The 56,857-nt window shown below is 70.4% G+C and carries 52 protein-coding genes, 3 tRNA genes and 1 pseudogene; 29 read left to right on the plus strand and 27 right to left on the minus strand.

What is annotated here, in order from left to right; all coding sequences use genetic code 11:
• Positions 1–896: 896 nt before the first annotated feature.
• The gene (locus V6V47_RS26300; RefSeq protein ID WP_334631053.1) at positions 897–1,160 is read right to left on the minus strand and encodes an SCO4848 family membrane protein; all 264 of its coding nucleotides are present in this window, start codon (positions 1,158–1,160) and stop codon (positions 897–899) included.
• Positions 1,161–1,529: 369 nt separating this feature from the next.
• Here V6V47_RS26300 and trpS point away from each other — a divergent pair, with 369 nt between their 5' ends.
• Entirely contained in the window at positions 1,530–2,588 is a 1,059-nt protein-coding gene (gene trpS / locus V6V47_RS26305; RefSeq protein ID WP_334631054.1) for a tryptophan--tRNA ligase, read from the plus strand.
• A gap of 46 nt (positions 2,589–2,634) precedes the next feature.
• Here trpS and V6V47_RS26310 read toward each other — a convergent pair whose 3' ends face one another.
• Complete coding sequence (locus tag V6V47_RS26310; protein ID WP_334631055.1) at positions 2,635–3,357, minus strand: hypothetical protein; 723 nt, start codon at positions 3,355–3,357, stop codon at positions 2,635–2,637.
• A 72-nt stretch (positions 3,358–3,429) separates the two neighbouring features.
• Here V6V47_RS26310 and V6V47_RS26315 point away from each other — a divergent pair, with 72 nt between their 5' ends.
• From V6V47_RS26315 to V6V47_RS26335, 5 genes are read left to right on the plus strand one after another with little or no spacing between them, the layout of a single operon-like run.
• Complete coding sequence (locus V6V47_RS26315) at positions 3,430–4,089, plus strand: winged helix-turn-helix transcriptional regulator (RefSeq protein WP_334631056.1); 660 nt, start codon at positions 3,430–3,432, stop codon at positions 4,087–4,089.
• Between the two features lie 30 nt (positions 4,090–4,119).
• Positions 4,120–5,331 (plus strand): low temperature requirement protein A, encoded by a 1,212-nt coding sequence (locus V6V47_RS26320; RefSeq protein WP_334631057.1) that lies wholly within the window; start codon positions 4,120–4,122, stop codon positions 5,329–5,331.
• Between the two features lie 55 nt (positions 5,332–5,386).
• Positions 5,387–5,782 (plus strand): YciI family protein, encoded by a 396-nt coding sequence (locus V6V47_RS26325; protein WP_334631058.1) that lies wholly within the window; start codon positions 5,387–5,389, stop codon positions 5,780–5,782.
• A gap of 1 nt (position 5,783) precedes the next feature.
• Positions 5,784–7,034: an RNA polymerase sigma factor gene (locus V6V47_RS26330; protein ID WP_334631059.1), complete on the plus strand. Its 1,251-nt coding sequence runs from the start codon at positions 5,784–5,786 to the stop codon at positions 7,032–7,034.
• 24 nt (positions 7,035–7,058) lie between these two features.
• Positions 7,059–7,649 carry an HAD family hydrolase gene (locus V6V47_RS26335; RefSeq protein ID WP_334631060.1) on the plus strand — a complete coding sequence of 197 codons (591 nt, stop codon included), beginning with the start codon at positions 7,059–7,061 and terminating at the stop codon, positions 7,647–7,649.
• Between the two features lie 24 nt (positions 7,650–7,673).
• Here V6V47_RS26335 and V6V47_RS26340 read toward each other — a convergent pair whose 3' ends face one another.
• Complete coding sequence (locus V6V47_RS26340) at positions 7,674–8,645, minus strand: NADP-dependent oxidoreductase (protein ID WP_334631061.1); 972 nt, start codon at positions 8,643–8,645, stop codon at positions 7,674–7,676.
• 171 nt (positions 8,646–8,816) lie between these two features.
• Here V6V47_RS26340 and V6V47_RS26345 point away from each other — a divergent pair, with 171 nt between their 5' ends.
• Together V6V47_RS26345 and V6V47_RS26350 are read left to right on the plus strand one after the other, a co-directional pair.
• The gene (locus V6V47_RS26345; RefSeq protein WP_334631062.1) at positions 8,817–9,488 is read left to right on the plus strand and encodes a YoaK family protein; all 672 of its coding nucleotides are present in this window, start codon (positions 8,817–8,819) and stop codon (positions 9,486–9,488) included.
• Positions 9,489–9,593: 105 nt separating this feature from the next.
• Positions 9,594–10,409, plus strand: coding sequence for a SigB/SigF/SigG family RNA polymerase sigma factor (locus V6V47_RS26350; protein WP_442934310.1), 816 nt, complete (start codon positions 9,594–9,596; stop codon positions 10,407–10,409).
• Here V6V47_RS26350 and V6V47_RS26355 read toward each other — a convergent pair whose 3' ends face one another.
• From V6V47_RS26355 to V6V47_RS26365, 3 genes are all read right to left on the minus strand, one after another.
• Complete coding sequence (locus V6V47_RS26355; protein WP_334631063.1) at positions 10,410–11,483, minus strand: WxL protein peptidoglycan domain-containing protein; 1,074 nt, start codon at positions 11,481–11,483, stop codon at positions 10,410–10,412.
• Positions 11,484–11,572: 89 nt separating this feature from the next.
• The gene (locus V6V47_RS26360) at positions 11,573–13,549 is read right to left on the minus strand and encodes a metallophosphoesterase family protein (protein ID WP_334631064.1); all 1,977 of its coding nucleotides are present in this window, start codon (positions 13,547–13,549) and stop codon (positions 11,573–11,575) included.
• A 143-nt stretch (positions 13,550–13,692) separates the two neighbouring features.
• On the minus strand, positions 13,693–14,910 hold the full coding sequence (locus V6V47_RS26365) for a HupE/UreJ family protein (protein WP_334631065.1): 1,218 nt from the start codon (positions 14,908–14,910) through the stop codon (positions 13,693–13,695).
• A 181-nt stretch (positions 14,911–15,091) separates the two neighbouring features.
• Between V6V47_RS26365 and V6V47_RS26370 the strand changes: the two genes are divergently transcribed.
• The 6 genes from V6V47_RS26370 (at position 15,092) to V6V47_RS26395 (ending at position 23,790) form a co-directional block, all read left to right on the plus strand.
• A complete protein-coding gene (locus tag V6V47_RS26370) occupies positions 15,092–15,754 on the plus strand; it encodes a hypothetical protein (RefSeq protein ID WP_334631066.1) in 663 nt (220 codons plus the stop codon).
• A gap of 175 nt (positions 15,755–15,929) precedes the next feature.
• Complete coding sequence (locus tag V6V47_RS26375; RefSeq protein WP_334631067.1) at positions 15,930–18,431, plus strand: hypothetical protein; 2,502 nt, start codon at positions 15,930–15,932, stop codon at positions 18,429–18,431.
• Between the two features lie 194 nt (positions 18,432–18,625).
• Complete coding sequence (locus tag V6V47_RS26380; protein ID WP_334631068.1) at positions 18,626–21,064, plus strand: hypothetical protein; 2,439 nt, start codon at positions 18,626–18,628, stop codon at positions 21,062–21,064.
• Between the two features lie 61 nt (positions 21,065–21,125).
• Positions 21,126–21,284, plus strand: coding sequence for a peptide deformylase (locus V6V47_RS26385; protein WP_442934311.1), 159 nt, complete (start codon positions 21,126–21,128; stop codon positions 21,282–21,284).
• Positions 21,285–21,418: 134 nt separating this feature from the next.
• Entirely contained in the window at positions 21,419–23,287 is a 1,869-nt protein-coding gene (locus V6V47_RS26390) for a hypothetical protein (RefSeq protein ID WP_334631069.1), read from the plus strand.
• The gene (locus V6V47_RS26395) at positions 23,284–23,790 is read left to right on the plus strand and encodes a hypothetical protein (RefSeq protein WP_334631070.1); all 507 of its coding nucleotides are present in this window, start codon (positions 23,284–23,286) and stop codon (positions 23,788–23,790) included. The genes V6V47_RS26390 and V6V47_RS26395 overlap by 4 nt, the downstream gene beginning before the upstream one ends.
• Before the next feature lie 15 nt (positions 23,791–23,805).
• Here the strand turns inward: V6V47_RS26395 and V6V47_RS26400 are convergent, their stop codons facing one another.
• On the minus strand, positions 23,806–24,012 hold the full coding sequence (locus V6V47_RS26400) for a hypothetical protein (RefSeq protein ID WP_334631071.1): 207 nt from the start codon (positions 24,010–24,012) through the stop codon (positions 23,806–23,808).
• A 212-nt stretch (positions 24,013–24,224) separates the two neighbouring features.
• Here V6V47_RS26400 and V6V47_RS26405 point away from each other — a divergent pair, with 212 nt between their 5' ends.
• Complete coding sequence (locus tag V6V47_RS26405) at positions 24,225–24,581, plus strand: YciI family protein (protein ID WP_334631072.1); 357 nt, start codon at positions 24,225–24,227, stop codon at positions 24,579–24,581.
• Positions 24,578–25,801, plus strand: a pseudogene (locus V6V47_RS26410) (RNA polymerase sigma factor); the annotation flags it as partial. The gene V6V47_RS26405 and the pseudogene V6V47_RS26410, both read left to right, overlap by 4 nt.
• 658 nt (positions 25,802–26,459) lie before the next feature.
• Here V6V47_RS26410 and V6V47_RS26415 read toward each other — a convergent pair.
• Both V6V47_RS26415 and V6V47_RS26420 read right to left on the minus strand, forming a co-directional pair.
• Positions 26,460–26,532: transfer RNA gene (locus tag V6V47_RS26415), tRNA-Arg, on the minus strand.
• A 35-nt stretch (positions 26,533–26,567) separates the two neighbouring features.
• Positions 26,568–26,658: transfer RNA gene (locus V6V47_RS26420), tRNA-Ser, on the minus strand.
• 253 nt (positions 26,659–26,911) lie between these two features.
• Between V6V47_RS26420 and V6V47_RS26425 the strand changes: the two genes are divergently transcribed.
• Positions 26,912–28,078 carry a hypothetical protein gene (locus tag V6V47_RS26425; protein WP_334631073.1) on the plus strand — a complete coding sequence of 389 codons (1,167 nt, stop codon included), beginning with the start codon at positions 26,912–26,914 and terminating at the stop codon, positions 28,076–28,078.
• Positions 28,079–28,082: 4 nt separating this feature from the next.
• On the opposite strand, the gene V6V47_RS26430 is transcribed toward V6V47_RS26425, so the two are convergent.
• Positions 28,083–28,853: a CPBP family intramembrane glutamic endopeptidase gene (locus V6V47_RS26430; protein ID WP_334631074.1), complete on the minus strand. Its 771-nt coding sequence runs from the start codon at positions 28,851–28,853 to the stop codon at positions 28,083–28,085.
• A gap of 146 nt (positions 28,854–28,999) precedes the next feature.
• Between V6V47_RS26430 and V6V47_RS26435 the strand changes: the two genes are divergently transcribed.
• Positions 29,000–30,115, plus strand: a complete 1,116-nt coding sequence (locus tag V6V47_RS26435) for an FAD-binding oxidoreductase (RefSeq protein WP_334631075.1) — start codon at positions 29,000–29,002, stop codon at positions 30,113–30,115.
• Positions 30,116–30,182: 67 nt separating this feature from the next.
• Here V6V47_RS26435 and V6V47_RS26440 read toward each other — a convergent pair whose 3' ends face one another.
• Complete coding sequence (locus V6V47_RS26440) at positions 30,183–31,712, minus strand: peptide deformylase (RefSeq protein WP_334631076.1); 1,530 nt, start codon at positions 31,710–31,712, stop codon at positions 30,183–30,185.
• Positions 31,713–32,037: 325 nt separating this feature from the next.
• Here V6V47_RS26440 and V6V47_RS26445 point away from each other — a divergent pair, with 325 nt between their 5' ends.
• Entirely contained in the window at positions 32,038–32,802 is a 765-nt protein-coding gene (locus tag V6V47_RS26445; RefSeq protein WP_334631109.1) for an IucA/IucC family C-terminal-domain containing protein, read from the plus strand.
• A gap of 5 nt (positions 32,803–32,807) precedes the next feature.
• On the opposite strand, the gene V6V47_RS26450 is transcribed toward V6V47_RS26445, so the two are convergent.
• Positions 32,808–34,637 (minus strand): hypothetical protein, encoded by a 1,830-nt coding sequence (locus V6V47_RS26450; RefSeq protein ID WP_334631077.1) that lies wholly within the window; start codon positions 34,635–34,637, stop codon positions 32,808–32,810.
• Between the two features lie 212 nt (positions 34,638–34,849).
• Between V6V47_RS26450 and V6V47_RS26455 the strand changes: the two genes are divergently transcribed.
• Positions 34,850–35,560, plus strand: a complete 711-nt coding sequence (locus V6V47_RS26455; protein ID WP_334631078.1) for a class I SAM-dependent methyltransferase — start codon at positions 34,850–34,852, stop codon at positions 35,558–35,560.
• 136 nt (positions 35,561–35,696) lie between these two features.
• Here the strand turns inward: V6V47_RS26455 and V6V47_RS26460 are convergent, their stop codons facing one another.
• Positions 35,697–36,239 carry a YbhB/YbcL family Raf kinase inhibitor-like protein gene (locus V6V47_RS26460; RefSeq protein ID WP_334631079.1) on the minus strand — a complete coding sequence of 181 codons (543 nt, stop codon included), beginning with the start codon at positions 36,237–36,239 and terminating at the stop codon, positions 35,697–35,699.
• Positions 36,240–36,386: 147 nt separating this feature from the next.
• Between V6V47_RS26460 and V6V47_RS26465 the strand changes: the two genes are divergently transcribed.
• The gene (locus tag V6V47_RS26465; RefSeq protein ID WP_334631080.1) at positions 36,387–36,542 is read left to right on the plus strand and encodes a hypothetical protein; all 156 of its coding nucleotides are present in this window, start codon (positions 36,387–36,389) and stop codon (positions 36,540–36,542) included.
• A gap of 37 nt (positions 36,543–36,579) precedes the next feature.
• Positions 36,580–37,809: a low temperature requirement protein A gene (locus tag V6V47_RS26470; protein ID WP_334631081.1), complete on the plus strand. Its 1,230-nt coding sequence runs from the start codon at positions 36,580–36,582 to the stop codon at positions 37,807–37,809.
• 13 nt (positions 37,810–37,822) lie between these two features.
• Here the strand turns inward: V6V47_RS26470 and V6V47_RS26475 are convergent, their stop codons facing one another.
• Positions 37,823–38,125 (minus strand): flavin reductase, encoded by a 303-nt coding sequence (locus tag V6V47_RS26475; RefSeq protein WP_334631082.1) that lies wholly within the window; start codon positions 38,123–38,125, stop codon positions 37,823–37,825.
• Positions 38,122–38,430, minus strand: coding sequence for a hypothetical protein (locus V6V47_RS26480; RefSeq protein WP_334631083.1), 309 nt, complete (start codon positions 38,428–38,430; stop codon positions 38,122–38,124). Before V6V47_RS26480 ends, V6V47_RS26475 begins: the two co-directional genes overlap by 4 nt.
• Positions 38,431–38,624: 194 nt before the next feature.
• Here V6V47_RS26480 and V6V47_RS26485 point away from each other — a divergent pair, with 194 nt between their 5' ends.
• Together V6V47_RS26485 and V6V47_RS26490 are read left to right on the plus strand one after the other, a co-directional pair.
• Positions 38,625–39,161, plus strand: coding sequence for a UTRA domain-containing protein (locus tag V6V47_RS26485; RefSeq protein WP_334631084.1), 537 nt, complete (start codon positions 38,625–38,627; stop codon positions 39,159–39,161).
• A 2-nt stretch (positions 39,162–39,163) separates the two neighbouring features.
• Positions 39,164–39,922, plus strand: coding sequence for a GntR family transcriptional regulator (locus V6V47_RS26490; RefSeq protein WP_334631085.1), 759 nt, complete (start codon positions 39,164–39,166; stop codon positions 39,920–39,922).
• A gap of 101 nt (positions 39,923–40,023) precedes the next feature.
• Here the strand turns inward: V6V47_RS26490 and V6V47_RS26495 are convergent.
• Positions 40,024–40,110 (minus strand) — tRNA-Ser (locus tag V6V47_RS26495).
• Positions 40,111–40,462: 352 nt separating this feature from the next.
• Between V6V47_RS26495 and V6V47_RS26500 the strand changes: the two genes are divergently transcribed.
• Complete coding sequence (locus V6V47_RS26500; RefSeq protein ID WP_334631086.1) at positions 40,463–41,440, plus strand: NAD(P)H-quinone oxidoreductase; 978 nt, start codon at positions 40,463–40,465, stop codon at positions 41,438–41,440.
• Here the strand turns inward: V6V47_RS26500 and soxR are convergent.
• Together soxR and V6V47_RS26510 are read right to left on the minus strand one after the other, a co-directional pair.
• Positions 41,423–41,878 (minus strand): redox-sensitive transcriptional activator SoxR, encoded by a 456-nt coding sequence (soxR, locus tag V6V47_RS26505; RefSeq protein WP_334631087.1) that lies wholly within the window; start codon positions 41,876–41,878, stop codon positions 41,423–41,425. The genes V6V47_RS26500 and soxR overlap by 18 nt on opposite strands.
• Before the next feature lie 53 nt (positions 41,879–41,931).
• Positions 41,932–42,639, minus strand: coding sequence for a glycosyltransferase family 2 protein (locus tag V6V47_RS26510; protein WP_334631110.1), 708 nt, complete (start codon positions 42,637–42,639; stop codon positions 41,932–41,934).
• Between the two features lie 123 nt (positions 42,640–42,762).
• Here V6V47_RS26510 and V6V47_RS26515 point away from each other — a divergent pair, with 123 nt between their 5' ends.
• Both V6V47_RS26515 and V6V47_RS26520 read left to right on the plus strand, forming a co-directional pair.
• On the plus strand, positions 42,763–44,937 hold the full coding sequence (locus V6V47_RS26515; RefSeq protein ID WP_334631088.1) for a phospholipid carrier-dependent glycosyltransferase: 2,175 nt from the start codon (positions 42,763–42,765) through the stop codon (positions 44,935–44,937).
• Positions 44,938–45,085: 148 nt separating this feature from the next.
• Positions 45,086–46,678: a ricin-type beta-trefoil lectin domain protein gene (locus tag V6V47_RS26520; protein WP_334631089.1), complete on the plus strand. Its 1,593-nt coding sequence runs from the start codon at positions 45,086–45,088 to the stop codon at positions 46,676–46,678.
• Positions 46,679–46,716: 38 nt separating this feature from the next.
• On the opposite strand, the gene V6V47_RS26525 is transcribed toward V6V47_RS26520, so the two are convergent.
• The 6 genes from V6V47_RS26525 to V6V47_RS26550 form a co-directional block, all read right to left on the minus strand.
• Complete coding sequence (locus V6V47_RS26525; protein WP_334631090.1) at positions 46,717–47,316, minus strand: hypothetical protein; 600 nt, start codon at positions 47,314–47,316, stop codon at positions 46,717–46,719.
• 58 nt (positions 47,317–47,374) lie between these two features.
• Positions 47,375–48,844, minus strand: a complete 1,470-nt coding sequence (locus V6V47_RS26530) for a sensor histidine kinase (RefSeq protein ID WP_334631091.1) — start codon at positions 48,842–48,844, stop codon at positions 47,375–47,377.
• A complete protein-coding gene (locus tag V6V47_RS26535) occupies positions 48,837–49,529 on the minus strand; it encodes a response regulator transcription factor (protein WP_334631092.1) in 693 nt (230 codons plus the stop codon). The genes V6V47_RS26530 and V6V47_RS26535 overlap by 8 nt, the downstream gene beginning before the upstream one ends.
• A gap of 70 nt (positions 49,530–49,599) precedes the next feature.
• Complete coding sequence (locus V6V47_RS26540) at positions 49,600–50,112, minus strand: hypothetical protein (protein ID WP_334631111.1); 513 nt, start codon at positions 50,110–50,112, stop codon at positions 49,600–49,602.
• Between the two features lie 142 nt (positions 50,113–50,254).
• Positions 50,255–51,256, minus strand: a complete 1,002-nt coding sequence (locus V6V47_RS26545; protein WP_334631093.1) for an aminoglycoside phosphotransferase family protein — start codon at positions 51,254–51,256, stop codon at positions 50,255–50,257.
• Positions 51,257–51,313: 57 nt separating this feature from the next.
• Complete coding sequence (locus V6V47_RS26550; RefSeq protein ID WP_334631094.1) at positions 51,314–52,486, minus strand: thiolase family protein; 1,173 nt, start codon at positions 52,484–52,486, stop codon at positions 51,314–51,316.
• A gap of 127 nt (positions 52,487–52,613) precedes the next feature.
• On the opposite strand from V6V47_RS26550, the gene V6V47_RS26555 reads away from it, so the two are divergent.
• The gene (locus tag V6V47_RS26555; RefSeq protein WP_334631095.1) at positions 52,614–53,039 is read left to right on the plus strand and encodes a PH domain-containing protein; all 426 of its coding nucleotides are present in this window, start codon (positions 52,614–52,616) and stop codon (positions 53,037–53,039) included.
• A 13-nt stretch (positions 53,040–53,052) separates the two neighbouring features.
• On the opposite strand, the gene V6V47_RS26560 is transcribed toward V6V47_RS26555, so the two are convergent.
• Both V6V47_RS26560 and V6V47_RS26565 read right to left on the minus strand, forming a co-directional pair.
• Positions 53,053–53,964, minus strand: coding sequence for a rhomboid family intramembrane serine protease (locus V6V47_RS26560; RefSeq protein WP_334631096.1), 912 nt, complete (start codon positions 53,962–53,964; stop codon positions 53,053–53,055).
• A gap of 100 nt (positions 53,965–54,064) precedes the next feature.
• Positions 54,065–54,595, minus strand: coding sequence for a peptidylprolyl isomerase (locus V6V47_RS26565; protein ID WP_334631097.1), 531 nt, complete (start codon positions 54,593–54,595; stop codon positions 54,065–54,067).
• Between the two features lie 84 nt (positions 54,596–54,679).
• On the opposite strand from V6V47_RS26565, the gene V6V47_RS26570 reads away from it, so the two are divergent.
• Positions 54,680–55,435, plus strand: coding sequence for a hypothetical protein (locus tag V6V47_RS26570; protein WP_334631098.1), 756 nt, complete (start codon positions 54,680–54,682; stop codon positions 55,433–55,435).
• A gap of 88 nt (positions 55,436–55,523) precedes the next feature.
• Here V6V47_RS26570 and corA read toward each other — a convergent pair whose 3' ends face one another.
• Entirely contained in the window at positions 55,524–56,669 is a 1,146-nt protein-coding gene (gene corA, locus V6V47_RS26575; RefSeq protein WP_334631099.1) for a magnesium/cobalt transporter CorA, read from the minus strand.
• Positions 56,670–56,857 lie beyond the last annotated feature (188 nt).

Consider the following 56,857-nt stretch of genomic DNA (forward strand, 5'->3'; position numbering starts at 1 on the left):
AAGGACTGCCAGTCCGGGGTATAAATCATAATTGGCACTGGCTTTTCAAGCACCCTGTTGAGTTCTCAAAGAACAACCACACACCGATCAGAAGCCCCACTTCCGTGGAACCCCATCTCGGGGTATTTCGTTCGCGTCCCGCCGCTTGTCTCGCGCCGGGCACTTTTACTACGTTACCTCACCGTCTCGGCCGTGTCAAACCGTGTGTGCCGGTCTGTCATGCTTCGTGCGGGTTGGTCCCGGCGCACTCGCGCAGCAGCGAACCGCTGCGCCAGGTCGTCGGATTTGGCAGGCCGACCGTTGCGGTTTCCCGCAAGCTCGCCCGGTTCCCTGCCGGTCGTGAACCTTACCCGGTCGGTTGCGCTGCACCAAATCCGCCTCGCGGCCGATCCGGCGAGCCCCGCCCGGACCGTGTCCCGCAGGAGCGAACCCCTGCTTGACCCGGTGCCTGCCCGGTTCGGTGCTTCAGGACTTTCGCCCTGTTTTGCCCCGTTCCGCGCTGGCAGAGAGAAAGTTACGCGTTCGCGGGTTTGATCGTCAAATCCGTGGGGAGCGGCCCGCGTCACACTCGCGCTGAGGAGGAGTTTCCGCAGGTCAAGCGGCCGGACTGCCCTCGGACGCCCCTCAGCGGGCCTGGAGGCTGCGGCGAGGCAAGGAGCCGGCGCCTCGGAAAAAGGCTCCGACCCGGCCATCGCCACGGCATCGCGCCACAGCTCGCGGCGACCCTGATCGACTCCAGGTCAGGGATATCGCGGTGTCCCGGGCTACGCGATACCCCGAAATCGCCGAACCCGTGTTGATCACGCGAGGTGGCGGTCTCCTGGTCGGCTCCAGGTCAGGGATGGCGCGCGTCGGCCCGACTTCGCCGACCTCGTGCGGGGAAGGAAGCGAGGACCTCAGGCTGCGGGGCGGTCCGGCTGCCGCCGGGCGACGAACCATGCGCGGATGCCGAGGACGCCGACGGTGGTCCCGATGGCCAGGGAGGCTCCGATCAGCAGAGCGTGCACCCACAGGAAGCTGGTCGCCGCGCCGTCCCCCACGGTGCCGGACTCCCAGGAGCGCGGGTCCTGCCAGATGGCGACCGCGAACCTCGGCCAGATCACCCAGGTCCAGATCCCGACCCCGACCAGGAAGACAGCCCACCTTCGTGACAGCACCATGGCAGCCGAGTATGCCAGCGGAGGGCTGCTCACCAGCACCGCTGTGCTGCCGAAACCGTCCAGCGCGGGCGGTACGGGCGTGGCGGCCCGGGTACGGTGAAGTCGTGGCTCGGACCGGTGTGTGTGCGGTCGAGGCGGTCGACGTGGTCGGCGGTCTCCCGCTCAGCGTGGTGCCCGGGCGCTCAACCAGCTCCGGCGATGGCCGTGAGCAACTTCTGGACGTACTCCGTGCTGGTGGGTTGCGGTTCCGCGCCGGCGCGCGATGGCGGACGGCTCGCTGAGCTGACACCGCTGACCGAGGGGGCGTTTCTGCCCCGCTCGGCGCGCGCCCACGCGTGACCCACCTTCCCGCACGAAAGGCACACCGCCATGTCCAGCGCACGAATGCTCACCGGTGACCGCCCGACCGGTCGTCTGCACCTCGGCCACTACGTCGGGAGCATCGCCAACCGGGTGCGTCTGCACCACCGTTACGAGAGCTTCTTCATCATCGCCGACCTGCACATGCTGACCACCAGGAACCGCCGCGAGGACATCGACCAGGTCGCCGGCAACGCCCGCGAGATGGTGACCGACATCCTGGCCGCCGGGGTCGACCCGGCGCGGGCGACGTTCTATCTCCAGTCGGCCATTCCGGAGGTCGGCGACCTCAACACCCTCCTGCAGAACCTGGTGACGGTGCCCCGCCTGGAACGGGTGCCGTCGCTGAAGGACATGGCCCGGGACGCCGGCAAGGAGGAGATGCCGTACGGGCTGCTGGGTTACCCGGTGCTGCAGGCCGCGGACATCCTCTGCGTGAAGGGGGAGGTCGTCCCGGTGGGCCGGGACAATGCCGCGCACGTCGAGGTGACCCGGGAGATCGCCCGCCGGTTCAATCATCTGTACGGCCCGGTCTTCCCGGTGCCCGAGCTGATCCCGGCCGACACGCCAAGCCTGGTGGGCACCGACGGCGCGGCCAAGATGAGCAAGAGCCGGGGGAACACGATCGCTCTCTCCGACGACGCGGCGACGGTGCGCCGCAAGGTGCTCGGCATGTACACCGACCCGAACCGCGTACGCGCCGACGTGCCGGGGAAGGTGGAGGGCAACCCGGTCTTCGCGTACCACGAGGTGTTCAACCCGGATCGTGACGAGGTGGCCGACCTGGCCGGGCGCTACCGGGCCGGGAAGGTCGGCGATGTTGAGGTCAAGGAACGGCTGGTCGTCGCGTTGGAGCGGTTCCTGGCGCCGATCCGGGAGCGCCGGGCCGGGATCGAAGCCGACCGCGGGTTGGTCGACCGCCTGATCGTGGAGGGCACCGAGCGGACCCGCCAGGAGGTACGGCAGACCCTCGTCGAGGTACGCCGCGCCATGGGCTTGACCAGCGCGTACCAACAGGTGCGACGGCGGGCGGAGCGGAGCCGCCGGCGGACGGACGCCCGGGCCTGAGCCGGGCGTCCGGTCACCGACGTGGCGCCGAACCCGACGGCCGGGCTCAGCGGATGTGCACGTCCGCCAGGTCCAGGGTGATGGGGGTCCAGGTGAGGTCCGGAGTGCGGTCCTCCTGGCGGATGTGGATCCGGCGCCGCGTCGGTACGACCAGCCCGCCGACCTCGGTCTCGCCGCTGACGTAGTGCGCGACTGGCGAGTTGCCGTTGACCACCGGCTGATAGTCCATCCGGCGCAGCAGCCCGCTGTCGTCGAAGTAGTACAGCTGGGTCTCGCTGTGGGTGTCCACGCTTGCGGGGAATGTGACGCTCAGCCCTCGCCATGCCTGGCCGTTCTCCTGCCACGGCTCGATCTCGTGTGCCTCGATGCCGGGCCAGGTGAAGAGGAAGGGCTCGACGAGATAGTGCCAGGTGGCGTAGCCGCGGAAATAGGCCATCTGAGCAGGCGTCCACTGGCTGTCCTGGGCGTAGCCGTCGAAGGTTGCCCGGGGGTGCGTCAGTTCCTCGATGGGGGTGCCGTCGGCGGCGGTGACGGTGATCCGATCGGCCTCCCGGTCGTACTCGGTGATCCGGCCGGTCCCCTCCTGGACGTGTCGGATGCGCTCCCGGTGAAGGTCGGCCTCGACGAGCTCGGTGCCGGCGAACTCGGGTTGGCCCTTGAACTCCCAGAACGGGCCGCCGTACGTGATCCGGGCGGTGAGGGTCGACGCGGCGTTCCACCGGTCCAGACCGCCGTGCCGTTCGATGACAGAAGCGAGAAGTGGGTCCATGGCTTACTCCTAATCTAGGACTAGATGGTGCGAGATTAGCACCATCTAGTGGGCGGCGACTACGATGGCGCCGTGGCACAGCGGAGTTACCAGGACGCCTGCGGGGCGGCGCGCGCGATGGACATCGTCGGCGAGCGCTGGGCCCTCCTCATCGTGCGAGAGCTGGTGTTCGGACCGAAGCGTTTCGGCGATCTGCGCGCCGGTCTGCCCAAGGCCAGCCAGAACGTGCTGAGCCAGCGACTACGCGAGCTGGAGCAGGCCGGCATCGTCCGACGGATCCAGCTCGGGCCGCCCGCGAGCGTGTACGCGTACGAGCTGACCGGACGAGGTCACCAACTCGAGCCGATGCTGATCGAGCTGTCCCGGTGGGGCGCCGGGCTGCCCGAGGAGCCGGACACCGAGATGAGCACGGACGCGTTCATGCTGCTGCTCAAGGCGCTCTACCGCCCGCCGGCCGACGCGCCGCTGACCGCCCGGCTGGCCCTTCGGGTGGGCACCGACGCGTTCGACGTCGGGGTGACGCCGGACGCGATCACGGTGGCCCGTGGCCGGACGAGCGAGGTCGAGGCCACGGTCACCGGCACGGTTGCCGCCCTGCGCGACCTGATGTTCGGGGGCACGCCGCTGCGGTCGGCGATCTCCTCCGGCACGATCGAGGTGCGGGGCGACATCGGGACGGCGGAGCGGTTCTTCCGGCTCTTCTCGGCGCCGCCAAACGGCGAGACCGACTGACAAACGCTCCGTAAAGCGCAGAATGCGAGGATGAAGGGGATTTTCGGCGTTCATCCGGTTCCGGTTGCGGAGACGCACCGGACCACGATGTTCGAGATCTTCTTCGACCTGGTCTTCGTCTTCGCGCTCACCCGGGTCATCACGTTCATGGCGCACTCGCCGACCGCGCTCACCCTGGCCCAGGGGCTGCTCCTCCTGCTGCTGCTCATCTACTCCTGGGGGCCGTACACCTGGTTGGGGAACCTGGTCCGTCCGGACATCGGCGCGGCCCGCGCCGCCAGCCTGGTCGCGATGGCCGCGGTCTTCGTGGCCGCGCTGGTGCTGCCCGACGCCTGGCGGCAGGGTCCGGAGCTCGTCGACGCGCCCCTCGCCCTCGCCCTGGCCTACGTGATCGCGAGGGCGGTGCAGCTCGGGGTCCTGTTCTGGGTGAGCGAGACGGACCCGCCGCTGCGCGCGGTGCTGGTGTTCTTCGCGGTGCCGGTGGTCGTGGCCTGGCTCCCGCTCATCGTCGGCGCGCTGCTCGGTGGCGTCGCCCAGACGGTGCTCTGGAGCGTGGCGATCCTCGTGGACCTCGGCGGCGCACGCATCGCGTCCGTCTTCCGGCCGTGGCCGGTGCGCAGCCTGGACCACTTCACCGAGCGGTTCGGCCTGGTGCTGATCATCGCGCTCGGTGAGTCGCTGATCTCCGCTGGCGCTGGGCCGAGGTCGATGGCACCGACCGGCGCCGCCCTGGTGGGGGCGCTCCTCGGACTCGTCACCACGACCTGCTTGTGGTGGCTCTACTTCGACTGGCTGGCGCCCGCTGCCCGACAGGCGATCATGCGCTTGCCCAAGCGGCGGCGGCTCGACGTGGCCGGCGACGCGTACGGGCTCGCCCACGCACCTTTGATCATCGGTGCCATGTACATCGCGCTCGGCATCGAGCAGGTGCTCGATCAACTCACCGAGGTGCCTCCCCGCTCGGCCCAGGCGGGCTGGATCGCCGCCACCGCGCTCTACGGGGGTGCCGCCCTGTATCTGCTCGCACGGCTGGTCTTCCGCCGGTTCGCGCTCCGCTCCGTCCACCCCGGGCAGGTCGTCGCCGCGCTGCTGCCGCTGGGCCTGCTGCCGATCGGCCGGGCCCTGCCCCCGCTGGCCGCACTGGCCCTGCTGGCCGTCTTCCTGATCCTGGTGACCTACTACGAGCGGCAGGTCGAGCGGCGCGAGCCGCAGCTCGGACCGGCGGCACCGGCTCGCCCGTGAATCGGGAAGAGAATGCCGGCCGCCGTGTCGATATCGCCCGTCACCGTTCGTCGTCATGCTGTACGGCGACCCGCCGCACCGAGAGGAGCCGAACGTGAAGTACATGCTGCTGTTCATGAGCCCCACGACGACCGACGGGGAAATCGTCGACGGGTGCACCTTCGAGGACTGGATCCGTTACGACCGGGAGATGAAGGACGCCGGGATCTGGGTCTCCGGGCACCCGTTGCAGGACCTGACCACCTGCACGACCGTGCAGGTGGGTGCGTCCGGCGAGCGCACGATCACCGACGGGCCGTTCGCCGAGACCCGTGAGGTGCTCGGCGGGTACGACATCATCGACGTGCCGAACCTCGACGTGGCGCTGGACTGGGCGGCCCGCGGCCCGGGTGCCCGGGGCGGCGGCTCGGTCCAGGTGCGCCCGATCGCCGAGATCGAGGTCGAGGTCTGACGTGGTGGGCGAGGAGGCAACCTCGTCCGTCGAGGCGGTGTTCCGGGAGGAACGGGGCCGGTTGCTGGCCTCGCTCGTGCACCGCTTCGGCGACCTCGACCTGGCCGAGGAGGTTGCCTCCGAGGCCATCGAGGCCGCGCTGGTGCACTGGCCAACCGACGGCGTGCCGACCCGGCCGGGTGCCTGGCTGCTCACCACGGCCCGCCGACGCGCCGTGGACAGGCTGCGCCGCGACCGCGTGCTGGCGACCCGGCTCGCCGTACTCCAGGCCGAGGCCGAACGCGCCGGCTCCGCCCCGCCCGCCGACGCGGACCGCGACCTGCCCGACGACCGCCTGGCCCTCTTCTTCACCTGTGCGCACCCGGCACTGCCCGCCCAGGACCGCGGCGCTCTCACCCTGCGCTTCCTTGCCGGCCTCACCACGGCCGAGGTCGCGCGGGCCTTCCTGGTGCCGCCCGCGACCATGGCCCAACGACTCGTCCGGGCCAAACGGAAGATCCGTGAGGCGCGCATCCCGTTCCGGGTGCCCGGGGCCGACGAGCTGCCCGAACGCCTGCCCACGGTGCTTCAGGCGGTCTACTCGGTCTTCACCGAGGGGTACGCCGCCAGCTCCGGCCCGGATCTTCAACGGACCGACCTCGCCGAGGAGGCCATTCGGCTGGCCCGGATCCTGCGCCGGCTGCTGCCCGCCGAGCGGGAGGTTGCCGGGCTGCTCGGATTGCTGCTGCTGATCCACGCTCGGCGTGCCGCGCGTACCGGCCCGGACGGCGAGGTCATCCTCCTCGACGACCAGGACCGGGGCCGCTGGGACCACGGCATGATCGACGAGGGCCGCGGACTGGTGGTGGTCGCGCTGACCGGCCGACCACCCGGGCCGTACGGGGTGCAGGCCGCCATCGCCGCGCTGCACGACGAGGCTCCCGACGTGGCCAGCACCGACTGGCCCCAGGTGGTGGCGCTGTACGACGTGCTGCTCGGCCTCGTCCCCTCGCCGATCGTCGCGCTCAACCGGGCCGCCGCGGTGGCGATGCGGGACGGGCCGGATGCCGGGCTCGCACTGCTGGACGACCTGGCCGACGACTCTCGGCTGAACGGCTACCACCTCTATCCGGCGACCCGGGCCGACCTGCTGCGTCGACTCGGCCGGCACGACGAGGCCGCAGCGGCGTACCGCCAGGCGCTGACCCTGGTCGGCACCGAGCCGGAACGGGCGCACCTGCGCCGTCGGCTGGAGTCCGTGACGACCGATTGAGCATCGCCGCTGTACCCTGCTCCGGTGAGTCTGCCCCTGCCCGCCGGCGAGTTCGCGGCGTACCTGTTCGACTGCGACGGCACCATCGTCGACAACATGCCGCTGCACTACCTGGCCTGGCAGCGCGCGCTGGACGAGTGGGGTTGCGAGTTCCCGGAGGACCTCTTCTACGCGTGGGGTGGCCGGCCGACCGCCGACATCATCGTCGCGCTCAACGAGCAGCACGGCCTGGCCATGCCGGTGGCGACCGTCGTCGAGCGCCGGGAGGGCTACTACCAGGAGTTGTTGCCACAGCTCGCCGCCGTGCCCGAGGTGCTCGAGCACATCCACGACGCGCACCGGCGGGTCCCGTTCGCGGTCGTCTCCGGCAGCACCCGGGCCTCGGTCACCGCCTCCCTCGAGGCGCTCGGCCTGCTGGACCGGTTCGATGTGCTGGTCTGCGCCGACGACTACACGCGGGCCAAGCCCGACCCGGAAGCGTTCCTGCTCGCGGCGCAGCACCTCGGCGTACCCCCGGGCTCCTGCCTGGTCTTCGAGGACACCGACCTGGGCATCCAGGCCGCGACGGCGGCCGGCATGGCTTCGGTACGCGTGCCGCAACCACGCCACCGCTGAGCGCTGCGGCCGTGCCGCACGCGGTCAGCTCACCGTGAGCAGCAGCTTGCCCAGGTACGAGGTCTGCAGCCGCCGGTGCGCCTGCACCACCTTTCCGAGCGGGAACGTCTCGGCGACGTGCACCTCGAACGACCCCGCCTCGATGAGTTCGTTGAGGCGCTCTAGCTGTCCGGGGTTCGCCTCGCCGTCGTACGCCCGGACCGTCACGCCGGCCCGCTCGCGCGGCTCCGGCTGGACACCGTGGGCGTACGCGACCACGCCGCCGTCGGAGAGCGCTTCGGTGAGCCGGTCCAGCGTCTCGCCGCCGGCCATCGCCAGGATGCCGCCCACTCCGGACGGGGCGGCGTCGCGGATCAGCGCGAGTATCTCGGTGAGGTCGCCGTGGCCGTCGAGGGACACGTCGGCGCCGAGTCGGGTCACCAGTGCCACCCCGTCCGCCCCGGAGGCCACGGCGATGACGTTGAGCCCCTGCCGCTTGGCCAGCTGCACGGCGAGGTGACCCTGCCCGCCGCTCGCACCGAAGATCAACACCCAGGAGCCGGCCGGCAGGGCGAGCACATCCAGCCCCGCCAGCGCGGTCAACGCGTCGGTGGGCATCGCGCCGGCGTGCTCCACCGACACGCTCGCGGGCAACTTCGCGACATACTGCGCCTTCGTCGCCGCGTACTCGGCGTAGAAACCACCCTTGGGGTGGCTGGGGGCGGACGCGTAGACCAGGTCGTCGACCGCCACGTTGCCGACCTTGGCGCCGACCGCGACGACGGTTCCGGCGCCGTCGGCACCGGGCACGATCGGGAACGCCGTGCCCTCGGGCACCAGCGTGCCCTGAAGCTCGTACGCGTCCCACACGCCCACGCCGGCGCTCCACACCTTGATCAGCACCTCGTCGTCGGCGATCTTCGGCACCGGCAGGATCCGCAGGGTGAGCACCTCCGGCCCGCCGAACTCGTCGAAGGCCGCGGCCTGCATCCGCTCGGGCACATTTCCGTCAACCATGTGGCTTCCCTCTCCGTGCCGGCGTCACCGTCGCAGCATGCCGTGCCGACGACCGACCCGGTCCGGAGCTGAGCCCCGTTCACCCACAAGGGCGACCCGCGGCATAGCCGGGGCCGACACGGGAATGGCTGCGTGCCTGGAGTCAGCCGGCGCAGGGCGGGAGGAGTCCTCGTGCACGGTCCGTCGAGGCGCGCCACGGCCGGACTCCTGGTGGTGCTCGCCGCCGCCTCCGGCTACCTGGACGTCATCTGCCTGACCCGGCTCGACGGGTTCTTCGCCAGCGTGATCACCGGCAATCTCGTGCACTTCGGCCACGCGATCGCCACGGCGGATGGCCGCTCGCTCGCCGGCGCGGCGGCAGCGGTCGGGGGCTACGCCCTCGGCGTGGCCGGCGCCACGCTGCCGTTACGCCACACCATGCCGGGCTGGAACGGGCCCACGGCCGTGGTGGCCGGGGCGGAGTCGGTGCTGCTGCTCGGGTTCGCGGCGGGCTGGTTGGGCTGCGCGGGGCGTCCCGGATTCGCGGCCGGTCTCGTGCTGCTGGCGGTGGCGTCGGTGGCGAGCGGAGTGCAGAGCGTGATCACCATCGGCGCCGGGGTACGGGGAGCCTCGACCACCTATCTGACCGGCTCGCTGACCAGTCTGGTCAGGCGGCGTGTCCTCGACCCGCACCGTTTCGCCGACGTGGGTGGCGCCGGTCGGTTGGTGGGCCTGGTCGGCGGTGCCGCGCTCGGCACGGTGGGGCTGCGCGCGACGGCAACCTGGGCGCCGGTGCTGGCGGCGGTGCTGGTGATCGCGGTCGTCACGGTCGCCATCGGCCTGACCCGCCGAACAGTCACGTGACCATCAGCCTTTCGGCTATCTTTTCATCGTCCGTAGGTCTAGTGTCGGTCCAACGGCCGGCGCGGCACCCGCGAAGCGTCGCCTGGGATCAGCGGAGGTACCAGCATGACCACCACCACCACGGACCGCCCCGCCCCGGCCGGCACCCGCACCGACCACGTCGCCACTGCGGACTCGCCCGCGACCCAACTGCTCACCGCGATGGCCGCGCTGCCCGCCAACCACCCGTCGCGCCCCGCACTACGGGACCGGACGATCGAGGCCTGGCTGCCGCTGGCCAACCACCTGGCCCGCCGCTACAGCGGCCGCGGCGAACCGGGTGACGACCTGGCGCAGACCGCCGCCATCGGCCTGATCAAGGCCATCGACAAGTTCGACCCGTCGCGCGGCGTCGACTTCGCCGGCTACGCCATCCCCACCATCATCGGCGAGCTCAAGCGGCACTTCCGCGACCGCACCTGGGACATCCGGGTGCCCCGCCGCCTCCAGGAGCTGCGGCTCGCCATCTCCGACGCCAACAGCTCGCTGCTGCAGACCCTCGGGCGCTCCCCGACGGTCGCCGACATCGCCGCCCACCTCAAGCTCACCGAGGAAGAGGTCCTGGAGGGCCTGGAGGGCGCCCGCGCGTACAACGCGGTGTCGCTGTCCACCCCCACCGGCGACGGCGAGCGCGCCACCGAGCTGGGCGACATGCTCGGCAACGAGGACGCCGAGTTCGACCTCGCCGACCTGCGTGCCTCTCTCAGCCCGGCGCTCGCCACCCTCGACGAGCGCGAGCAGAAGATCGTCACCCTCCGGTTCTACGGCAACCTGACCCAGTCGCAGATCGCCGAGCAGGTTGGTGTCTCGCAGATGCACGTCTCCCGGCTGCTGACCCGCGCTCTGGTCAAGCTGCGCGGGCAGTTGGCCGACACCTTCTGATCAGGCCGTCGGCGTCTCCTGGTCGCGCAACGCCTGCTCGACGGCCTCGCGAACGCGGCTGTCCTCGTTCACCTTGCGCCGTGCGCGGTTGCGGCGGGTCAGCAGGACCGCCCCGACGATGACGGCGATCAACACGACGAGCAGCAGCACCAGCGTCCACGGGAGTGCCCAGCCGTGCGCGGTGACCTGGATCGGCTTGAGCGAGGTGGTGGAGCCCGACGCGTCGGTGAGCAGTGGCGTGAGGGTCGCGGTCGCCGCCAGTCGGAGCGCCGGTGCCACGCCGCCAACGGGCACCGTCACCGTCCGGCTCTCACCCGGCAGCAGCTCCGGCGGCGCCGCGATGTCGCCCGCCTGGGCCCGCAGCACACCGAACGGGCCCGACACCGACACCGTCTGCTGAGCCGACAGGACGGCGTTGCCGGTGTTGTGAATCGTGTAGGTGACGGTGGCGTGACCCTTGCTGAACGGGTTGGAGGTGCCGCCGTAGCCCACGTGCAGGTCCTCGATCGCGAGGTTGGGCTTGAGTTCACCGCCGACCCGCAGCTTGATTTTGATACCCAGGCGCCGATCGACGTTGATGCCCGCCGCGTCATTGGCCTGCGTCAGCGAGGTGACGATGCCGCCCACGTAGTCGCCCGGCGTGGCATTTCCCGGAACGGTGACCGTGAACGGGACCTGGGCGGTCTTGCCGGGCTGGATGGTGACGCTGCCGCTGTTGGCGTGGACCCAGGCACCGACCGCGACGGACGTGCCGTCCTTGGCGAGCAGGTCGAGCTGACCGGCGTTGGTCGTGAAGCCGTCGGCGGCGTAGACCGCCAGGTTGAGCGGCACCGGGCCACGGTTCGCCACGACCATGGCGTCCTCGACCCGGCCACCCGGGTTCGCGGCGTAGCTGAAGCTGGACCGAGCCGCGCCGTAGCTGTTGGAGGCCGTCCGGACCGTCCAGGCGACATCGCCCTCCGCGGCAAGAGCAGGGCCGGCGGCCAGGGCGGCGACGGCGGAGGTCGCGAGCAGGGCCAGGGCGGTGGCACGAAGGCGGGTGGCGGTCTTCCGACGGGTTACGGACGCATACATCTCGGGTCCTCAAAGGATCTTGGTTGGGCGTGGAATGGAGCGGCGGGGTAAGCACCCGAAGATGCCTACCCCGCCGTTGAGCTCTCCGGTCAGCTGCTGAGCGCAGTGATCGTGAGGGTGGCGCGGTAGTTACCCTTCGCGATGCTGTCCGGGATCTTGAGGTCCAGGTCGGCGCCGAGCTTGGCTCCACCGCGGGCGTGGCCCTGCGCGGCCGAACCGAGGCCACTCGAAGCACCCAGGCCCTTGCCCTGGTCGTCGTAGGACGACAGGACCGGAGCACCGGCCACGGCACCGGCACCGGCGTCGAGGACGTACGGGGTCCAGCCCAGGTAGGAGCCGGCGAACTTCTTGTCGGCGTCCTGGAAGTCACCCACGCTGGCCGAGATCGACCATGGCGCGAGCGTGCGCCGGCTGTCCGACACGAGGATCGGGTTGATCTTGCCGGTCGCCTCGAAGTAGGTGCCATCGCGCTCCTGCGCGACACCGAGGTCCACCAAGCCGTTGTAGCCGTCGATCGTCCAGCCGAACTCACCCGGAGCCGGGGCCGGCACGTTCACCTGGATGGCCTGGCCGTCGCCGCGGTACGGGTGCACCGTCACCTTGTCGACGATCGAGCCGACCGGCTGACCCTCCGGGGTGTTGATGCAGGAGAGGCCCTTCTCGACCGCCGCGTTCGGGGCGGCGCAGGTGCCGCTGCGGAGGTTGTTGACGACGAGCTTGTCGTTGCGCACCTCGACCTTGACGTAGGTCCGGACGTGCTCCTGGTTCTGCACCGAGTTGTACCAGTAGTTGTCCGGGTTCAGCGGGTCAGCACCGTTACCGGCACCGCTCGTGCCGCTGCTGTCCGGCTTGGTGATGTCGTAGTACTTCGAGCCCGAGGACGAGTTGGCCGTCACGTAGAGCACGCCACCAGGGCCGGCGACCACGTCGTCGGCGCCGGGCTTCTCGGCCGGGTTGGCCTTCTCGCCGTTCTTGATGAGGTAGCTGCGGGAGTAGCTGTGGTCGTGACCCTGGAGGACCATGTCGACGCCGAGCTTGGAGAAGGTGGTCGGGAAGTCGACCCGGCGCGCCTTGTTGTCGGCGTCCTTCGCGTGGTCGGCCGGCGAGTAGATCGAGTGGTGGTAGACGAGCACCTTCCACTTGGCCTCGGAGCCGTGCTGGTTGATGACGTCGGTGACGTACGAGACGTGCGCCGCGTCGCCGCCGCCGCCCTGCGCGGTGGAGTAGCTGTTGCTGTTCAGGTCGATGAACAGCACGTCCTTGTAGATGTACCAGTAGTCACCGCCCGAGTTGTTGCCGGCCGGGTTCCCGTTGTTGTAGTACGCGGCCGAGCGGTCGGTGTTCGGGGTGAAGTGGTGCTGCTCGTACGCCTTGCCGCCGACGTCGTGGTTACCGATGGTCGCGGCGACGGGGTACTGCCGCAGCTGGTCGGGCCCGAGGAAGGCGTTCCACTGGGTCTCGTTGTTGGCGGACTCGACGTGGTCACCACCCGACACCAGCAGCTCGATGTTCGGGTTGGCGGCGGTGGCGACGTTCAGGGTCTCCTGCCAGCCGGCCTGGTCCTTCAGCGGGTCGCCGGAGGAGCCGATCTGCGGGTCGCCGAAGAAGAGGAAGTCGTAGTTGCCCTCGAAGTCCTGCGTCTTGAAGGCGTACGCCGGGGACCAGCTGCCCTCGGCGCCGACCCGGTAGGAGTAGGCCGTGTTCTCCTTCAGACCGGTGATCGTCGCGTGGCGGTTGAAGCCGCCGCTGGAGGCGATGTTCGCGCTGCCGGTGGCGCCGAAGGTGATGGCGCCGGCGGGGAACTCACCGTTGGCGAGCTCGGCGGTCGGCGCGAGCTGGATCTTCTGCGCCGTGTCGGCAGAGGAGTACCAGGTCACGATGCGCTGGGTCTCGTTGGCACCCACACCGAGGACGATGCCGGTCACCGTGGTGGCGTCCGCGGCGCTGGCGACGGCCGTCAGGCCGCTACCGAAGGCCGCGGCCGTTCCCAGGAATCCCGCTACGATCCCGGCGACCAAGCGCCGCCGCACGAGCCCGGGATGTCCCGTGGAGGTGGTCAATGTCATCGACATTGTTCCCTTTTCGAATAGAGAAATGGATGAGCCTCTCCCACTGAAAGGGGGAGCGAACTCAAGCTTTCGCTGCATGGTGAACCGGCCATGAACGTGATCTTGCGGATGCCTGCACTTCCCGAATCACCTGCGCAGACTCAGGCACCGGCCACACGTTGGACGAACCAGACCAGCCCCATAATGGACACCGCTGAAGAAACGACTCCGGTCGCCCAGAGGCCCACTTTCGGCGCCCGGCGTCGCAACATGATCAGCAGCGGGAAGACGGCGGCGATAATCGTCAACTGCACCACCTCGATACCGACGTTGAATACCAGCAGCGACCACAGCAGGGTCCACGACCACGCCTCGTCGATGCCCAGCGCTCCCGCGAAGCCCAGGCCGTGCACGAGGCCGAAGCAGAACACGACGCCGAGGCGGATCCAGCCGGCGCGGTCCAGGCTGAAGTGACCCCGTCCCGTCGTCTCGAGGTCGGTGGCGTGGTCGCCGCGCCGCCAGATGCCCCACAGGTGCCACCCGGCGACCACCGCGATCGACAACGCGATGACCGGCTCCACGATGCTCGCCGGCACGTCGACCAGGCCGAGGGCGGCGAGCATGAAGGTCACCGAGTGCGCCAGGGTGAAGCTGGTGGCGGCGAGCACGATCTCCCGCAGGCGCCGCGACCCGGCGATGAGCGCCAGCAGGAACAGGATGTGATCGATCCCGCCCAGCAGGTGCTCGGCGCCCAGGAGGAAGAACTCCTCGAACCGCTCGTACCACGCCTGGGCGGTGGAGAAGGAGGGGTTGGCGGCGTCGAGCGCCGCGCTACCCGAACGGTCGTCGATCTCGTACGTGACGATCGTCTTGGTGCCCTTGACGTAGCCCTCGCCGTCCGGGAACAGACCGCTGCGCACCTCGTGCTCGTCGGCCTGCTCGGGACAGGTCCAGTCGAGCAGCAGACCCGCGTACGGCACACCCTCACGCTCACCGATCGTCGCGGCGCCCACCTGGGTCGCCGTGCAGGCGGCACCTTGCGAGGTCACCGAGAAGCGGTCCGTCACGTACCCGATGACCGACGTCGGATGGCCACCGAGTGCTGCGGCCTGCGCGGCGCTGTCAGCCGCGTCGAACGCGGCGGTGCCCGCCTTGAAGAGCGGATCGTCGTGGCCGGAATCGGCAGCCGACACGACAAGGAGGTCGTATTCGAGCTCCAACGACGTGCGAATGTGACCCTCGTCTCCCGCGGTGATATTCGCGTAGACGGTCGACGAAAATCCGTGCGCCAACGCCGGTCCGGCGCTGAGAAAAGAGAACGCCGCCGCGGCGATCCCGACAACGGCGACGATAACGGTACGGCGGACGTGCCCTGACATGCGGCTCCCTCAGTTGGCCACTGCACGTTGCATGGCACGGGTGAACACGAGCCCGCCCGCCGACGAACCGCTGGGAAACAAAGCCCGAGAACGCCGTCCCGCCTATTGGGGGCGGCCGAAATTGGGATAGGAATACGCAGGAGTACGCGCACTTTCCGCCACCACTCGGAGGACGATCACCTTGCGCCCCCCGCTTCGGGCCGTTGCCATGCTGGCCGCGACCGCCGCGCTCGTCACCGGATGCGACTCCGGCGACGACTGGTCACGGCCGCACCCCGAGCCCAGCGCCATCGGCACTCTCGGCCCGGGGTTCCTCGGCTCCTCCGCCAAGCCCGCCCCCGAGTCCACCGTCACGCCGCAACCTGGCTCGTGGACCGGCGTCCACCCGCCGAAGGGCTACCGGGTGCTGCTGCTCACCACCGGCGACGAAGCCCCGACCAAGGCCCTCGTGACGGCGGTCAAGGACTGGGCCGACGACGAGCACGTCGACCTCCGGACGGTGGTCGTCGGCGATTCCCACGACGCCCTCCCCAGCATCACCAAGGCGATGGGATTGAGCCCGGACCTCATCGTCAGCGCGGGCAACGAGCTCATCGACCCCCTCGCGGTGGTCACTCCGAACCACCTCGCGCAGCAGTTCCTCGTGGTCGGCGCGGAGCTGGCCGAACCCACCGAGAACGTCACGGCGGTCGACTGGTCCGGCGCGTCCTTCCGGGGCGAAGGGCTCGGCATGTCCTCGACGTACGACCCCGCCTCGTTCACCGCTGAACGCTGCTCGGCTGCGATCAGGGCCGGTGCCGCCGCCGTACTCAACGACCTGACCGGAATCGTGATCTGGCTCTGACGACGCCATCCCGTATCAGCAATTCGGGGCACGCCCATGACCCGAAAACGGGGCCTCGTCGGTCGTACCGCCGTGCGATCCTTCTTCCGCGCGTTCGATCGAGGCACCCGTCACCTCATGGGGGACCCACTTGCGTACACCTTCGCGTCCTTATCGCCGGATCACGGCGTTGGTCGTGGCATCGACTCTCGGCTGCGGAGCGACTCTGGGGCTGACGGCCGCCCCGGCGGCCGCAGCAGTGAGCGCGCCGACCAACCTGCAGAACGCCGACCTGCCGTGTGCCGCCGCTGCGCCGGGGCCATACCTGAGCCCGGACCGGCTCAACGACGCCCGCGCCGTGGTGCTGAAGGGCACCTACAGCGGCACCGGCCAGAGCGCAGAGTTGCAGGCCGACTTCCAGGTCTGGGACGTCACCGACCCGGAGCACCCACAGCAGTGGCGCGACGGCGTCAACGAGGAGACCAACGAGGTCTACATCCAGCTCGAGGACGACTCGAGGCAGCTCGACGGCGTCACGTACGCCTGGCGGGTGCGCGTCCTCGACGGTACGGACGCGTCACCCTGGAGCAGCACGTGCCACTTCACCATCGACCGCAGCGGCGGCACGGTGCCCACCGTGGCCTCCACCGAATATCCCGCCGGCAGTTGGGGTGAGGCCCATGGCGCGATCGGTACGCCCGGGGTCTTCCGGTTCACCTCTACCAACGACGACACCGTCAAGTATCGCTACCGATTCGACTCCTCCGAGCTGACCGACGACGATGAGCAGCCCGAGTCCTTTGTCGACGCCCAAGGACTGGGCGGTGCGGCGACGGTCCCCTACACGCCGCGAGCGGCCGGCGCGCACTACCTCTCCGTCTACGCCATCGACCGGGCCGGAAACTACTCTCCGTGGGCGGTCAACTACGAGTTCCACGTCTCGGAGACTCGCCCGTCGATCTGGTCGGCCGCGTACCCGAACGGGAGCGTGAACCTGGACTACAACGTCGGCGTGCCCGGCGCGTTCGAGTTCACCGCCAACGTCGCGGACGCCGCGTCGTTCGTGTGGCGGATCGACGGGGGCGGGCCCTCGGGCACCGTGCCGGCAGACTCCGCCGGGAAGGCGACGGCGATGATCGCTCCGACCCGCGCCGGCCGGCAGACCCTCTACGTGCACAGCGTCACCCGTGACGGCACCGCCCACGCCCCTCGTGCATACCAGTTCCTCGTCGACAACGGCCCACTGATCACCGGTGACACGGACCGGGGCGTGACGATCGGTTCGTCGCTCACGTTCCACCTCGCGCCGCGGTCGCCGCGCGTCACGGCGTACCTCTACTGGCTGGTCCACCACAGCAGCACCGGTGAGCCGCCCGAGAAGATCACTGTTCCGGCTCGAGCCGACGGCACCGCCGACCTCACCTGGACGGCAACGGACTCCTCCGTCCTCGGCCTGAACATCCAGAGCCGAAGCGCGGACGGCACCTTGTCCGAGCCGCGCTGGAACTACGCCTCGGTCGACGGGGCGTCGCCGATGGTGAACGTGACCGGTGGCACCGACTTCGGCACCCCGGCCACCCTCACCGCCCGCAGCCTTATGGAGAACATCGTCGATTACGTGGCGACGTTCAACGGTGACGCGACCACCAGGCAGGTCCTCAAGCCAGCCGCCGATGGCGGGGTCACCTTCAGCTACACGGCGAAGAAGAGCGGCTACAACTACGTCAAGGTCGTCGCCCGCAACGCCGCCGGTGTGCAGAGCGACGAGGGCGGGATGTCGTGGTCAGTAACGGATGCGCCACGGGTCACGTCGACCGACTTCCCGTCGAGCGGCAGTGGCCGGCTCGCGACGGGCACGTTCAGCTTCACGCCGCGCCTGCCCGGCACGACCCGGTACGAGTACTCGATCAACTACGGATCAGTCGTGAGCATCGCGGCCCGACCAGACGGCACGGCGACGCTGAGCTGGACGCCGCCGGACGCCGGCCAGCACCTGCTGACCGTTCGCAGCGTCACGGCCGGCGGCATCCGTTCCTCGGAGACGCAGTACTACTTCACCATCGAGGCCGCCACGGTCAGCTCGGTGGCTCCGGCCGTCGTGGCACCGGGCGCGATCCGGACGATCACCATCGAGGGAACGCGGTTGGACCCGCGGGACACGGTCCAGGTGACGCCCGCGACGGGGCAGCCGCTGGCCGCGACGGTCAAGTCCGTCTCGGCTGACGGCACGACGATGACCGCCGAGGTCAACCTGGCCACCGCGCCCGCCGGCCCGGCCAGCCTGAGCCTGCGACCGTACGGGGCGAGCCAGCCGGTCGTCGTGGACGACGCCTTCACCATCAACCCACCCTTGGCGCTGCGTACGGCCACCGCGCCGACGATCACCGGACGCGTGGCTGTCGGCGGGACTGTCCGGGCGAAGCCGGGCGAGTGGACGCCGACGGCGACGGCCTACCGCTACCAGTGGTCGGCGAACGGCGTCGCCATCACGGGCGCGACCGCGGCAACGCTCAGGGTCACTCCCGGGCTGCTGGGAAAGCGGCTCACCGTCGCCGTGACCGCCAGCCGAGCCGGCTTCACCTCGACCACGGTCACCTCCGCCGCCACGGCAGCGGTCGCCGAGGGCCCGACACCCCCTCGACCGACGACCACGGGGCCAACTGTGCCGTGGCTGGAGCCGCGTTCCCGTCAGCGATGACCTGATCTGATCTCTGGACATGGCGGCGCCCTCCGGGGCGCCGCCATGTCATGTCCTGCGTTCCATTCACCCAAGCGGAGACCTACTTGCGCACTCCTTCGACCGTTCACCGCCGGATCACGGCGCTGGTCGTGGCAACAGCACTCACCTGTGGGGCGACACTGGGGCTCACGGCCGCATCGGCAGCCGCGGCAGTGGGCACACCGACCAACCTCAGGACCGCCGGTCAGCCGTGCGTCTCCGATGCGCCGGGGCCCTATCTGAGCCCGGCGGGACTCGGTATCGCCCAGGCCGTCTCGCTACAGGGCACCTTCAGCCGCACGCCCGGGGGCACCAGGTTGCAGGCCGACTTCCAGGTATGGGACGTCGCCGACCCGGAGCACCCGCAGCAGTGGCTCCGCGACGTCGGCGAGCAGGGCACCGAGGCCTACGTCCAACTCGAAGACGACTCGAAGCAGCTCGACGGCGTCACGTACGCCTGGCGGGTGCGCGTCCTCGACGGCTCGGCCGCCACGCCCTGGAGCAGCACGTGCCACTTCACCATCGACCGCAGCGGAGGGCCGGCACCGACGATCACCTCCACCGACTATCCCGCCATGGGGTGGGGAGGCACCGGCGCGATCGGCGTCCCCGGTGCGTTCAGGCTGACCCCGGCCTCCGACGACACCGTCAAGTATCTCTACACGTTCTATGCGAGTGAGCTTCCCGACGAACGCGCGGAACTCACCGTGGATGCCGAAGGGCTCGGCGGACCGGCGACCCTGCACTGGACACCCCGGGTAGCGAATCACCACTCGCTCAGCGTCTACGCCATCGACCGGGCGGGAAACAGGTCTGAGTTGGTCTCCCACCAGTACTACGTGAAGGAGACCCGCCCGTCGGTCTGGTCGACCGCGTACCCGCAATCGACGCCGAATCCGAACTACAACGTCGGTGTGCCCGGTGCGTTCGAACTCACCAGCATGGTCGGTGAGACGACGTCCTTCGGGTGGCGGATCGATGAGGACGGGCCCTCGGGCACCGTGCCGGCAACCGCCAACGGGACAGCAACGGCGATGATCGCCCCGGCCCGGGGTGGCTGGCAGACCCTCTACGTGCACAGCGTCACCCGCGACGGCAGAGCGCACGCCCCGCGCGCCTACACGTTCCTCGTCGACAACGCACCGATCGTCACCCGCGACACGAACGGGACGGTGACGATCGGCTCCTCGCTCACGTTGCACCTCGCACCCCGGGCGCCGAACGTCGAGGCGTACCTCTACTGGCCGGAATACTCGGGCCTGGACGATCGGCCCGTCGAGAAGGTCACCGTTCCAGCTCGTGCCGACGGCACCGCCGACCTCGTCTGGACGGCCACCGAAGCCGACCTCGACGGCCTGCGCATCCAGAGCCGAAGTGCGGACGGCGCCCTGTCACATTCGAGTTGGCAAGCCATCTCGGTCGACGACGGAATGCCGACGGTGACCCGCACCGGCGGCACCGACTTCGGGACGCGGGCGACCTTCACGGCCCGTACCACGATGTCGAATGTCGCCGAATACGTGGCGACGATGAACAGTGACGAGGCCACCAAGCAGGTGCTCACGCCAGCCGCCGACGGGAGCGTCACCTTCAGCTTCACGTCGACGAAGCTCGGCCACAACTACGTCCAGGTGGTCGCCCGCAACGCCGCCGGCGTGCAGACCGAGGAGGGCAGCGACGCCTGGACGGTGACGGACGGACCTCGGGTCAGCTCGACCGACTTCCCGACGACCAGGAACGGCCGAGTCGCCCCGGGCACGTTCAGCTTCACGCCACGCATGCCCGGCACGACCGCGTACGAGTACGCGTTCAACTTCGGGTCGTACACCCGCATGGCGGCCGGGCCCGACGGCGATGCGACGCTGACCTGGACGCCGCCGGGCGGCGGCACGTACGTCCTGACCGTTCGCAGCGTCACGGCCGGCGGCACTCGCTCCATGACCACGCAGTACGGATTCGTCGTCGAGGCCGACGTCGTCAGGGTCACCTCGGTGTCTCCGGCCATCGTGGCCCCGGGCGCGGTCCGGACGATCACCATCAAGGGCACCAGGCTGGATACGCGGGACACGGTCCAGGTGGCCCCCGCGACGGGGCAACCGCTGGCCACCACGGTCAAGGCCGTCTCCGCCGACGGCACGACGATGACCGCCGAGATCGACCTCACCACCGCGCCGGCCGGGCCGGCCACCCTCACCCTGCACCCGCACGACGGAAGCCGACCGGTGGTTGTCGACGAGGCCTTCACCATCAGCCCACCCCTGACGCTTCGCGTGACCAAACCGCCGACGATCAGCGGACGACTGGTCGTCGGGGGCACCGTCACGGCGAATCCGGGCGGATGGACGCCGACGCCAACGAGCTACCAGTACCAGTGGTGGGCGGATGGCGTTCTCATCACCGGCGCGACCGGCGCAACGCTGAGAATCACCCCAACGCTGTCCGGAAAGCGGCTCAGCGTCGCGGTCACGGCCATCCGCAGCGGCTACACCTCCGTCAGGGTCACCTCGGCCACCACGGCCGCGATCGCCCACAGCGGCAGGATTCCTCCTCCGCCGACCAAAGGCCGTCGGTTGACGACCACACCGACGCCGCGCTCAATTCCGGCGGCCTGATCAGCGAAAGGGCGGCGCCTTCCGTGCGCCGCCCTTTCGCTGTGCGAGCGTCCGGCAGCACATGCTCGCGCGCTGCGTTCAGCACGAGACCGATCACCTGGACGGTGTGCTGTTCATCGACCGGCAGGACCCCGACCGGCAGCAGCGGATCATCTCGACGTTGCGTGCCGCCGCCTGGGCGGACGGCCAGGAAATCGTCGTCAAGGCAAGCCCACACTGACGAGGTGCAGCGCCAGAGTCTGGACCAATGCATCCGTCTGGAGGATGTGAACTACCTCACCTTCCGCAAGGCTGACGCTACCCAACGAAACGAAGCCTCGGTGCCACTGATCGTTGCGGGAGGGGTTGGTACGGGTGGACGGTGCCAGACCGGCGACGAGAGCGATCGCCAATCTGATCCTGGCAGCGCTGCTGGTTGCCGTAGCCGTCGTGGACGGGCTCGCGAGCTGGCTGACGCCTGCGATGCTGGAGCGTCCGGGGTGGCCCGACGAGTCAACCGTGCGGATTGGCGCAATCGCTCTCGCGGTGGTTCTCATCTGGCTCGCTCGGCGGTCGACGAAACGCCACTGGAGGGCACAGCAGCGCTTCGAGGAGGCCCCGGGCAAGCCGCTGATCGATCCGGAGGACCGAAGGACGGCCGACCGTGAGATCCACGAGGCGATGGTCCGGATCAGCAAGAAGTACCCGAGTTCGTCGATCAGGCTGTTCGGACAGATGCTGGTGGAGCCGGCTCGCTACCAGGTGCGGGTGACTGACGAAGTTGAGCCGGTGGGCGACTGCCTTCGGGTCACCGTGTCGACGACGTACACCAGTTCACTGGACGACCTGGCCGAGCTGAGACGCCAGGCCGGCGAGTCGATTCCCACCCAACGAGGAGTCAGTACACCTGCGCTGGTTGGGCCCAGACTTCCGTCGTCGCAGGCAGCCAGACCGGGACGACCCGACGGCAACTCCAGCGGCGCCCACGCGCCTGCCGCCGTGTTGACGATGACCGATGATCGGAATGGTGCGGAGCCGAGACTCATCCTGGTGCCGATGATTACCGCCACCAAGGGCACGATGATGGACAATGTGGACACCTCCGACGGTGACGGCAGTGCCCTACCGTTTCTGTCTCAGGAAGATGCCCGGGGGGTGGTGGCACACGTCGTGCAGGCCGAGTTCGAGAAGACATTCGGCCAGGACCACCTGTCGGTGCTCTACGCGCTGCTGCGGCTCGTTTTCCGGCAGGGCCGCGTACGCCTGGCGGAGGCCTACACGTACTTCGACCGGGCGGTGGCATCGGTACGGAATTCCGCCGACGAGGAGCAACTGACCAAGCTGCGGCAAACGTGCGCGTTCCTGGTTCGCAACTACGTCATCGTCGCCGAGGCACCCCCGCCGACCGGCTACAAATGGGTTCTGAGATACACGAAGACCATCCCGATGTACGGGCGGGTCTCCACTCCCGGACGCCGGCGCCGGGTCAGGTACGGCCTTCAGCCGAATTCGTTCGTCATCCCGCTCAACCTGCCCTTCACCACCAACAGCTACCACTTCCGTATGCAGGCTGGCCCGAACAGTTACGTGAAGGCGCACTACGTCCAATCCGCGAAGACGGGCAAGACCATCCAGCAGGACGCGATCAAGAAGCTGAGCAAGCAGGCGTACCTGAGGGTTCGCCACCAGCAGGCCCTGCCATACGCGCACCTCTACACGCGGCGCTTCGACACCTGCAAGCCGAAGGACCTGGTCATGCAGGTCATCTTCGACGAGGTGCCCCCTGGCGCACTCGGGCTCACATGCTGGCTCGCCACCCTCTCGGCGTTCGTGATCACCGTTCTCGCGTTCATGGTGCCGAACAACGCTTCGGGTGTGTCCGGCGACGTTCTGGCCTTCCTCCTCGCGATCTCCCCGGTCGCCGCCAGTTTCGTCGGATACTCGATGGAGAAGCTCCAACGGTCCTCACTGACCACGCTCGCCGGCCTCCTCATCATCGGCCTGACCTCGGTCGCTGCCGCCCTCCTGTACGTGCGAGAGGCACCGGCGCGGATGATTCAGACGGTTGGCCCTCCGGCGCTTGATCCGCTGATCGGTCATGTTCTTGTCAATGTCGGTGTGTTGTCTGTCGGCCTCGCTGCGATCATCAATGCCTTGTATCTACGCTGGCGTCTCAGGGATGAGTTGACCCACTACCTCCGACTTCTGACGACCAAGAACACCACGGCGAGGATGTTCCGATGACCGATGCGCACGAAGGAGAAGCAGCGTCGTCGACCCCCGCTGAGGCCGATCCGAAGGACGACCTGACCCTCGACATGGACGAGAAACCAGGTGTCGGTCAAGAGCTACTCGAGTCGCTGCCCCACAACGCCGTCGTCGCTTACCGTGGCGAGCCGACGGCGTCCGAGCGGGCGATGCTCTCCTGGCAGATGACCGACCAGGAGCGGTACGAGTTCGCCGCTGGCGTGGAGCGCGTCAGTGACCGGCTGCGCCACATGACCCCCCAACAGACTGAGGACTTCCTCGTGGCGTTGGACGAGGAGACCAGGCGGCTGAACCTGGACCTTGAGATCCACAGCGAAGACGCGCCGGGCTCCCAGGATGAGGCGACCCCCTCGCCTACAGCGGACCGGTCAGCCAATCCACCGCACCACAGCAACGCCCAGCCCCGCCGCAGGTTGAACCCGACCAAGTTCCTGCCCGGCCTCTTGAGCCGCGTAAGCGGTCGCATTGCCGAAGGCTGAACCTGGGACCTGGGACTAACGGACGAGTTCACCCAGCGCCCAGATGGTCAGACCGGCCAACATCACGACCGCGACACCAGCGGCGATCCGCGAGGTGCGCAACGCCGCGGCCGGCCGGGCAGACAGCCGGTACGTGGCAACCGTGTACATGGCGACGGTGCTGGCCACCAGCTCGACAATCCACGCAGCAAGCAGCAACGCCTCGTTCAGTGGTAACGCCACGGCGCACCTCCCGACGGATATCCCCGCCAGCCCAGTGAACGCCCAGCACCCTGATGGCCGGGCAACCGCATCGTGAACAATGGATGGCCAACCAGAGCATCCTGCCGTCCACCCTACGAAAACTGTTCCCTCGGTTTGTCGATCGGAGAACGGTTCGGCTCGTCGGAGAGGTAGGCGGGCCCGGCAGGGCTTCACACGACGGGATGCACGACATGGCGAAGTACCTGATCCTCATCTACGGCGACGAGCGGCAGTGGGCCGCCATGTCCCCCCAGGAGATGCAGGAGCGTGACGAGGCCCATGGCGCCTTCTACGCCGCTGCCGGCCCGGCCGTGCTCGACGGCCAGGAACTGGAGCCGGCGACCATCGCGACAACCCTGCGCACGGACAGAGCCGGTCGGCTGACCACCACTGATGGGCCCTTCCTGGAGACCAAGGAGGCCGTGGGCGGCTACTACCTGATCGAAGCCGCTGACCTCGACGAGGTGATCGGTCTGGCCTCCCAGCTGTACGAAGTCTCCGCCGGCCACAGCGGGGTGGAGATCCGACCGGTGGTCGATCACGGATGAGCGCCGAGGCCGTCGCGGCCGTCGCGCAGGCGCACCGCCGCGACTGGGCCCACGTGTTGGCCGCGACGGCACGCCTGACCCGGGACCTCGATCTCGCGGAGGAGTGCACCCAGGACGCCTACGCCCAGGCGCTACAGACCTGGACGCAGATCGGCATCCCCGATCGCCCCGGTGCGTGGCTCACGACCACTGCCCGCAACCGGGCACGGGATGTGCTGCGTCGGGAGTCGGTGCTGCGTCGGGCCCTACCGCTGCTCGTACCCGAACAGTCGGCGCCCGGCCCCGAGGACGGCCTCGACGACGACCGCCTGCGACTCGTCTTCACCTGCTGTCACCCGGCCCTGTCCCGCGACGCTCAGGTCGCGCTGACGCTTCGCCTGGTGTGTGGCCTCTCCACGGCCGAGGTGGCCCGCGCGTTCCTGGTGCCGGAGCCCACCATGGCCGCGCGGATCACCCGGGCCAAGAAGAAGATCACCAACGCCCGTATTCCGTACCGCGTGCCGCCGCCCGACCACCTCGCCGAACGCGTCAGCGCCGTCCTCGGAGTCGTGCATCTGATCTTCACCACCGGCCACACGGCGCCGACCGGCGCGCATCTTGTCCGCCGCGATCTGGTGGACAGCGCAATCGGCCTCGCCCGCATGCTGCGCCTGCTCATGCCGAACGACGCCGAGATCAGCGGCCTACTCGCGCTGCTGCTGCTCATTCACGCGCGCGCCGACAGCCGCCTGTCCGCCACCGGGCGGCTGCAACTGCTCTCGGAGCAGGACCGCGGGCGCTGGGACACCCGGCTGATCAGCGAGGGCGTCGCCCTGCTGACCGATGCGCTGCGCCGACAGCCGCCAACGCGGTACGCGGTCGAGGCGGCTATCGCCGCCGTCCATGCCGAGGCGCCAACCTGGCAGGACACCGACTGGGCGGAGATCGTCGGGCTCTACGACGTCCTGCTCCAGCTCTGGCCCTCCCCGGTGGTCGAGCTCAACCGTGCCGTGGCCGTCGGTCTGCGCGACGGTCCGCAGGCCGGCCTCGACGCGCTGACACCGCTGCTCGCCGAGCCGGCGTTGGCCACCTACGGCTACCTCAGCGCCGCCCGCGCGGACTTCCTGCGCCAACTGGAGCAGTGGGCGCAGGCGGCCGACGCGTACCGGGAGGCCCTGGCCCTCACCGACAACGACGTCGAACGCGCCTTCCTCACCGAACGGCTCAGCGACGTCCAGCGCGTACCGGCCGGCGAAGATCGGCCCAGAGGAGGCGTACCGATGAGAGGTGACGAGCGCGAGCCGGTCGCGGTGTCCCGGCGGATCGCCGCGCCGGCGGCCGACATCTTCCGCATCCTCGCGGATCCTCGGCGACACACCGATCTCGACGGCTCCGGGATGTTGCGGGGCGCCGTATCGGACGGGGTGGTCTCCGCGGTCGGCGACGTCTTCGTGATGAGGATGCACTACCCGCCGTACGGCGACTACGAGATGAGCAACCACGTCGTCGAGTACGAGGCGAACCGGCGCATCGGCTGGAGACCGGAACCGGGCCGGGGCCACCCGGACACCGCGCCCGCCACCGCGACTCCAACGCGATGGGGGCACCGGTGGACGTACGAGCTGACCCCCGACGGCCCGGATGCGACCATCGTGACCGAAACCTACGACTGTTCCGAGGCGCCAGGAGACAAGCAGGCGTCGATGGATGGCGGCCGCATCTGGATCAGCAGCATGACCGGGACGCTGGAACGACTGGACGCGCTTTGCGCCAGAGAGCGCGGTTAGGTCGACAGCTCAAAGCGTGCCGCTTTTCTGGAGGACCCAATGGGACAAGAAAACGCCCCACCGGTCGACTCTCGTCGGTGACCGGTGGGGCGTTCTGCCTGCTCAAACTCTGTGCGCCCGAAGGGACTCGAACCCCTAACCTTCTGATCCGTAGTCAGATGCTCTATCCATTGAGCTACGGGCGCTTGTGCTCAGCCAGTGTACACACCCGGCTTTCGCGCGGAGACTCCGGGATTCGAACCCGGGAGGGGCTTTAAGACCCCAACCGCATTAGCAGTGCGGCGCCATAGACCAGACTAGGCGAAGTCTCCCTGGTGGCCCTCAGACCACCGCGCCCGAGGATACAGGTCATCACCCACCGGGAGCAAAGCGACTTCCGAGGTACGCCCGCGAGCGCTGCCGCCACTCGTGTTTCCCCGCTGTGCGGCGGCGTGATCGGGACTACGCTCCATCGATATGCAGGAGCAGCCGCCCAGCGAGTCGACCCGCCGCGAGCCTGTTGACCGTGCGCGCCGGCGCCCTCCGCGAGCGACCTTCACACCACCGCCGGCTGCCGAGCCGCCCGTGGAGAAGACGGTGCCGGCTCCCGAGCCGACGGACGCCCCGGCCAGCCCGCGCCCTCGACGTGCCAAGGCCGCCCCGGCGGTGCTCTTTCAACCACCGGACCCGGACCAGCCCCTCCCTCGGCAGCCGAGCCCTGCGAACACTCCGGTGGCCGTCGAGCAGTCAGGCCCGGTGGACGCTCCGGCTGTGGCCGTCGAGCCGCTGGCTGACCCTCCGGCCCGGACGCCGAAGCCCCGAGCCAGCCGGACCGCCCCGGCGCGCAAGGCCGCCGTCCCGAAGGCCGCCGCAGCAGAGCAGGCCGGGACGTCGACCGAGGCAGCCGTCACCACCCCACCGTCAGCCAACGTGACGTCGACCACTCCTGCGGCGACCCCAACCAAGCGCACGCCGACCAAGCGAGCCGCGACCGCACGGAAGACCGCCCCGAAGAAGGCGGTCGTCGCACCAGAGCCCGTGGCCGCGCAAGCCCCCGAGCAGCCAGCGCCGGTCGGGAGGGACGTCGGGCGCGAGGTGGCTTTGACGCGTACCCCGGAATCGGAGCTGCGGGCGGTGACCGCGCGCCTGCTCGACCACCCGGGCTTCGCGCCGGAGCTGTTGGCTCTGGCCGCGGTGCGGGCGCTCGGCCCCGGCGCGGGCGACTGGGCCGAGCGGCTGCGGGCCCGCTACCCGGATGCTTCGGCGGACGGTCTGGCCCGGCTGGCCAGCCGGCGGTTCGTCCGGTCGGCGGGTGTTGGCGGGGCGGCTGCCGCGTTGGCCGGGCTCTTCGCGCCGGTGGCCGAGTTGGCGGCGGTGCTCTGGACCCAGGCGAACCTGGTGCTGCACCTGGCGGCGGCGTACGGCCGGGATCCGGCGCACCCCGACCGGGCGGTGGAGCTGCTGGTGCTGACCCAGGTGCACCCGGACGCGACGAGTGCGCGTACCGCGTTGGCGGCCGCGCGGGCGGCGGACGGCCCGGGTGACGCGGCCTGGCCGCGGGCGGCGGAGGCCGCGTGGAGGCTGGCCGCGCCGCTGACGGCGCAGGCCGGCGGGTGGCTCGCGTTGCGGCTGGCGTCCCGGCTGCTGCCGGGCGCGGCGGTGCTCGCCGCGGCGCTGGGTGATGCCGCGGCGGCCGACCGGCTCGCGGCTCGAGCGGTGGCCGCCTACCGGGGGACACCGGCCGGGCGCTGACCGCTCAGAGCCAGGTGAACCAGTCACGGGGCAGCAGCGCGTAGCCGACGAAGGCGACCACGTCGAGCACCGTGTGGGCGATGATCAGCGGCAGCACCCGTCGGGTCCGCAGGTAGAAGAGGCTGAACACGACGCCCATCACCGCGTTGCCGACGAACGCGCCGAAGCCCTGGTAGAGGTGGTATGAGCCGCGCAGCAGCGCGCTGGCCGCGATGATCGCGGCCAGCTTCCACTGGAGCTGACGCAGCCGGGTGACCAGGTAGCCGACCACGATCACCTCCTCCAGCACGGCGTTCTGCACGGCGGCGAGGATCAGCACCGGGACCGCCCACCAGACCTCCGGCAGCGAGGCCGGCACGAGCGTGGCGTTGAGGCCGAGGTGAGCCGCCACCCAGAACAGGGCCAGCCCGGGCAGGCCGATCACCGCCGCCAGGCCGGCACCACGGGCCAGGTCCTGGCCGGGTCGCCGGGCGTCCAGGCCGAGGGTCCGCGCCGGGTCGCCGGGGTCGCGGCTGAGCAGGTGTACGGCGAGCAGCACGGGCAGCAGCGCGAAGACGATGCCGAGTAGCTGGTACGTCAGGTCCAGCCAGGGGCGGGCCGAGGCCGAGGTGTTCAGCGACGCGGTCTGCTTGGAGAGCGGCCCGTCGGCGGTCAGCTTCGCGATGATCGAGACGACCGCGTAGACGGCGGATTGGCCGAGGGAGAGGCCGAGGACCAGCAGCGTCTCGGTCCCGAGCAGTCGGCGGGACACCGGGCGGGTCAGCTCAACGGTCACCGCACCACTCTGCCCGACGGGTGGCACCGGTGGCATGGCCGACCGGCTCGCGTGAGCCGATCGCACATTCTGTGCGACCAGTGCACACGCTCCGTGGACATTCTATGGGCGCCCGATCCGCTGCCGTCTGGAGAAGGAGCGCCCACGTGGAGAACATCGCGCGGCTGCTGAAGGAGAGCTGGGCCCTGGTCGAGGGAGACCGGGCCCGGCTGGGCGATCACTTCTACGCACGGCTCTTCCTGCTCGACCCGGCTCTGCGGCAGCTCTTCCCGGTGCAGATGGCCGGCCAGAGCGATCGCCTGTTGGAAGCGATCATCACGGCGATCCACACCGTCGACGACCCGGAGAGTTTCGACGAGTTCCTCCGGTCGTTGGGCCGCGACCACCGTAAATACCACGTGGCCGACCAGCACTACGCGACAGTGGGGGTGGCTCTGTTGGACGCGCTGCGCAGCATCGCTGGCGACGGCTGGAACCTGGAGTACGACCTGGCGTGGCGGGACGCGTACGCGGCGATCTCGGTGAAGATGGCGGCCGGTGCGGCGGACGACGACAACCCGCCGTTCTGGCACGCGGAGGTGCTGACCCACGAGCGGTACGGTCCGGACACCGCGGTGCTGACCTGCCGGGCGTTGCAGCACCCGCTGCGGTGGCGGGCGGGCCAGTACGTCAGCCTGGAGGTGCCGCGCTATCACCCGAGGGTGTGGCGGAACTATTCGGTGGCGAACGCCCCGAACGACGACAACGTGCTGGAGTTCCACGTGCGGACCCCGGGCGCGGGGTGGGTGTCGGGGGCTCTCGTCCGTCGGGTGAAGCCCGGGCACCTGCTGCGGCTGGCCGCGCCGATGGGGTCGATGACCTTGGACCGGGCTTCGGAGCGGGACATCCTCTGCGTCGCCGGCGGCGTCGGGTTGGCGCCGATCAAAGCGCTGGTGGAGGAGCTGGCCAGCTACAACCGGACCCGGTGGGTGCATGTCTTCTACGGCGCCCGGCAGGCAGCGGACCTGTACGGGTTGGCCGGGCTGCAGGAGCTGGTGGCCGCGCATCCGTGGTTGTCCGTCACCGCGGCGTGCAGCGACGACCCGGACTTCGACGGCGAGCAGGGCGACATCTCGGACGTGGTGGCCCGGTACGGCCCGTGGACGACGCACGACTGCTACGTCTCCGGATCAGGGCGGATGGTCCGGTCCACGCTGCGGGTGCTGGCCTCGGACGAGGTGCCACCGCCACAGATCCGCTACGACACCTTCGGTGACCTCTAGACGTTCCTCCCCCCACACCGGGGCGCGTGCCCCTGCCCCCTGGGGCACGCGCCCCGGTCCCCCTCGTTCAGTAGCGCCAGGGGCGCCCGGTCTCCCGGTACTCCTCCACCGGCACCAGCGGCACGCCCGGCGCCATCCGGTCGACGTACAGCCGACCCTCCAGGTGGTCGATCTCGTGTGCGACGAGCCGGGCCATGCCGAATTCGAACGAGGTGATGACCCGGCTGCCGTCCCACTGGGCGTGTTCCACGTCCAGGCGCAGCGGTCGGGTCACCAGACCGCGGTGGTCGAAGAAGGAGAGGCATCCCTCGTACTGCTCGTCGGTGCTCGGGTCGGCGTCGACCACCCGGGGGTTGAGCAGGACGACCGGCTCGGCCGACCGGTCGGGGGGCCGGACCACGGCGGCCGCCCGGCCGATGCTGAGCTGCGACGCTGCGATGCCCACACCCTTGCTGAACGGGTGCAGCTCCTCGAGCCGGGCCAGTGCCACCAGGAGTCGGTCGACCACGGCCCGGGCCACCTGCTCCTCGCCGGGCAGGTCGAACGGGCGGCCGCGCTGGCGCAGCAGGTCGGCCCCGCGTTGGATGATGCCGATGCCGCGCATGCGATCGCTGGGCCGGACCCGGGCGCCGGTGGGACCGACGTCCGGGTCGGTCTCCGGACGGGCGCGGAAGCGCCACTGCATCCGGTAGCGGGCGTTCAACGGCGGGTCGTCGGTCTGCCAGTCGAAGATCGCCCGGTCGCCCTCGTCGCGGCGTTGCGGCGCCGTCCGCAGCGGGCCCTCCTCCGCGGAGAGCGAGGTCTCCACGCCCCAGACCTGCGGGTCCAGCGCCGCCGGCAGGTCCAGGCGTACGGCGAGCTGCCGGGTGGGCAGCCGGACGGCCCGTTGGAACCAGGGACCCCACTTGTCCCGCCCGACGCTGTAGGCGTACTCGATGATGACCCGGTCGCCGGGGTAGAGCGGGAAGCGCCGCTCGCCGTTCTCGAACAGCAGCCAGATCTCCTTGAACGCGTCCCGGTCGTGCTTGGCCCGCCAGTGCATCGGCTCCGGGTCACCGCCGCCGTCGTCGCGGTGGGCCTGCAGCTTCAGTTCGGCGAAGGTGAGCGGGTGCTCCCGGTGGTGCCGGTTGGAGCGGCCGGGGTCGTTGGGGTAGCGGTCGACGGCGACCCGGACCAGGTAGCGGGTGACCGGCTCGGTGCCGGCGTTGTACAGCTCACGGTGGATGACGCACCGGTAGCCGTCGTCGGAGTGGGTGAGGGTGGCGAGTTCCCGTTCCACGACGAGGCCGGTGCCGGGTGGCAGCCACTGGCCGGGCAGGTACGGCTCACGGTGGGTCTGGCCGGTACGGGCGTGCCGGAGCTCGTCGTACTCCCGGAAGCGCTGCCAGATCGCACCGCTGGCCTCCAGGACGGCCTCGGCGCGGCGGGCGAAGTCTTCGGTCGGGCGGTGTCGGCGCCCCTCGACGTGGCTGACGTAGGACGGGTCGAACCCCATCAGGACGGCCAGTTGCTTCTTGGACAGCCCCCGCCCGGTGCGTTGGCGGGCGAGCTCGGCGGCGAAGGAGTCGGCTGCCCGTTCGAGGGGGGAGGTCGTCATCGCTTCCTCTTGGCCGGGAGTATTTAGTTTCACGTTCCGTGCCGGTACGCACACGCATCTGGCACCTTGCCGACACACCGCTTGACAATCCACCGATGAGCATCGATCCTGCGACAGCGTTTTCGCCGGTCGGAGCCGGGTAAGGAGCCGACGGTCGCAGTGACCTGGGCCTCGATGTGACTAAGGTCAGGCTTTCCTTAGACTCTCGGGCCTGGTTAGGCTAGCCTTAGCTCGGGACGACGATGGTCGTCCGCCGAGGCAAGCTCCTCGGGCGCACGGACGGGGGACAACGCAGGTGACAGCGGTGCTGCCGAGGCGCGACGTGATGGCCACGCCGCTCGCCCCCGTCACCGCGGCGCTGCGCGCCATGTTCGGCACCGACGATCTTCCCGGGCTCGCCCCCGGCCTGCTGGTCGACGACGAGGTGGGCTGGGCGCCCGCGACCACCCTCATCGACGGCACCCGACTGCCGGAGCTGCTGCGCGCGGCCACCCTGCGCTGGGGCGGCACGCCGCACGCCTGCGCGGCGTTGGCCTGGAAGTCGTACAGCTACTGGACGGCGCTGCCGGTCGTGCTCGGCTGGGCCTCGGCCCGGCGGGTGCCGCTGCTCGACCCGACCGACGTGCTGATCCACTTCGAGGACCACCGGCCGCTGCTCACCCTGGGCCTACGCCGCAACACCACCGTGGCGGTGCTGCCGAGCGATCCGCTGGCGCTCTCCGACCACCCGGCCGTCCGCGTCGTCGCCGGCGAGGCGGAGTTGCTGGCCGCACTGCGCGCCTCGCTGCTCGACGCTCACCTGGCTCCGCTCATCGCGGCGATCCAGGCGGAGGTCCGGGTGGGCACCCGGACGCTACTCGGCTCGGTCGCCTCCGGCATCGCGCACGGCATTCTGCGGGCCGCAGACGGGCTGCCCGGCCCGACGGTGCAGACCATCGACACCCTGCTCGGCGCGCTCGACCTGGCTGACCTCATCGAGCTGGTGCCGGGGCCGACCGGCGAGCCGACCGTGCAGCGGCGCACCTGCTGCCTGGCCTTCACCCTGCCCAGCCCGAAGGTCTGCCAGGGCTGCTGCGTCCGTCAGGACTGACGCGCTCAGTCGGTCAACGGTCGGACGTCCCACACCCACACCCCGCCGGTGAAGACCGGCTGGATCCCGGTCAACTCGGTCATTCCCCGGCGCAGCGCCCCCTCGTACTCGTGCGGTCCGAGAATGACCACCCCGGCCCGCCAGTAGCGCAGGTCGTCGACCGCCTTCACGCGACTCTGCGGACTGATCGGCGGCACGGCCCCGGTGCGCCGGATGGTGCCGAAGAAGCTGCTGGTGGGACGGGGCGGCGCAGAGAACAGGGCGATCCTTGGCTGCTCGGCGCTCGGCCGGGTGTCCGGGCCGAGGAAGTAGCCGCGGGCCAGCGGCATGTCCAGTCGGGTCACGGCCGACCAGCGCAGCGGCTCCGCGTAGTTGGTGTCCGGCAGCGGCAGGGTCACCACGCTGCGCCCACCGGTCACGTACGGCCGCCAGGCCCCACTGGTCACGAAGGTGGGGACCGGGTCGAGGCGGACCACGGGCAGCGGGGTGGGCAGGATCGGCAACAGGGCCATCGTGAGCAGGGTGGCGGTGGCGAAGCGGATCTGCCAGCGGGCGGCCGGCTGCCCGTCGGCCAGCTCGCGGGCGCGCTCGGCGCCGTACGCGAGGAGCAGCCCGATGATCGGGGTGATCGCCAACGCCCACCGGGTCGGCACCACCGAATGCAGGATCGGCAGGTTCTCCAGCGCCGCCCACGGCCCCGGCACGCCGGTGCCCCGGCCGTCGAAGCGGATCTCCCGGCCGAGCGAGAGCACCGCGAAGAGCAGCCCGAGGGCGGCCAACCCGAGCACCACCACCGACCGGCGTAGCCACCAGATCAGGGCGACCACCAGCACCACCAGTGACCAGCCGAAGAAGCTGTTCTCCTCGGTGGGGTTCTTGGCCAGGTTCGCCGCCGTGCGCTGGCTGCCGGCGAGGGACTCCCGGGAGTACGCCACGAACGAGGCGAGGTCGCTGGAGTAGCCCCGGATCAGCTGGGACAGACCGGAGTAGGCGCCCGGGCCGAAGAACTGGACGTACAGGGGGTACGCCAGCAGCAGCCCGGCGAGCCCGGCGGCGACGGCCAGCCCGGCGAGGAAGGGCCGGGCGCGCGACCGTAGGTCCCGGCGACCGAGGGCGAGCGCGCCGACGATCACGCCCAGCCCGATCGCGGTCATCAGCAGGATCTCCAGGTTGAGGAACGCCTGCCAGACGATCACCAGCGCGAGGAGCACCCCGTTGCGCAGCCAACGGCCCTGGTCACCGAGCCGCAGCGTCCGCCAGATGATCAGCGGAACGACGAACTGCGACACGATGTTCGGGTGCGCATTGGCATGCGACACCATTGCCGGCGCGAACGCGCAGAAGCCGGCGCCCAGCCAGGCTGGCCCGCGGGCTCCGATCAGGACCCGGGAGAGTAGGAAGTACCAGGCAATGGCGGTGGCGATCATTCCACCGGTGAGAAAGAGCAGAAATGCTGCGCGAGGCCCGAGCAGCACGGTGACTGGCGTCATTGGCAGCGAAATGGATAATACGGACGTATTCGCCATCAGATTGACGCCGTCCGGCACGTTCATCCGGTCCGAATGGAACGGATATGCGAAATGCGTGACCACGCGCGCACCGTGCGCCATCATCCATTCGAACTGCGACTGATCGGATCGATTGTCCCGCACCCCGCTGCCTGGTTCGAGCCACAGCCGCCCGGTGACCCAGAAGCCGAGCACCACGAAGCTCAGCACGGCGGGCAGATCGGCCCACCTCCCGCTGCGGGGCGGCCGGGCACCGTCGCTGGCTCCCTTCACCGGCACTGCGGCGTTCGGGCCGTCGCCAGGGGCGCCCGATTCAGGAGTAGTCATGACAATTCATAGGGTAGTCAGCGTATGGCACTGCCGTGACATGTTTCGGGGTACTGCCGTACTATGTGCCGGGTTCGCCGACCGCCGATCACGTGCCCGCCCCCGACCCACCATTCGGCCATCGCGCTGCCCCGATTCTTCTGCCATCCGCGCGGATGATTCACTCTGTCGGTCCAGGCACGGGTCGAGTTCATATCGTGAGGAATCGACGCATGGCAGAAATCACTGGGGATCAGCGCGTTCAGTCCGAGGTGCTGGAGGGCCTGGCGACCGCCGTCAACCACCGTCGCTGGTTCGTCGAACTGGCAGTGCCGTACCTCGGTGACGATCCGATTGAGATCGGTAGCGGTCTCGGTGACTATGCGTTGGAATGGTCGCAGCGGCTGCCCCGGTTCACCGCCACGGAGGCCGATCCGGACCGGCTGGTGCAGCTCAAGGAGCGCCTCGCCGACCGACCCAACATCGACGTCCGGCAGATGCTGCTGCCGCACAACGACCGGGGCGAGTACAGCGCGGCGGTCTCGTACAACGTGTTGGAGCACATCGAGGACCACGTGGGCGCCCTGCGCAGCATGCGTGACCTGCTCCGCCCCGGCGGCGCGGTGATCATCATCGTGCCGGCGTTCCAGTTCGCGATGGGCCCGGCCGACATCGCCACCGGGCACGTCCGCCGCTACACCAAGAAGACACTGGGTGCGGCGATGACCGAGGCCGGCCTGACCGTGGAGAAGATCCACTACGCCAACGCGTTGGGGCTGCTCGGCTACTTCATGGCCACCAAGGTCTTCCGGCTGATGCCGAAGGAGGGCCCGATGGTCAAGGTGTACGACACCGTGGTGCTCCCGGCCACCAAGGCAGCCGAACAACTCGTCCGCCCCCCGTTCGGCCAGTCCGTCTTCGCCGTGGCCCGCGTCCCCGCCTAACCCCCGCCCCCGCCCCCGCCCCCGCCCCCGCGCCCGCGCCCGCCCCCGCGATCTTGCACTTTCGGTCGCCGACTCACCCCAATTGTCGGATATGCCGAGGCAGTAAGTGCAAGATCGCGGAGGGCTCGGCGCGGGGTCAGTCCTTGATTTGGTACGTGGGCCGGATCGTGGCCCGCGCGAGGGTGTGGGGCGTGAGGTTGAAGCCGACGTAGGCCGGGCTGGCGTCGGGGGTCAGGTCCAGGCGCTCGACGTCCAGCGCGTGCACCGCGAAGATGTACCGGTGCGGGCGGTCGCCGGCCGACGGGGCCGAACCGCCGTAGCCCTGCTCGCCGTAGTCGTTGCGGACCGAGAACGCCCCACCGAGGTCGGTGCTCGCCGCGCCACCCGCGCCGCTGGGCAACTGCGTGACGGTGACGGGCACGTTCACCAGCACCCAGTGCCAGAAGCCGCTGCCGGTCGGCGCGTCCGGGTCGTAGCAGGTCACCGCGAAGCTCTTCGTCTCGGCGGGGAAGTCCGACCAGGTCAACTGCGGTGAGACGTCGTCACCCCCGGTGCTGCCGTGTGCGTGCCGGGCGTCCATCGGCTCGCCGTTCTGCACGTCGTCACTGGTCAAAGTGAACGAGGGCACCGTGGGCAGCAGCTCGTACGGGTCTGGGGCAATCGGTCGTTCCAGGGTCATCGGGCCGCATCCTTCCGAATGTTCGCAAGATTCCTCCGCCCTTCTTACCCCCTCGGGGTCGGCCGGACTCGGGAAGTACGGGGGTGCCAGGGGACGAACTGCCCGCCGCTATCGTTATCGGTCGGCACCATGGCGCAGGGGGACTTCTTGGCACGCATCTGGCGCGACTTCCTGGTCGCCGCGATCACCGCATTCCGGCGACCCGACGAGCGGAAGATCGCTGAGGAGCGTCGACGCGCGGTCGACCGGCTGGCCGAGGAGACGATCCGGGACAACCGACGGGCCGCCGACCCGCCGGAGTGACGCCGGGGGTAACCGGGATTGCCACTGGCTCGGCGACGTGAGCGTTGAAGATGAGCTGATGGGGCGGATCTTCCGGTCGCGACCGGTGGTGACCGGGGAGGCACACCGAACGACCCTGTTCGAGATCTTCTTCGACCTGGTGTTCGTCTTCGCCCTCATCCGGGTCACCGGGTTCATGAGCGCGCGCCCCACAGCACTGACCCTGGCGCAGGGATTCCTCGTCCTCCTGCTGCTGTGGATCTCGTGGCTCGTCTTCGCCTGGCTCGGAAACCAAGCTCGGATCGATGTCGGAATGAGCCGTGCCGGCACCACCGTCGCCATGGCGGCCGTCTTTCTCGTAGCCCTCGTCATCCCCGACGTCTGGGAGACCGGGCCGGGGGCGTTGGAGCCGCGGCTGATCCTGGTGCTGGCCTACATCGTGGTGCGGGTCATCCACCTGGGCCTCTACCACTGGGCGGCGACCGATGATCAACGCCTGCGCAGGACCATCCGGCTCTACGCCCTCACGACGGCGCTGTCCTGGATTCCACTCGTCCTCGGTGCCATGTTCGGCGGCACCGCGCAGATCCTGCTCTGGGCGGCAGCGCTCACCGTCGACTATTCGGGTGGGCTGATCGCGTCCCTGCTGAGTGGATGGCCACTGCGCAGCCCCGCCCACTTCTCGGAGCGACACAGCCTCGTCCTGATCATCGCGCTCGGCGAGTCCCTGATCTCGGTCGGCACCGGGATCGGGGCCGAGGCCGGGATGACCAGCAGACCGATCCTGCTGGCGGCGCTCCTCACGCTTGCTAGCACGGTGTGCCTGTACCGGCTGTATGCCAAGAACGCGACGATCGCCGGGAACTCGCTCCGGACGGAGCCCGGTCAGCGACGCGACCAACTCGCCGCCAACGCATACAGCATTGGCCACTTCCCGCTGATCGCCGGGACCATCTACCTGGCGTTCGGGGTCGAACAGGTGCTCACCCGCCTGGCCCACGACCACTCTTACGACGCCCCCGCGCTGCGCCTGGAGTGGATCCCGGCCATCGCGCTGTTCGGCGGGACCGCCCTGTACCTCGCAGGCAGGGCGACGTTCCTGAGTCTCAGCGTCCGGTTCCTGTCACCGGGTCAACTCGTCGCCCCCGCTGTGGTGGTGCTGCTGCTCCCCGTCGGTCGATTCCTGCCCAGCCTGGCCGCGCTCGGCATGCTCACCGCGTTCCTCGTCGGCCTGGTCTGCTACGAGGAGATCGTCGGACGGAGACAGGATTCCAGCGGTACGCCCTGACCAGCCTCGTCGGTCATCGGGTCCAGAGCACGAATCGCTCGTACAGCTCGGTCGGCGCGACGGCTGGCAACTCGGCGGTGACCACGAACAGCAGACTGCCCACGTACATCGACAGGCCAATCCGATCGGCCCCGTACGCTTCGGCCAGCCGGACCCGCGCGGGATCGCACGGCCAGTCCTGCTCGCACGTCCGGCACGCCCAACCGGGCCGGCTCGGCAGATGCTCGCCGTCGAGCCGCCGCTCCAGCGCGCCGACCGCTCGATCAGCCTGGGCAGCTCGGGCCGCCCGTACCGTGGTGAACTCCTCGGCCATCATCGCGCCGCCCCGACGTACCGGGCGAAAACGGTGATCCGCCCGTCGACGGTCCGGCATACCGCCTCGTAGGCGCCGGCGGGCCGCCACACCGCGATGACACCGTGGCGGATCCGAGTGGTGAGCACCCTGGAGTTGGCCCCCTCAGCGATCACCGCCCACTCGCCGGGGCGGGCTCGCAGCTCGGCCGCGATCCGCACGGCACGCTCGGCAGCCGCGGTCGCACCGCCCGGGGTTCGCGGGTTACGGCGGGTGGGTGGCGGCGGGTCTTCCCACCGCAGGACGCCGTCGATCAGGTCTTGGCTCACCGCGCGTCTCCGCAGGTTCGAGGCTTCTGGCCGGGGGCGGAGGTGGCGTAGTGGTCAGCTCGGCACTCCATACCACAACCATACTGCCAAATGCGTAAGGCAGCAATGAAGTGTGCAGGCGGGGATGCGAGGGAGCTGTTTAATCAGGCAGTAAGGTCAACGAAAGTCGGCAAAGACCGAAGGGGTGCCGGATCATGGGACAGCCGAGGTGGACGACCACCTCCGATCAGTACCTCGACCCCACGGCCGGCGACACCTGGGCAGCCGAAGCCGCAGCTTCCGGGCAGCAAGGAAGCCAGCGCATCCTCGACGCCACCACGCTGCCCGCACCGGTAGACGTCGCGGTGCTCCTCGCACTCCCGAAGGACGCTCCGGTGGTGCTCCGGCGCCGGCTGCTACTCGCCGACGACCACGCCGTGGAGGTCGCCACCTCCTACTGGCCCGCCGATCTCGCCGATCTGACCCGTCTCGCCCAGCCGGAAAAAATCCCCGGCGGCACGGCGCGGTTCCTCGCCGAGATCGGCCACACGCCCGCTGAGATCCGCGAGGAGGTCTCCGCTGCGTCAGCGCAGTCGCGCCCTCTTGACCAGAGAGCGCTGAAGTTGAAGGCCACCGACCCAATCCTCGTGCTCGCCCGGGTCCTGCTCGGCGCCGGCGGCATGCCCTACCAGGTCGACGTCAACGTCATGCGCGCCGGCCAACGCATCCGCTACACCCGACAGGCAGGCTGACCATGCCCACTCACCGCGACCCCCGCCCGCGATCCCAGCAGATCGCCGCCGACCTGCGCGCCGACATCATGAGTGGCGACATCGCGGCGGACTCCTACCTGTCGAGCACCGCCGAGCTGAGCGCCAGGTACAGGGCGTCCGGGGCCACCATCCAGAACGCCGTGTCCATCCTCAAGGCCGAGGGCTACGTCGAGGGCGAGCCTGGCAAGGGCGTCAAGGTCAGACCCACCCGGCAACAGACGATCACGCCTGCCGACTACGCCACCCTGCCCGCCGATGGCCAGCCGTACGCCTGGATCACCGCTGCGGCCGAACGAGGGCAGCGCGGCGCGTACCGGCTGCTCGCAGTTGCCGAAGTCCCCGCCCCGATACAGGTAGCTCGGGCCTTCTCCGTCGACCCGGGATCGCCGGTCGTCCGTCGGGCGCAACTCGGCACCCACAACGACGAACCTGTCGAACTGGTCCACACCTTCTACCCAATCAGCCTGGCCCGCGGTACGGCCCTGGCGGTGAAACGCCTCATCAAGGGAGGCTCTCAGGTGGTGCTCGCTGAGCTGGGAGCGGAGCCGGTTTCGTTCGAGGACGTCATCTCGACCAGGCCTCCGACGTCGGAGGAGTTCGTGGCGTTGGACCTGCCCACCGAGGTGCCGATCCTGCGCACCTTCCGGGTCGCGGTCAGCGCGGCCGGCCAGCCGGTGGAGTGTCAGGTGATGGTGAAGTCCGGCCACCGCCACGAGGTCCGCTACCGCTGGCCGTCCTGAGCGGCGCCCGCAGCGCAGAGCGCCCCCACCAGCCCCCCACCATCAAACGGTCCCCGCCTGAAGATGAGGGCTGAGCTGCACCAACGTAGATCATTCGACTGCGGAGGGTGTGGGATTCGAACCCACGAAGACATCGCTGCCTTACCGGTTTTCAAGACCAGCGCCATCGGCCACTAGGCGAACCCTCCCGGCCCGCCACCCGAGGGTGTACGGCCGTGCCTAGTCTGCCATGACCGCCACGCGGGCACCCGGCGTCCCTCCCCAGATTGCCGCCCTGGAAGTCCATAGTGGGCCAAGATTCGGGGTAGCCGGGCGCTGATCAACTCGATGTCGGTGAAGTTGGGGTGTCCTGGTGGCTGGATGCCCCGACATCGGCGAAACGGAGTGGATCAACCCCGCACCGCCACCCCGCGCGCGGCGAGCGCGCACCGCCAACCCAAGCGCGGTGCGCGCGCCGCCAACCACGCGCGATGCGCGCACCGCCACCCCGGCGCAGCGCGCGAACTGCGACGAACGGCGCTATCGGGTAAGACTGAGCTCATGCGAGCCATCACCATTCCGCAGCCCGGTGGACCCGACGCGCTGGTCTGGGCCGAGGTCCCCGATCCGGAGCCCGGCCCGGGCGAGGTGATCGTGGACGTCCGCGCCAGTGGCGTCAACCGCGCTGACCTGCTGCAGCGCAAGGGTCACTACCCGCCGCCGGCGGGCGCGCCCGCGTACCCCGGATTGGAATGCTCCGGGGTGATCAGCGCGATCGGCCCGGACGTTTCCGGGTGGGTCGTTGGTCAGGAGGTCTGCGCGCTGCTGGCCGGCGGTGGGTACGCCGAGCGGGTCGCGGTGCCCGCCGGGCAGTTGCTGCCGGTGCCGGCCGGCGTCGACCTGGTCGACGCCGCGGCGCTGCCCGAGGTGGCCTGCACGGTCTGGTCGAACGTGGTCCGGGTGGCTCGGCTCAGCGCGGGCGACACGCTGCTGGTGCACGGCGGGGGCAGCGGGATCGGCACGTTCGCGATCCAGTTCGGTGTGGCCCTCGGTGCCACGGTGCTGGTCACCGCGCGGGCGGCCAAGCATGCCCGGTTGAAGGAGTTGGGTGCCGCGCACACGATCGACTACCGGGAGCAGGACTTCGTCGAGGAGGTCCGGCAGGCCACCGGCGGCCACGGCGCCGACGTCGTCCTCGACATCATGGGCGGGTCCTACCTGGGCCGGAACATCGAGGCGCTGGCCACCGGTGGTCGACTGGTGGTGATCGGGCTTCAGGGCGGCGCCTCCGCCGAGCTGAACCTCGGCGCGCTGCTCAGCAAGCGGGCCAGCGTCGCGGCGACCACGCTGCGCGCCCGGCCGCTGGCCGAGAAGGCGGAGATCGTCCGGGGCGTACGCGACGAGGTGTGGCCGCTGGTCGAGACCGGCGCGATCCAGCCGGTGGTGGACCGGCGGCTGCCGATGAGCGACGCGGCGGAGGCGCACCGGCGGGTCGAGGCGAACGATCACCTCGGCAAGGTGTTACTCACCGTCGGGTGACGGGCGGGGCAGCATCAGGCGGGCGCCCGGCCCCTCACCGGCCAGCGCGTCCCCCGGGTTGTTGAGCGTGCAGCGCTGCAGGGACAGGCAGCCGCAGCCGATGCAGCCGTCGAGGTCGTCGCGGAGCTTGGCGAGCAGGCGGATCTTCTCGTCCAGACGACCCCGCCAGCTCGCGGAGAGCCGCGCCCAGTCCTGCGGGCTGGGCGTACGGGAATCGGGCAGCGAGTCCAGAGCGGCACGGATCTCGTCCAGTGAGACGCCGACCTGCTGTGAGATCCGGATGAAGGCGACCCGCCGCAGCTCGGCGCGCGGGTAGCGCCGCTGGTTGCCGCCGGTGCGGTCGGCGCGGATCAGACCGAGCCGCTCGTAGTAGCGCAGAGCGGACGGCGCCACGCCCGAGCGGACGGACAGATCGCCGATGGTCAGTGAGTCCTGCATTACCCGGTCCTCTGAGTTGAAGTGCCCTTCAACTCAGAGGTTATCTCCGACGGTCAGCGGGCCGCCGGCGTCGCGGGGCGGCGGCGGGCGCGTTCCCGGCCGAGGATCCAGATCGCCTCGACGCCGTCCTTCCAGGTGATCTTCTTGCCCTCTTCGCGGCCGCGCGCCCGGTAGCTGATCGGCACCTCGTACGGCCGGATCTTGCGGCGCAGCAGCTTGCCGGTCACCTCGGCCTCCATGCCGAAGCCGCGCGAGCGCACCTCGAGGGACCGGTAGAGCGCCACCGGCATCAGCTTGAAGCAGGTCTCCAGGTCACCGATGTACGAGTTGAACAACACATTGGCCGCCATCGTGACGCCCTTGTTGCCCATCACGTACCAGAAGCTGTAGGCGCTGTGGCTGCCGAAGGTGCGATTGCCGTAAACCACCGTGGCCCGCCCGTCGAGCACCGGGTCGAGCAGCTTGGGGATGTCCTGCGGGTCGTACTCCAGGTCGGCGTCCAGGATGACCATGAAGTCACCCTCGGCGCTGTCCACCGCCGTCTTGATGGCCGCGCCCTTGCCGGAGTTGCGCTGGTGGGTGATGACCCGCAGGCGGGCGTCATCGGCGCGACCGAGGATCTCGCCGGTGTTGTCCCGGCTGCCGTCGTCGACGACAACCAACTCGATCTCGCAGGGATAGTCCACCGCCAATGCCTGCTTGAGGGCATCCGCGATGCGTTCTTCCTCGTTGTAGACCGGCATGAGGATCGAGAGCTTCACGGGAATCTCCACGGTGGCGACAATACGTCGGGCATAGCCTAGCGTGGCTGGTCAGCCGGACGCTGTTCGCCACCGGCGGCGGCCGGCGTGGCGGGCTCAGCTCGATGGTGTTTACTTCCGCCCATGTCGGCTGCCGGCTCCCTGCTCGCGGCGGTACCTACCGCTGCGGTGTTCCTGCTCACGGTCGCGACGAGGCCGGGCGGGGCCGGCGCGGTGGCGCCGATACGCCTCGCCGTGGTGCGCGCCGCCCTGCTCACCGGGGCGTACGCGGTGCTCGTCGTCGAGGTGCTCGGCGCGCTGAACGCCCTGACCCGGCCGGCGTTCGTCATCGCCTGGCTGCTCTTCCTGGCCGTTGCCGCGACAGCCGCCGGGCTGCGGTGGCGTCGGGAGAACCGTCTCGCGCAGCAGCCCGCCGCGGTCTCCCGACCCGTACCGGTCGGTGTCGGCGTGGCTGCCGGGTCGGACACACCAGCCCCGGTCACCGACAGCGGTAACGCAGGGCCCGCACCGGGCCGGGACCGCGGGGCACGCGCCGACCTCTTCGCCCGGGCAGCAGACATCTGGCGTACGGCGGGTCGGGGCGAGCGACTGCTCGCCGGCACGATCGGCGGGCTGCTCCTGCTGGAGCTGCTGGTCGCGCTGCTGGCCGAGCCGAACAACTTCGACTCGCAGACGTACCACCTGCCCAAGGTGGAGCACTGGGTGGCCCAGGGCGACCTGGACTTCTGGCCCACCGCCATCCACCGGCAGGTGACCATTCCGCCCGGTGCCGAGTACCTGCTGCTGCACCTGCGTCTGCTCACCGGTGGGGACGGGCTGCACAACCTGGTGCAGTGGGCCGCCGGGGTGGGCTGCCTGTTGGTGGTCGCGCGGATCACCGCGCAGCTCGGCGGCAGCCGGCGGGCCCAACTACTCACCGCGTTCGTGCTGGCCAGCACCCCGATGGTGGTGCTCCAGGCGACCAGCACGCAGACCGACCTGGTCTGCGCGGCGTGGGTGGCCTGCGCGGCGACCCTGGTGCTGGACGGGCTGCGTCGACGGACCGGCTGGGGCACCCTGCTCGGGCTTGGCGCGGCCACCGGACTCACCGCGGTCACCAAGACCAGCGGCCTCATCGCGGTCGGTCCGCTGCTGGTCCTCTGGGGACTGGCCCAGCTCCGGCTGGCGCTGGCCGGAACCGCGCCAGCGGCCGACGGAGTGCGGCGGCCGGTTGGCCGGGTGGCCCGCACAGTCGCCGGGTCAGTGCTGATCATGCTGGTCGCGGCCGTGGTGGTCGGCCCGTTCCTGGCCCGGGTGACCGCCGAGTTCGGGCACCCGCTGGGGCCGCCCCGGCTGCGGGAGTCGATCCCGATGGAGCGGCACGACCCGCCGTCGATCCTGGTCAACGCGCTGCGGATCGGCCACACCGCGTTCGACACCCCGCTCGCACCCCTGCGCCGGGTCGGCGCCGACGCCATCATCGGTGGCGCGGACGCGATCGGGGTCGACCCGCAGGACCGGGCGATCACCTTCGGCCGGGAGGTCTTCCCCGTGCCCGCCTGGTACCCGGACGAGGACCGGGTGGCGTTCCCGCTGGCCGGGGCCCTGGTGCTGATCGGCGCGGTGGTGGCGCTCGCCCGGCCGCGCCGGATCGACCCCGGGCAGGTCGGGCCGCTGCGCGCGTACGCGGTGGTGGTGCTGGCCACCGTGCTGCTGCACACCTCGATGCTCAAGTGGCAGCCGTGGGGCAACCGGCTGCTGCTCTACGCCCTGGTGCTCGCCGTACCGCTGGCCGGGCTCTGGCTGGACTCGGTCTTTCGCCGACGCCGTGGGCCCGCAGTGGGGGCGGACGGCCGACGGTCGGTGGCCACGCTCACCGCGGTTGCCGTGCTGGCCACCTCGGCGCTGGCCGGGGTGCTCTCGTTGTCGTACGGCTTCCCCCGACGGCTGGTCGGTGCCGGCTCGGTCTTCACCACCTCGGACTGGGACACCCGGTTCCTGCGCCGCCCGCAGTGGGCCGACGAGTTCCGGTGGGCCGCAGCGGCGGTGCAGGACAGCGGCGCCCGTCGAATTGGGCTGGTGGAGCAGAACGACAACTGGGAGTACCCGTGGTGGCTGCTGCTGCGGCAGCCGGACGGCGGCTCGCCGGAGCTGGTGTCCCTCCAGTCGGTGTTGCCGGAACGTCCCCCGGCCGACCCGTTTTCGGTGGAGGCCATCGTCTGCACGGGCAGCAGGCCGGCCTGCGTCAAGCTGGTCCCGGCGGGCTGGCGGCTGGAGTTCCGCGACTACGTCGGCTACGCGCTGCCGCCAGGCCGCTGACCGAGAGGCCGACCGCCCGGATCGTCCGATCCGGGCGGTTCTGCATTCCGCGCGCAAGGATCCGAGGCGCATTCACATCCACTGATCAGCACGTTACCTTCTGGTAACTCAATCGACGTCCCGCGATTGAGCCGAAAGGAGTGCGTCGATGCCCGCAACTCCCGCACATGCCACCCGCCGACGGGCCATCACCGTCGCCGTCGCGGTCGCCGCCCTCGTCCTGCCGATGCTCGCCGGACCGGCCGCCCCCGCCACCGCCGCCGACCGGCCAACCATCCAGCCACTCCCCGCCAACCTGGAGGCGGTCCGCGCCGCCGAGGCGACCGCCCTCTACGGCGCCCCGGGGATCCGGCCGATCGACCAACGCCGCACCGCCCTGATCACCATGGGCGACAGCGAGATCTCCGGCGAGGGAGTCGGCAACTACGTGCCCGGCACCCACCAGGACGGCAACTGGTGCGACCGCTCGTACGACCAGGCGGTGTTCCGTACCGGCATCCCGTCGGACACGCAGTACAACCTGGCCTGCTCCGGCGCCACACCGTGGAACCTGATCGCCGGTGGCCCGACCCAGCACAACGAGCTCAACCAGGGCGACTACCTGGGAATCAAGGCGCGCAACACGCACGTGAAGCTGATCTGGGTGGTGGTCGGCGCGAACGGCGAGGGGACCATCCAGTTCGGCCCGGTCGCCACCGACTGCGCGATCAGCCGGGTCTTCTTCACCGGCGAGTGCTACCCGGACTACACCGACCAGTGGACGATCCGCACCGACGGCAGCCGCCAGGCGGTGGTCGGCGCCCTGAACGACATCCGGGCGACCATGACCAACGCCGGTTACCTGCGCTCGGACTACGAGCTGGTGCTCATGTCGTACCCGAGCCCGGGCAGCCCGGACGTGGAGGACAACCCGAACTTCCCCGGCTGGTACTCCGGCGGCTGCCTGCTCTACCTGGCCGACGCGGCGTTCGCCCGGAACAAGGCGGTGCCGTTGTTCGAGACGGCGCTGCGCACCGCGGCCACCCAGACCGGCACCCGCTACCTGGACGCCAGTCGGCTCTTCCACGGCCACGAGGTGTGCACCGACAACACCTCGGTCCGGGGCCTCTACATCGAGGTGGGGATCTGGAACGAGAATGCCGCCCGGCAGTCGTTCCACCCGAACGCCCGGGGGCACGGCATGTTCGCCCAGTGCATCACCCAGTTCTGGACCTCCGGGCAGGAGCGGGCGAGCTGCGTCGACCCGGCCAGCACCGGAGCCGGGGTGCTCTACCCGGGGTTGCTGGAGTTCAAGCAGTTGCGCAACGCAGCCACCGGCACGTGCGTCGACGGCAAGGGGTACGACTCGCGCAACGGCACCGCCCAGCAGCCGTACACCTGTCACGGGGGGCGTAACCAGGGCTTCTGGTACGACGCGACCCGCCAGTCGCTGCACTCGGAGCTGTCCCATGATCGCTGCCTGGACGTCTCGAACAGCTCCATGACGTCGGGCACGGCGGTCAACATCTACGACTGCAACGGCACCGCCGCCCAGAAGTTCACCTTCGTCGGCAACCAGCTCAAGCCGACCGCGGCCAGCAACCTCTGCGTCGCGTTCGACAACCCCTGGCTGGGCAGCCCCCGGCTGCGGCTGGCCAACTGCTCCACCAGCACCCGGCAGCAGTGGTCGTTCGAGTCCCGGAACTACGCCAACCCGGTCGGCTACGGGCACGACGACTTCATCGGCTCCCGCGTCTACTGATCAGTGAGGGGCCCCCGATGCACGGGGGCCCCTCCGTGTCACTTCGTGCGGGGAATGAGGATCAGGCGGGCGACGGACTTGTCGCCGTCCTTCGCGCCGGCGACACCGAGCTTCGTACCGACCTTGACCTCGCTCGGCTGCACGCTGGCCCGCCGCTCGACCACCCGTAGGTCGTCGCCGAACGCCCAGGTCACGGTGAAGCCGTCGGTGGACTTGACGGTCATCGAGTCACCGTCGATGGCGGTCACCTCGCCGCGCTGCACGGCGACGGTCTTCTTCTCGCCGTCCTTGGACTGCACCACCGCCTCGCCGTGCAGAGTGTTCTTGCGCAGCAGCACGCGGGCCTGGCGGCGCTTGCGCCACTCCTCGCCGCGCTTCTGCCGGGCCTTCTCCTCCGCGCTGGGGGAGGCGCCGGGCGTGGGGGTGGCCGGCGCGGCGACGGTCTGGACGTCCAGGTCGTCGGCGTCGAAGCCCATCGCGGCCAACGCCTGGCCCTCGACGCCCATCGCGGCGGCGACGTCGACGGCGGCCTCCCGAGCGGGCTGGCTGGCGACCTCGGCCGCACCGCAGCCGCTGACACCGAGCGCCACCGCCGCGAGCAAGGACGTGGTGGCGGTGGCGAATCCCCAACGTGGCATGTGACTTTCCCTCTCGTCCGTGGAGCCATCAGCCTGCCCCGCCTCGACGAGCGGAGCGTCAGGCCGATGTTCGGGTCCGGTAAGGGTCACCGGGCAGCCGGACCGTGAAGGCCGCCCCGCCCTCCGGTGCGTGGCCCGCGTCGATCTGCCCGCCCAACCGGCGGACCAGCCCGGCGGCCAGCGCCAACCCCAGCCCGCTGCCCACCTTGCGCACCCCCCGGTAGCGCTGGTGCAACGCGCCCCGCTCGAACGCCACCGCCAGGTCGTCGTCGGTGAAGCCGGGCCCGCCGTCGCGGACCTCCAGCACGCCGCCGGCCGCCGGGTCCGCGCCGACCGGCCGGACCGCGAGCACCACCGGCGCCCCCGGGGGTACGACCCGCAGCGCGTTCTCCAGCAGTCCGTCCACCACCTGCCGGATCCGCCCCGGATCGGTGTACGCGGGCACTGCCACGCCGGGCGTCTCCACCCGGAACGGCACTCCCAGCGCGGCACACCGGTCGGACCAGGTCCGTTCGGCGTCGACGGCCAGCCGGGCCAGGTCCACCGGCACCGGCTCCAGCGGAAAGTCGGCGGCCTCCAGTCGGGCCAGCGACAGCAGGTCACCGATCAGCCGGTCCAGATGCTCGGCCTCGGCCAGCACCGTCCGACCGGTGTCGGCCGCGTCGTCCGCGCCGATCACCCCGTCGGCGAACGCCTCGGCGTACCCCCGGATCGCGGTCAACGGGGTGCGCAGCTCGTGCGAGACGGAGAGCAGGAACTCGCGCTGCCGGCCCTCGCTGGTGGCCAGCGCAGCGGCCAGCCCGTTCAACGCCTCGGCCAGGTCGGCGACCTCGTCGGGCGGTTCCACCGGCACCCGGACAGCGCGGTCCCCGGCCCGCAGGCGGGCGGCGGCGGTGGCCGCGACGCGGATCGGTCGGGCCAGCCGGCGGGCCAGCAGCAGCCCGGCCACCACGCCGGCGGCCAACCCGGCGAGGAGCGGCAACCACAGGCTGAGCAGCACCTGCCGCCACAGCCCGTTGGCCGAGGTGCGGGAGAGCACCACTCCGTTGCCGTTGGGCAGCGCCCGACCCTCGACGAACGCACGCCGGCCGTTGACCGGGCGCCGGACGGACACGTTGCGCCCCTGCTCGATCCGCTGCACCACCCGGGTCGGCAGACCTGGCCGGTCGACCGCACCCCGCCGGATCAGGTACGCGTCGATGCCCTGGTTGCGCAGTTGCTGGATGAGCCGCTCCTCGTCGGCGGTGCGGCCCCGGTCCAGCCGGGTCCGCAGCACCTCGGCGGCGAGCCGGGCCTGCGCGGCAAGTGCCTCCTGATCGCGTTTCTCGACGCCGCGAACCGCCAGCGGCACCGCGACGATCGCGGTCACCAGCACCGACACCAGCGCCACCGCACAGGTGACCAGCACCGCGCGGGCGGTCAGCGTACGGCCGAACCGGCTGCGTCGGGGTGCGGCCGGTGGGCGTACGCCGACCACCGGCAGCGCCATGGTCGGTGCTTCGGGCCGCGTCGTCGGGTGTTCAGGCATCGACGGCGTACCCGACGCCTCGGTGGGTCCGGATCACGCTGGCCGGGCCGAGCTTCGCCCGCACCTGGGCGACATGCACGTCGACGGTCCGGGTGCCGGCGTGGGCGGCGTACCCCCAGACCCCGGCCAACAGCTCCTCCCGGGTGAAGACCCGCCCGGGTCGGGCCATCAGGTGGGCCAGCAGGTCGAACTCGGTGGAGGTGAGCTGCACCGGGGCGCCCGCGGCGGTGACCGTGCGGCGGGCGGGGTCGAGCGTCACCGGGCCGACGACGCGCTGACGGTCGACGCCCTCGGGACCGCCAGCGGAGCGCCGGAGCACCGCGCGCACCCGGGCGACCAACTCACGGGGGCTGAACGGCTTGGTGACGTAGTCGTCGGCACCCAACTCCAAGCCGACGATCCGATCCACCTCGTCGTCCCGGGCGGTGAGGAAGATGACCGGTGTCCAGTCGCCGGCCTCGCGCAACTGACGGCAGACCTCGGTGCCCGGCAGGCCGGGCAGGGCGATGTCCAGGACACAGGCCACCGGGCGCAACCGGCGGGCGGCGCTCAGGCCGGCCGCGCCGTCCCGCTCCAGGTGGACACCGAACCCGTCGCGGGTGAGGTAGAGCCGGACCAGGTCGGCGATGGCCGGCTCGTCCTCGACCACGAGGACGAGCCCGCGGTGCGGCGGTGCAACGGTCACTGGCCCATGATTGCCGACCCGATGGGCTCGGCGCGATCGGCGCGTGTTCGAGTTCGGTAAAGGCGGGGTGTCAGCGCGCCACGGCGGGGCGGAACGCGGTGGGCCGCGCGGCGGCCGGCGTGTCGCCGATGGTGGCGACGATCCGCTCGCGGGCCGTCCGCAGGCGGGTCCGGAAAGCGTGGTTGAGCAGCGCGTCGAGTTGCCAGACCCGCTTCGGGTAGGTGGTCCGGATCAGGAAACGCTCGCGGATCCCGTCGATCGCGGTGGCGGCCAGCTCGACCGATTGCAGCCGCGGGTCCGGGCTCCAGGTGACGTTGCTCAGCTCGCGCAGCTCGGTGTTCAGGTGCAGACGCAGGCGGTGCAGCAGGCGGGTCTGCTGGGTGACCACCAGCCGACGATGAGTGAGCAACAACAGGTAGTCGCCGGTGACCGGCCGGTCGGGGCGGCTACATCGGGTGACCAGGATGGTGGCGTCACCGGAGCCGACGCAGCGCCGGAAGACCGGCATGTGCCGGCTCACGGTCTGCACGGCCAGGCCAGCCTCAGCGGCGGCCGGGAGGAACGTTCGGGAGAAGACGTCCATGTCGTACCCAACGACATGCCCATCAGGGGTGACGTGGGTCACGGCGGTTTTTTGGAAGTTCCACGGCGCCGATCGCACCGGTTGTGCGGCGTCCGGCGCCGACCCAAACGTGAACGGGCGCGCCTCCGCTGTCCAGACCGGGTCAGGCCGGCTCGGCCTCCAGCAGCTCCTCCAGCCAGCCGGGAACCGCCTCGGCGTACTCGTCCCGCGACGGGTCGGTGGTGTCCAGGGCCCGCCGCCAGGAGAGCGAGCGGCTCACCGCGCCCAGGTTGATCGCCAGGTTGGCGGCCTCGACCAGGGTCGCGCGGTCGTACCGGTCGGTCCACGCCTCCAGGTAGGCGTCACGCAGCCGGGCCAGCGCGGCGTCGTCGGCCCGCAGGGATTCGGCGTACCGGATGGAGCGCAGGGTCACCAGCAGCGTGCCGAACGGGTGCGCCACCGAGGCGTCACCCCAGTCGAAGTAGCGGTAACCGGTCGGACCGGCGAAGACGTTGCCGTCGTGCAGGTCGTCGTGCTGCACAGTGGCCGGGATGCCGAGGTCGGCGAGCCGGCGGCACCGGTCGGCGTACGCCGGCAGCTCGGCCCGCAGCCGCTCGTACACCTCCGGGGTGAGCCCGCCCTCCCCGCCGATCCGCAGCGACCCGCGATCGTCGAGCAGCTCGGCGAACAGCCCGGGCAGCACCTCGGGGCGGTGGTCCGGCACACCGAGGGCGATCAGCGCGTCGACCTGCGGCACGGTGGCCCGTTGGAGCGCGGCGTACCCGGGTAGCGCGCGCTCCCAGTGCGCCAGATCCGGGTCGCGACCCAGCACGTCGCGCAGCGACTCACCGCCGTCGGGCAGCAGCGACCAGCCCCGGGCCGGGTCCACCGCGATCGGCGGCAGCACCCGCTCCGGCGTCAGTCGGGCCAGTGCCTCGATCAGGACGGCTTCGTGTGCCGTGCCCGGATTGTTGGCCTTGAACCAGACCGGCCCGTCGTCGGTCGGTAACCGCCACACCAGCGACCATGGGCGTACCCGCGGCTCCACCGGCCCGGTCACCCGCCGGCCGGCCCTGCTGAGCTGCTCGTCGACCCAGGATCGGGCCTGCGCCTGCCACTGCTCCCCGGACCAGTCGGGCGCGCGTTTACCGGCGATCGTCGTCACGGTCCGCACATTAGGCGGCCCACCCTGGCCGGGGCGAGACCTTTTCCCGGACCGGAGTCAGATCAGCTCGACGATGGTGGCGTTGGCCATGCCGCCGCCCTCGCACATCGTCTGCAGGCCGTAGCGGATGCCGTTGTCCCGCATGTGCTGGAGCATCGTCGTCATGATCCGGGCACCGGAGCCGCCGAGCGGATGACCGAGGGCGATCGCTCCGCCGCGCGGGTTGAGCCGCTCCGGGTCCGCCTCGGTCTCCGCCAGCCAGGCCAGTGGCACCGGGGCGAACGCCTCGTTCACCTCGTACACCCCGATCTCCTCGATGCCCAGCCCCGCGCGGCGCAGCGCCTTCGCGGTGGCCGGGATGGGCGCGGTGAGCATGGTGACCGGGTCGTCGGCGGCGACCACAGCGGTGTGGATGCGGGCGAGCGGGCGCAGGCCGTGCCGGCTGGCCCACTCGCCGGTGGTCACCGCGAGGGCCGCGGCGCCGTCGGAGATCTGGGACGCCGACCCGGCGGTCACCACGCCGTCGGCGCGGAACGGCGTGGCCAACTCGCCGAGCTTCTCCAGCGAGGTGTCCCGACGGATGCCCTCGTCGGCGGCGAACTTGCCGCCGTCAGCGAGCGGCACCGGCGCCAGCTCCGGGTCGAAGGCGCCGGCGTCCTGCGCGGCGGCGGCCTTCTCATGACTGGCCAGGGCGAACTCGTCGAGTTGGGTACGCGAAAAGCGCCACCGCTGGGCGATGAGCTCGGCACCGACCCCCTGGTTGAACGGCAGCGGCGCGTCCTCGGCGAAGCCCTCCACGCCCCGGTAGCGGTCCCGGAGCTGGTCGCTGAACGGCATGCCACCGGCCACGCTGGAGCCCATCGGCACCCAGGTCATCGACTCCACGCCGCCGGCGACGACCAGGTCGGCCTGGCCGGAGAGGACCGTCGCGGCGGCGAAGTGCAGCGCCTGCTGGCTGGAGCCGCACTGCCGGTCGATCGTGGTGCCGGGCACCGTCTCGGGCCAGCCGGCGGCGAGCACGCCGTTGCGGGCGACGTTCCACGACTGCTCGCCGACCTGGGACACGCAGCCCCAGAAGACGTCGTCCACCTGCGTCGGGTCGAGGCCGGTGCGCTCTGCGAGGGCGCGCAGCACGTGCGCTGAGAGGTCGACCGGGTGGACGCCGGCGAGGCTGCCCTTGCGCCGGCCGACCGGGGTACGGACCGCGCCGACGATGACCGCGTCACTCATCTTTACTCCCCGGTAACTTGGGCTGCCCCGATCTTACGTCGTCCGTGGACCGACCGACCGCCCCTGGGCCTGCTCTCCCCCTACCGGCACGTCGGCGCTAGCCGACGGCCGCTGGCATGCTGGGCGGGTGGATGAGATCTCACCGGTCCGGCAGTGGCGGGTGCCGCCGAGTCTGCCGGCCGCGAAGCTGGGCGGTGCGGTCCTGCTGGTCGCGCTCGGGCTGCTCTTCGCCGACGGCGATCCGGTGCGGTTGATGCTGGCCGTCCTGGCCGCCGCCGCGCTGGCCGGTTGGGCGCTACGCGATCTGATCGCGCCGGTCCGGTTGGCGGTCGACCCGACGGGGCTCACCGTCATCCACGGGTTCGCCGGGCGTCGGCTGCTGCCCTGGACGGCCGTCGAGGCGATCACCGTGGAGCGGCGACCACGGTTGGGGCTGACGTCCGAGATCCTGGAGATCGACGCGGGCGAGTCACTGCACCTCTTCAGCCGCTACGACCTGGGCACGCCCCCGGAAGAGGTCGCCGCCACGCTGCGCGCCGCCCACCGCTCCTGAATCGTGCCCGCGGTCAGCCGAGGAGCTGTGCGGTGCGGAACAGGACCAACGCGAGCAGGACCAGCAGGATGATCGCGCCGCCGACCACCTGCACCAGCGTTCGACGACCCCGCGGCGCGTACGCGAAGACCAGGGCCACCGCCCCACCGACCAGCAGCCCGCCCAGGTGCCCGGGGATCGAGATGCCCGGCACCGCCAGCGTGAACACCAGATTGATCACCAGGACCGGGATGATCTGGGAGATGTCCCGACCAAGTTTCCGCTCGATGATGAGCAGCGCGGCGAACAGGCCGAAGATGGCGGTCGACGCGCCGGCGGTCGCCGAGTTCTGCGAGCTGAACAGGTAGGCGGCCACGTTGCCGCCGAGGCCCGCGATCAGGTAGAGCGCGGCGAAACGCAGCCGCCCGAGGCTGGCCTCCAGTGACCGGCCGAGCACCCAGAGCGCCCACATGTTGAGCAGCAGGTGGACCACGCCGTAGTGCAGGAACATCGCGGTGACCAGCCGGTACCACTGGCCCTCGGCGATACCACCGAGCGTGCCGTCGGGAAGGAACGCCCGCCCGAGCACCGAACCCCAGTTGGTCAGCGGCGTGTCGCCGCCCATCAGGCCACCGAAGCCGGAGCCGCCGGCCGCCGCGTCCCCACCCCGGTCGGAGGCGATGGAGAGCAGCATGAGCAGCACGTTCAGCGCGATCAACGCCTTGGTGACGTAGCCGTGCCGGCCGGCGGCACCGCCACCGAAGGCGGTGCGCGCCGGCCGGACGCTGCGACGTCCCTCGTTGACGCACTCCGGGCACTGGTGCCCGACGGACGCCTCCCGCATGCAGTCCGGGCAGATCGGCCGGTTGCAGCGGGTGCACCGGACGTAGGTTTCCCGGCCGGGGTGCCGGTAGCAGACCGGGGCGGTCGGCGGAGACTCGCTCACCGGGCCGACCCTCCGTCCGCCACCGCGCGATCCACCGGCGCCGGCCGGTGCCGGGCTCCGGAGCGCTCAGTCATGCGAGCAAAGGTACCTCGCCGATCGATCAGGCCTTCGACCGCTCGATCTCGACCCGCTCGATGACGACGTCCTGGAGCGGACGGTCGCTCGGACCGGTCGGGGTGCTCGCGATCGAGTCGACGACCTTCGCCGACTGCTCGTCCGCGACCTGGCCGAAGATGGTGTGCCGGTTGTTCAGGTGCGGCGTCGGGCCGACCGTGATGAAGAACTGCGAACCGTTGGTGCCCGGCCCGGCGTTCGCCATCGCGAGCAGGTAGGGACGGTCGAAGCGCAGCTCCGGGTGGAACTCGTCGCCGAACTTGTAGCCCGGCCCGCCCCGACCGGTGCCGGTCGGGTCGCCCATCTGAACCATGAAGCCGCTGATCACCCGGTGCGAGATCGTGCCGTCGTAGTACGGACCGCTGCCCGGCTGACCGGTGCGCGGGTCGGTGTACTCACGGTTGCCCTCGGCCAGGTCGACGAAGTTCTGGACGGTCTTCGGCGCGTGGTTGGGGAAGAGCTCCAGCCGGATCGGGCCAGCGTTGGTGTGCAAGGTGGCGTAGACAGCCTCGGCCACGGGTACTCCTCACTCGTTGGTCAGTTCCATGCGGATCCTCCCATGTGCCCGATCTGGCATCGCGGAGGCATCCGTTGGTGGAGGATGACGAAGGAACAACTCCCAGGAGGTGGGACCGTGTTTGGAATCGGGCGGCGTAAGTCCCAGGGGCAGCAGGCGTTGGTCGAGCTGAACCAGAGCATCAGCCACCTGGTGCAGGCAGCCAACCACGCCGCTAAGGGTGCTGGCGCGACCGTTGGTCCGCGGGTGCAGGTGGCCCGGGGCTACGTCGGGCCGGCCGCGGCGAAGGTGCGCGACCACGCCTCGACCAGCTGGGGGACGACACTCACCACGCTGGCACCGCTGGCCGCGGCGGCTCGGGACGGCGCCGCGCAGGCAAAGCCGCTGACCAGGAAGGCCAAGTCGAAGACCATGCGGATCTCCGGTAAGAAGAAGCAGCCGCGTCGTCGCGGCTCGATGATGACCGGCCTGCTGGCCGCGGGTGTCGTCGCCGGCCTGGCCGGCGCGGTCGCGCTCCGGCGGCGCCGGGAGCAGCAGGAATGGGCCGAGTACGACCCGACTCGCACGCTGGAGCCGATGCGCGACGAGGTGGACTCGATCGAGGTACGCACCCCGTCCACCGGCACCAGGGGGAGCGACGGGTCCGCCATGGCCGGCATGCCCGAAGCGAGCGGCAGCACCAGCACCAGCACCAGCGGCGCGGCCAAGCCGGCCGGCGTTCGTCCGACCGACAAGGTTCCCTCGGTCGCCGAGGGTGCCAAGGACGTCTCGGGGCGGCCCACCGACGACCTCGCCAAGGCGTTGGGCAAGGACACCGCACGCACCAACGGCCGCCGCTGACTTCAGCGGCAGCGCGCCAAGCGCCGGCGACGGGTTCCCCCGCCCGCCGGCGCTTTCGCGCGCGCGTGGGTCTGAGCGAGCTGCGGAGTCAGAGCCAGCCGTTGCGGCGGAACCAGCGGTACAGGGCCAAAGAGACGCCGAGCATCAGGGCCAGGGCCACCGGATAGCCGTACACCATCTTCAGCTCGGGCATGTTGTCGAAGTTCATGCCCTCGACGCCGGCGATCGAGGTCCAGACCGCGGCGATGGCCGCCCAGGCGGCGATCTTGCGCATGTCGTTGTTCTGGTCGACGGTGACCTGGGCCAGCCGGGCCTGGAGGATCGAGTTCAGCAGGTCGTCGTAGGAGTTGACCTGCTCGACGGTGCGGCTCAGGTGATCCTGCACGTCCCGGAAGTAGCGCCGGATCTCCTTGGGCACGTCCCGGTTGACCTGTGACGTGAGCGACATCAGCGGCCGTTGCAGCGGAACCACCGCCCGCTTGAACTCCACCAGTTCGCGCTTCATCTGGTAGATCCGCTGGATCCGGCCGCTGCTGTTGCGGTCGAAGACCTCGGCCTCCAGGGTGTCCAGGTCATCCTCGATCTGCTCGGCCACCTCGAGGTAGAGGTCGACCACACGGTCGGTCACCCCGTACGCCACCGCCCATGGGCCATTGAGCAGCAGCTCCTGCTTGGTCTCCAGGTCGGCACGGACCGGGGAGAGTCGGCAGGCGTCGCCGTGCCGGACGCTGATCAGGAAGTTCGGGCCGATGAAGAGCATCACCTGGCCGGTCTCCACGACTTCGGTCTTCTCGGTCAGCTCGGCGTGCTCGCAGTACCGGGCGGTGCGCAGCACCAGGAAGCTGACGTCGCCGAACCGCTCCAGCTTGGGGCGCTGTTCGGCCTTCACCGCGTCCTCGACGGCCAGCTCGTGCAGGCCGTAGGTCTCCGCGATGGCGGTCATCTCGGCCAGCTCGGGCTGGTGCAGCCCGATCCAGACGAAGCCGTTCTCCTCGCGGCGCGCAGCCGCCAACGCCTCCGCGTACGTCCACTCGCCGGGCTGCCGCTTGCCGTCGACGTAGAGCGCGCAGTCGACCACGCCACTGCGGCCCGAGCCGGTGGGGGCCGGCACGGGGGGTGAGCCGTCCGCGTTGAGGATCCGGGTCATCGCCCGGACCGGGGACGGCCACGCCCGCGGTCGAAGCACCCGACCGGTGGTCGACGGCGCCCGGCCCTGCTCCGCCCGATCCGTCATCGCGCCCCCTCCCCACGCTCAGCTGCGGCTTGCAGGCTACGCCGGTTCCGGCGGGCGGCACGGGTGACAACGGTCGCGTGGGGGTCGGCGCCGGGCGGGCCGGGCCGCATTGGGGGGGTGCGGGACGACACGGCCCACCCGGCGCCCGTGGGGGCGGGGGTTGTGCTGCACGCGTCATCCCGTGGCTG

Origin of the sequence: Micromonospora sp. CPCC 205539 (assembly GCF_036906815.1) — a bacterium.
GTDB lineage: Bacteria > Actinomycetota > Actinomycetes > Mycobacteriales > Micromonosporaceae > Micromonospora.

Bases quoted from the DNA above. Each gene is read 5' to 3' on its own strand.
- V6V47_RS26475 (WP_334631082.1), bottom strand. From the start codon at position 38,125: ATGATGGCCGAGGAGTTCACCACGGTACGGGCGGCCCGAGCTGCCCAG.
- V6V47_RS26455 (WP_334631078.1), top strand. From the start codon at position 34,850: ATGGCAGAAATCACTGGGGATCAGCGCGTTCAGTCCGAGGTGCTGGAG.
- V6V47_RS26350 (WP_442934310.1), top strand. From the start codon at position 9,594: ATGACCACCACCACCACGGACCGCCCCGCCCCGGCCGGCACCCGCACC.
- V6V47_RS26385 (WP_442934311.1), top strand. From the start codon at position 21,126: ATGCTCGCGCGCTGCGTTCAGCACGAGACCGATCACCTGGACGGTGTG.
- V6V47_RS26520 (WP_334631089.1), top strand. From the start codon at position 45,086: ATGCCCGCAACTCCCGCACATGCCACCCGCCGACGGGCCATCACCGTC.
- V6V47_RS26365 (WP_334631065.1), bottom strand. From the start codon at position 14,910: ATGTCAGGGCACGTCCGCCGTACCGTTATCGTCGCCGTTGTCGGGATC.
- V6V47_RS26530 (WP_334631091.1), bottom strand. From the start codon at position 48,844: ATGCCTGAACACCCGACGACGCGGCCCGAAGCACCGACCATGGCGCTG.
- V6V47_RS26310 (WP_334631055.1), bottom strand. From the start codon at position 3,357: ATGGACCCACTTCTCGCTTCTGTCATCGAACGGCACGGCGGTCTGGAC.
- V6V47_RS26500 (WP_334631086.1), top strand. From the start codon at position 40,463: ATGCGAGCCATCACCATTCCGCAGCCCGGTGGACCCGACGCGCTGGTC.
- V6V47_RS26405 (WP_334631072.1), top strand. From the start codon at position 24,225: ATGGCGAAGTACCTGATCCTCATCTACGGCGACGAGCGGCAGTGGGCC.
- V6V47_RS26440 (WP_334631076.1), bottom strand. From the start codon at position 31,712: ATGACGACCTCCCCCCTCGAACGGGCAGCCGACTCCTTCGCCGCCGAG.
- soxR (WP_334631087.1), bottom strand. From the start codon at position 41,878: ATGCAGGACTCACTGACCATCGGCGATCTGTCCGTCCGCTCGGGCGTG.
- V6V47_RS26395 (WP_334631070.1), top strand. From the start codon at position 23,284: ATGACCGATGCGCACGAAGGAGAAGCAGCGTCGTCGACCCCCGCTGAG.
- V6V47_RS26325 (WP_334631058.1), top strand. From the start codon at position 5,387: ATGCTGTACGGCGACCCGCCGCACCGAGAGGAGCCGAACGTGAAGTAC.
- V6V47_RS26570 (WP_334631098.1), top strand. From the start codon at position 54,680: ATGACGAAGGAACAACTCCCAGGAGGTGGGACCGTGTTTGGAATCGGG.
- V6V47_RS26490 (WP_334631085.1), top strand. From the start codon at position 39,164: ATGCCCACTCACCGCGACCCCCGCCCGCGATCCCAGCAGATCGCCGCC.
- V6V47_RS26355 (WP_334631063.1), bottom strand. From the start codon at position 11,483: ATGTATGCGTCCGTAACCCGTCGGAAGACCGCCACCCGCCTTCGTGCC.
- V6V47_RS26550 (WP_334631094.1), bottom strand. From the start codon at position 52,486: ATGAGTGACGCGGTCATCGTCGGCGCGGTCCGTACCCCGGTCGGCCGG.
- V6V47_RS26525 (WP_334631090.1), bottom strand. From the start codon at position 47,316: ATGCCACGTTGGGGATTCGCCACCGCCACCACGTCCTTGCTCGCGGCG.
- V6V47_RS26340 (WP_334631061.1), bottom strand. From the start codon at position 8,645: ATGGTTGACGGAAATGTGCCCGAGCGGATGCAGGCCGCGGCCTTCGAC.
- V6V47_RS26485 (WP_334631084.1), top strand. From the start codon at position 38,625: ATGGGACAGCCGAGGTGGACGACCACCTCCGATCAGTACCTCGACCCC.
- V6V47_RS26445 (WP_334631109.1), top strand. From the start codon at position 32,038: ATGGCCACGCCGCTCGCCCCCGTCACCGCGGCGCTGCGCGCCATGTTC.
- V6V47_RS26300 (WP_334631053.1), bottom strand. From the start codon at position 1,160: ATGGTGCTGTCACGAAGGTGGGCTGTCTTCCTGGTCGGGGTCGGGATC.
- corA (WP_334631099.1), bottom strand. From the start codon at position 56,669: ATGACGGATCGGGCGGAGCAGGGCCGGGCGCCGTCGACCACCGGTCGG.
- V6V47_RS26360 (WP_334631064.1), bottom strand. From the start codon at position 13,549: ATGACATTGACCACCTCCACGGGACATCCCGGGCTCGTGCGGCGGCGC.
- V6V47_RS26540 (WP_334631111.1), bottom strand. From the start codon at position 50,112: ATGGACGTCTTCTCCCGAACGTTCCTCCCGGCCGCCGCTGAGGCTGGC.
- V6V47_RS26460 (WP_334631079.1), bottom strand. From the start codon at position 36,239: ATGACCCTGGAACGACCGATTGCCCCAGACCCGTACGAGCTGCTGCCC.
- trpS (WP_334631054.1), top strand. From the start codon at position 1,530: ATGTCCAGCGCACGAATGCTCACCGGTGACCGCCCGACCGGTCGTCTG.
- V6V47_RS26515 (WP_334631088.1), top strand. From the start codon at position 42,763: ATGTCGGCTGCCGGCTCCCTGCTCGCGGCGGTACCTACCGCTGCGGTG.
- V6V47_RS26450 (WP_334631077.1), bottom strand. From the start codon at position 34,637: ATGACTACTCCTGAATCGGGCGCCCCTGGCGACGGCCCGAACGCCGCA.
- V6V47_RS26320 (WP_334631057.1), top strand. From the start codon at position 4,120: ATGAAGGGGATTTTCGGCGTTCATCCGGTTCCGGTTGCGGAGACGCAC.